Source organism: Cronobacter sp. EKM101R, assembly GCF_963888145.1.
GTDB lineage: Bacteria > Pseudomonadota > Gammaproteobacteria > Enterobacterales > Enterobacteriaceae > Cronobacter > Cronobacter turicensis.
Genome location: NZ_CAWPHW010000001.1, coordinates 1 through 53,789, shown reverse-complemented (window position 1 = coordinate 53,789; position 53,789 = coordinate 1). Strand labels below are relative to the sequence as shown.

Genomic DNA, 53,789 nt, shown 5'->3' with positions numbered 1-53,789 from the left:
GCTACGCCCAGTTGTGCCGCTTTCAGCTCCAGCAGTTCGATCCGGGTTTTACCGATGGCGTTTACCTGATCCTCTAACGAAGATACAAAGGATTGTGCCGTTGCCGCGGCACGCTGCGCCGCCCTGGCCTGCTCCAGTCGCGCCCGCCCTTCTGCCGTTTCCGCGTCCTGCGTTTCCAGTAATCTGGTGCGCGTGGTCTCTAAAATCTCGTTGTAGCGCTCGTACTGCTCAAGGCTTACCAGAGATTTGCCGCGAAAGCTGGCGAGATTCTGCTGGATGGTGTCCAGCTCATCGAGCGCCTTGTTTACCGGGCTGATTTTATTCAGCAGCGCCTGTAACTCCTGCTTTTGCTCGCGCAGGCTTGCAGAGCTTTTTTTCTGGCTCTCGGCACCAGCCCGGAAACTAGAATTAAGGTCGTCGGCACCCTTCGCGGCGCTGCCGGCCGCCTGCTGGAAGTCAGCTAACGCCCGGTTTCCTCGATCCAGATCGGTGGTGTTTACGCGAAGGGAAATTGTGGCGATATCACTCATTCCGCCCCCTGATCTTTATAAATCGTGTTCAGTGCGGCGCGCTCCATTACGCGGATATCCCGCAGGGCTGCCGCCTCGTCCTCTACGCCATGTAACTTCATCAGCCAGGGCAGGACGTTGTAATCAAGACCGGTTGCGCCGCTCGCCCCGGCCCGCCACTGCGTGGCGCACGCCTGGAAGATACAGAACGCATCCCAGCAGTCGGGCCACACCTCGATCACTTCGTCGTCGAAGTCGTCCGCCGTCAGGCCAAAGGCGGCCAGTTCTTCGGCGGTCGGGTCAGGCGTATAGAACGCGGAGGCAGCCCGGATTAGTTTTTTTCGCGGTTGCCCAGCAGTTCGCGATAGTAGGTTTCTGTGATGGCCTTCAGCGCGCCGGGGTAGTTATTCAGGAGCGTTTCCAGATTCTCGCGGCTGAACTCGTCAGGCAGCGCCCAGGCGGTGGTGATATCGGTTAAAAAGTCGATGGCGTTCTTTTCATCGATATTTTCCAGCTGCGCCAGCTGATCGAGCGGGTAGTGTTTAAACGTGAAGGTCAGCACGCCATCATCATCACCGGCACGCGGGATCTTCACGTCGGCTTTAAAGGTCGGGTTCGGGTGTAATGCAAATTTAGTGGACATATCGGATTCCTTAGCGCCCCGTTGCCAGGGCGGCTGTATTTCGCGGGTTAAAGGGAGATTGCTTGCGGGGCGCAGTTAAGCGCCGGGATCACGGCTTAGGGGCGCTGGCGTCCTGATCCTTGTAAAACGCCATGTCCATCGACTTAACGGCAAACGAAACCTGCACCGTCTCAACGGTGTTAACGGCGGTCTGCGGCTGCGGGTCAAACGACGGGGTGCCGCTCCAGTAGCGGGTTTCGGTGGCTTTCGGCACGTACATTTTCAGCGGCAGCGTATCGCCGCGGCGGTCGGCCTTTTTCAGCACCTCATAGATCGGGAGGCTGGAGTCATGCGCCAGGGTGATGGTCTGCGTTTTCGCGGCCTTGTAGGTCGCAAGGTTGCGCTGGCGGTCATCCTCCAGAAACTGGATCTGGATGTACTGCTGATCGCCGCCGGACTGTGAAAGCTCGGTAATCTGCGGGATCAGCGTCCAGGCGGTGATTTTGCGCAGCGAGCCGACGCCGTTCCCTTTCGGGAAAAAGTTTTCATCAGAGGAATCGATGATGCCGATCGTTACGTCATTTTCCGTAACGTCAGAGACGCGCGCCGCCAGGTAGTTAATCAGCGGCCAGCCGGACGTGATCAGCACCTCGTCGCCGGTTTTCAGGCCGTGGCCCTCTGCGCAGGTGAAAACCGCGCCTTTGGCGTTAGAAACGGCGGTGACTTTGATTTCATCGCCGAACTCAGAGCCCACCTGAATGGTCGAGCCGTTAGGAAGTTGAAAGCCCATTCTGGCCTCCTTGTGAAAATGGATATAAAAAACCCGGCGGGTGCCGGGTTAGCTGGAAATGTCAGCGCGGTAAGGGATGCTTACCGGGATTGAGTAGCGGGTGTTTCGTGGGTTCAGCACGCCCGCATAGATAGCGGGCTGAGCGCTTACCCAGCAGGCGAAGCCGTCGCCCTGCACGCTCTGCCCCTCCGGGAACAGGGCCGCCACCTGGCGCGCCAGCGCTCGACCGACACTCGTTCCGCTGCCGACCGGCACAACAACATTCACCTGAAAAATGCCGGGGTAAACGTGGCAGGTCAGGCCGAGATCGAGCGTCTGCGGCGTGGCGGGCATATCGAACGATTCCAGGAAAATGCCTGCGGGCTTGTCGCCGGGGCAGTTCTCGATGAAAAGCGGGATTTTCTGGCCGTCGGCCCATGCGCCCAGCCGGGCATTCATGGCCGCGCCGATATCGGGGATCACGTTCGCACCTCCCGCGCTGCGGCATCAAAGAAGCGCTGAAACTCAGCGGCGGTGATGCGTACCATGCCGCCCGGTGCCTGCTGTGAATGGCCCATTTCCAGCGCGTAGGCGTAGGGCAGGTTGTTGGTAAAGTAAACCGACGTCATGCCCACCTTAAACCGCTCGATCACCAGCGAGCCGCGGGCTATCGTTTCGGTGCCGGTCTTATCGACCGTTGCAAGCGTGCCGTCCGGCGCGTTGTTAAAGCCCACCAGCCAGTTACCGCGAAAGCGCCCGGTATCAACGGGTGACATCTGCACCAGGCGCGCCAGAATGCGCAGGCTGGCCGCACGCACCACTGTTTCCTGGTTGGCTTTCGCCCTGTCCACAAATGCGTTTATGGAGGCCATAAAGGCGGCGTTTTCGCTCATGTCATGCCCTCAGTTGCGCGCGGTAGCAGATCAGCAGATCGGCAGGCTTAACCGGGTTCGGCTTAACGATGCGGTATTGCGTGCCGTCGATATCCACCAGATCGCCCACCAGCAGCTCCTGATCGGCGGTAAACACGATCCGCACGTCGCCGCCGATGATTAGGGTGCCGTCCACCTCTGCGGGCTGGTAATCACTGCGAACGCCGACGGCATCAAAGCGGGTTTCTGGCCGGACGTGTTCCACCCCGGCGATCACTTCAACCCCTCCGGGCCGGGTGATCTTCCAGGTGGTGCCGTTGCAGCTCAGTAGCTTTTTAGCCGTCGCCCTCATTCGCGGATAACTGATCGGCATGGCTCAATCCCTCATCACGCGAAAGTTAACGGACGACGCCCCGGCGCCCAGCAGTTCCCCCAGCAGCGGGCGCAACCAGGGGAAATAAACCCCGGCTCCCAGCGTCTGCTCGCTGTATTTGATGGAGACTGCGCCACTCACCGCTTCTTCCAGCGCCTGCGCGCCGCCAAAGCCCGGCATCAGGTCGATTTCCTGCGCCGAAACAGCGAGCCGGTATTGCGCCTGAATAAGCGCCTGCGGGATTTCATCGTCGGGGAAAGGCTCACCCCCTACCGTTACGCCTGCACGCGGCCACGGCAGCGGCTGGGCCGGTTTCGTTGGCTTTCCTGTCCACGGCTGGATGTTCAGATAGTCGAGCGCCTGAAACAGCAGCATTTCCGCCGATTCCTCCGGCACGTCATAACCACGGGAAGAAGCAAAATCCAGCAGGCCCGCCACGTCGCCATAGCTGTTAAACGTCGGGGAAGTCGGGTCGTTATCGATCATGGGGATCTCCATGAAAAAAGGGGCCGAAGCCCCTTAAGCGTTACTCTGGTGCTGAAACCGTAACTGCGTGCGCCTCGCTGGCTACCTTGCTGCCGTCGCTGTTCTGCGCGGTACAGACAGCGGCGGCGGTGCCAGCGGCCACACCCTCCATTACCCCGGTTTTCGGATCGATGGTCGCGACAGCTTCATCGTCAACAGACCATGCGAGGGTGTAGCTTTCGGCGTCGGCAGGCTCAACGGCAGCGGTTAACGTGATGGTTTCCCCCACATTCACCCCCGCCGGGCCGTTCACAGTTACGGTTTTTACTTTGCCGGGGCGGTTTTCCCGAATGTGACCAGCACGCCAGCGGTGTCTTTGTCGCTGGTGCGTACTTTCTTCCAGTTTTTGGAGGTGGTCAGCTGCTCATCGGTCGGCGACTTGATGGCACTATCGGCCCACTGATAACCCTTGAGGCCGACGGTGTAGTCGTATTCGCCCTGCATCAGCGCTTTGAGGTTCTCTTTGCCCAGTACCGGCTGCGCCGCCATGCTGAGCGGGGAAGTCTGCACCGCAGCAGCGCCAGCGGTCAGACCGAGAACGTGCTGAAGATCACCCTCAGCCAGTGCCGGGATATCGGAGATCACGAAGCGGCGGCCCAGCCCGTCCTGCATGATGTTCACGTTGCCGATCTGGAAAAGGCGGTTGGCGTTGGTCAGCGACTCGTCGATGAAATCGTTATAGGTCGCGCCATCCATCACCCACGCCACCAGACGCGAGAAGGCATCACCCATCGGGCGTGCGCCTTTGTTCAGGCCCGCCAGTGATGGTTTCACGCCTTCAGCGGTGGAAAGGTTGGTAACCATGTTGCTGTTACCTTTGATGGCCGCCAGCAGCGCGCCACACGTCGCGTTGAGGTAGTCCTGAAGCATGGCTTCGGTAGCCTGCGCAGCCACGACAGAGGACGCTTCATCTACGTTTTTACCGAGGCGCTTCATCATGGTTGGCGTGATCGAAATCGGGCCAATACGGCCATCAACTTTCACCATGCGATCCAGAATCTGGCCCAGCTCCTGAGGGGTCAGGTCACCGTCTTTGTAGGCGTTACGGCGCTGCGCCATACCGCCGATAAGCTGCCAGCTGGTGCGCTCGATGTAATCACCGATGTGATCGCCAGAGCCCATCACCAGCGCGCCGCCTGAAGCCGCGTTGAATCGCTGTACTTGCTGGGCCACCAGTTCGGTCGCCGCGGTAGATACTTGTGCCTGGAATACGTTAAGAGTCATTATTCATTTCCCATATTTTTAATAATTTTCGCGGCTTCGCTCACAAGGTCGTTGCCGCCCAGCCCGTCAGCGCCGCTGGCAGGTTTCGAAGGGTCACCCGCGCCGCCGGTGCCGCTTGCTTTTGATCCGATGATCACGCCCGCAAAGGCTTTGTTGCCGCTGAACTCCGCGCCCAGCTCGTCAACGGTCAGCGCCGAAGGCTTACCGCTGGCATCAAGCACGCGGGTAACCGGCTTGCCGTCCTGCATTTCCACTGCCAGGCGGCTCCTGATATGCGGCAGCATGACCGGCGCGGCTTCGCCCGCTAATTTGGTTGCGAGGCTCTGCGCCACGTTGTCCACCAGCAACGTATTCAGCGAGCCGTTCAGGCTCTCGATCTGGCTCTGATAGCGCGCTTCGGTGTCGGTCAGCTTCTGTTTCCAGCTGTTTTCGATGGCGGTCACGTCGCCCTCTTTGCGGGCCTTTTCCTCTGCCGCTTCGCGCGCTGCCTTCTCGGCGGCTTCACGCTTGGCCTTCTCGGCCTTTTTCTCGCCCAGCAGCTCGTTTACTTTGGCCTCCAGGCCCGACACGTCAGGCAGCCCCTCAATAGCCAGCTGGTAACCGTCTCCGGCTTCCTGATACATGGCTTTGTGTTCGTCCGGCAGTGCGGAAAACGCGGCTTTATCAATCTTGAATTTGAACATCATCAACTCCGTCGAGATGGTCGCGGCCTCTGGCCGCAGGAAAGAAAAAGGGCCGCCGCTGGCAGCCCCTGGGGATTAGTCGAAAGCGCGCGGCTCAAGCCGTCGCAGCTGATCGAGGGTGAGAAATTCCCCCCGGTCGTTAAAGAAGTCCGGCACCTTAAGTTTCCCGGCCCTCAGCAGGTCGGCGCGCTCCTTACCCAGCACGGCCTTTTGCCGGTTGTAAGGCTGGCGCTGTAGCCAATCTGAATAGGTGGTGTCTCCGGGTGTCTGCCCGTCCATGCTGGCGCGGGTGCCTGCGTCCAGCTCGTCGGCATCGATCCCCAGCTCCCGCCAGGATTTGAGGATCAGCGTCTCGGTTGAGCGGCAGCAGAAATGCGCCCTGCCCGGCCCGCGCAGGTATGGCACGTTATGGCCGATTGGCTTCCCGTCCAGCGTGTATTTAAGCCGGTCACGAACAATGCAGATCGTGGTTGTGCGCGTGTCGAGCGTCGAAAGCCACTGTTTTCCCTTCACCATGTCGCTGTTCGCGCTGGCGAACGATTGCCGGGCGGTGCTGGCAACGTGGGCTATGGCCGTTCGGGTCACTGCCGCCAGGTTGCGCCGGTTCTCCTGAATCGCCCCGTCCTCACGGTTGGCCGCTCTGGTGCCGACAACGCGCCGGGTAATCGTCTCGGTGGTTTCGCCAAGCAGGTAACCCATGCGCACCGCGTTGGTGATTTTGGTCAGCCGGTCGGCTTCCAGTTTCGTGGCCCATTCGGACAGTAGCCGCCCCTGAAACGGTCGCGAGACGGCAGCGGCATACACCTGATCGGGTGTGATGGCCTGTAGTTCGACGTGGTTTAACACCGCTTCCGGCAGTAGCTGGTTAAACAGGTCAAACTGATAGCCCGCCTCATGCTCCGCAAACGCCGCCAGCTCGCCTTTCAGCGCTTCGGTGACGGGTTTATATGCCTTCTGGTTAAGACGGCGCACAGACGCCAGCAGGGAGGCCAGACGGCGCTCGCTCCAAGTTGCCGCGTCCACGCCCTCCAGGACGTTCAGCAGCTCGGCGGAAAGCATCGCGTCGGCCTCGTTGAGTAGCCGGATCATCTTGCGGGCAGCGCCGTTGCCGTAGCGCGCCACGTAGAGTGCGTGGCTGATCGCCTCATCGCGCAGCTGGTCGTTAATCGTCGCCGCCATCGTTCAGGCTCCCGGTAAGGTCGTTCTGCTCTCTCAGGGCGGTTTCCACTTCCTCCGGGCTCACCGTCGGATCGACAAGGCCGATTGACTGCATGTAGCGGATGAAATCCACAAGCAGCATTTTCCCGGACTGCACCGCAGCCAGCAGGGCTGTAATGGCCTGAGAATCGAGCTGTGCGACTTCGTAGCGCTTATTGATGGCAATCGTACCGCTACCGCCAGCAAAGGCCGCAGCGAACGCGAGCGCGCGATTTATGGCGGCTTCCACGTTCCCCACGCAGAGAGACAGGATAGAGTTATCGGTCTGCGCCTCATCGGCGGCCTGCGTGGCCGTCCTGGCAGCAGTGCCGCGCTCCACCAGCTTCGCGCCGAGCATCGCCATCTGTTTCTCGCGACGTTCAGCGACGACAATCGGCAGGTTGCGATCTTCGGCCTGGACGATATCGAGTGTTCCGCCAGCAGGCAGAAGCACGCCGGTAGTGGAGCCGATGCGAATCCCTTCTTTCAGGTATTTATCCGCCCAGGGCTCAGTGAGCCCGGAAACGGTGGGCGTCGGGTTGCCGCACAGGTGGGCAATCTCGGCGATATCCGCTTCGGCCTGGTAGTGCTTGACGTTCATCGAGGCGATATCCGCCAGCGGGGGAACGTCCGGCGTGTGGTCGTTATTGGCCGCGCCAATCCATGACCACGGCAGATCGGTTAGCGATTTGCCCGCCTTGTCGAGAATCGGTGACAGGCTGGTGGACTTCACGCCTTCCTCAGCGGATTGTTTCCAGATGCGCACATGGGCCTTGCCATCAACCAGGCGAAGCTCTGTCCACTTAAGGCGTAGCTCAAGCCGGAACTCGTCAGGCAGATCCACGGCTTCCCACTCTTTCAGCACGACAAGAGAGGTTTTGCCGTTGGTCACGCGCCAGTTGATGATCTGCGCGGCTTTGTAGAGTTTCAGCAGCGGGCGCCCGGTGCGTGCCAGCGGTTGCTCGCCGCTGCCGGTGTAGTCGGTCAGGATACCGGCCCGGCCTTTCTGAAGGTTTTGCGATACGGCATCACGTGCAAGCTGATCGAGTGATAAGCCCTGGCCGTCAACGTCTCCCGCCAGCACCTCCAGCGCGCCGGTCAGCTCAATCTTTAAGGGTTTGGCAAACGCGATGCCCAGCAGCCCCTGCAAGGTGCGCCCGGTGGCATTCAGGAACGGCGCGCGCTTCACGTAGGCATCGTAACGGATGCACTGGGGATCGCTTTTCTGCCAGTCGCTGGAGGGATGCGGAAGGTAAACCATGCGGCGCTTACCTTTGCGCTTAATGGCGCGCTCACCGTCCACGCAGTCGGCCACCAGCTGCCACTCGTCGGCGAACTCTGACCAGGCGGGGTGATGAAAATCTATGTTCAGGTCTGCCATCAGTACCCAATTCCTATGTTGATATCCGTCGCGGGCTTGATGCGGCTCATCGCTACGGCGAAGTAGCGGAAACCGTCCGAAGCGTGCGAAGTGAAGTCGTGCAAAGGGTTGTCTTTCCAGCAGCCGCGTTTGGCATCCCACTCTTTGCGGTAGGCTTCCAGGTGGCTTATCCCTTCCTCGCATTTCACGCTGTCAAAGGCGCAGCGGGGCAGGATTTCGCGCACCAGCTCGATCCCCTCGGCCACGCCGAGCTTCGGCACCACACTGAACGAGATGGAATAGATTTCGCCGTCCACCTCGTAGCCCTCGCGCGCAAGCTGGCGACGGGATTTGCCATCGTTCGCAAACTCGCGGTTGTCGATATCGTGGGGCGCCCAGTGTTCGGCGTAGGTGTAGCCCTTTTCCTTGAGGATCTTCATGTAGTGGCGAAGCCCTTCGCCGCTGTTCTCGTAGTAGTCGATGATGTGGAATTCATTACCCACCACGCGCACAAACCAGATAGCCGTTGAGTCGCCGACGCCGATATCCCAGAACGTGTAAACGGGCTGGTGGTCGTTGTCAGGTAACTGGCCGATGCGGCGTTGTGCGTAGAGGATGGCGAACTGTTTCGCGTAATACGCGCCTTCCACGGACTGCTGGAACGCCTCGGCGGGGATCGACGGGTATTCCCGTTTCATGTCGTCGCCGAGGGTGATTTCTTTGGCCTGATACCAGGCTTTCTGGCGGTCGTTGAGCGTAAGGCGGTGCTTCGCCTCCAGCTCATCGAAATAATCGCGCAGGCGCTGCGGTAGCGGCTCTACGGGGTCGATTGCATACTGGGGGTTCATCCACCAGCTGAAAAAGAAGAATTTCCAGCTTAGTTGAGAGAGGGTCGCACCAGATAGCGCCGCTTTTTCCGCAGTCTGGCAATAATCGAAGAAATAGCCCGCGCGGCCTTCTGCTGTGCTTTCAATCGTCGTGAAACAGTCAGTTGAAACAGCCTCAAAAGCACCCGTGACAATTTCGCGCGCCTTGTCCGGGTACTTTGCGCAGATCTTCCCGAACTCGGAAACGTGAAGATAGCGCAGCGTGCCGCCACGAAAAGACGTCGAAACGTAGAGCGAGCCGCCCTTCTTAAAAACCAGCTCACCAGCGGCATCATTAGACGCAGGATTAGCCGCCCGGATTTCCTCAGGCAGTCGATCATAGGCATATTTGATTTTCTCGCGGAATAGTCGTTTTGCGTCGTTGAGGGTGTGAGCGATAAGCGCACACTTTGCCCCCTCAAACAGCGCGGCATCGAGCTGGATAATGCACACCAGCGTTGTAAAGCCGAGCTGGCGCGCCTTCAGGATGATGTTTCGTGTATGCATCCCCTCGAAGTAGGCCAGCTGTTCGGGGGTCATCTTGAAACGTACCGGCTTCCCGCGTTTATCGGTGATCCAGTACAGGTGGTTAAGCCGCCAGAATTTATCCCTTAGCCGGGCGAGGTGTTCAGGTCTAAGCGCCATCAGGCACCCCCTGAGAGCTCATCCATCAGGTCGGAAAGTGAATCAACGGTGTGATTGGTTTTCACCTGTTCGCGGAACGCCTGCACGTCTACATGTTTGCCGAGTAGCTCCAAGTTCTTAACTTTGTCCGGCCATTTAATCTTTTTGAGGATCGTCTCTTCGGTTTCCTCGTCAAAGTTGCGAATAGTCGAAGCCAGGTCGATGCCCTGTAGCGTGATGCGCCAGCATTTAGGCCACTGGCTAACAGCCTTTAACGATCCGTCATCATTGAGAATGTCGGCCACGTCCATCTGGTCAATCTCAACCAGGCGCTGGAGCACATAAGCAGCATTTATACCCACGTCCTCGTTGCGCTTATTCTTGAGTTCGGCGATTCTGTTCTGGATGTCAGGTTTTGACAGGTTTTCGGAGGCGGTGCGGTTAGCCGTTTTGACGCTGTACCCCGCCCGAATCGCCGCCTGTGTGGCGTTTAAGTCGATGAGGTACTCGCGACAGAACATTTCTTGTTTGTCGGTGAGTGCCATATTCTTACGTAATTACCTATGGTTTAATATTCAATTAATAACCAACAGAAATTTATAGTTTAAAAATGATTATTCCAGATCAGAATGACATATTGCTTGCCTGCAAAGAGGTAAGGAAAAATTTTGAAGAAGATCAAAGCATTAGGGGTAAAAGATTTCCAACTGGATGGTGCGGTGATGCCTCAGTAGAATTAAAAAAGGTTCTAAAAAGGAAGTTTGGAATCGATGCAGATCTGTGTTCGGGTGATCTGTATCCTGCTCATGAAATAACAAGGTACAATCATATGTGGCTTGAATACGAAAATTACATCATCGATATAACTGCTGACCAATTCAATCACCTTAACTTTAATAACCCTGCTGTTATGGTTACATCAGATAGAACTTTTCATGAAAAATTTCAGTATGGACGTAAGGTAAATGGAAATAGGATTGATTCTGGCAACTCAGAGTAAAAGTTTTCTGTCACATTGATAAAACTATTAATTCCTTCGGCGCGCAAAGAGCCTCTGTAATACATGCCGTCTTTCCGGCTGTCCGCATAAGCCACCGGCAAGGATTAGGCCGGGAGCCAACCGGCGCTTATGCTGCGGGTGTTATTAGCCCCACAGCCCGCTGGGGTAATCGCTTTTTTAATTGGCGCTTTGGCTCTGGCCCTGCTTTTCTGCAAGACGCTGTTCCACCAGCGCATCAATCTCTGCCTGTTTCTCTGCGGCCTTACGCTTGAAATACTCGCGAACTGTCACCCAGCCACCAGCGATAAGCAGCAGCGTTACGCCTGCGGCACTGTAAGCGGCCAACATGAATGTCATATCCATTTATTTCTCACAATAAAAAACCGCCCGTAGGCGGCTTTAATGTTTCTGGCACTTTAGGCTTAGTTGCCTCTGGACGCTTTCAGCATCTCCTTTCGCCAGGACTATCTTATTGTCACTTCCAGTTACAAGGGTGTAGATCCCTATAGACTCGTTTCGCGAACAAACTTCCACGGTGACAGCGCCGTCGAGATCCCGAAAAACGAGCTGTAGAACATCTTTACCCTCGATTGCCAGAAACTCTGATGGCGCTTCACCCTCAAAGGTTCTTATCGCTTCCAGTGGCCCCGCAGTGCTGCCTTCGATAGTTACGATTAGTCTTTCCACAGTTTAGCCTCGTATTATTGTACACAATATAGACTACACCGGTTTTTTTAACTTTGCAATCAGGCACTTACTGACGTTCTCGTCAACCATACGGCAGGAAAAGCAGCGCTTAAGCAGCGGTATCGCGGTTAAGCTTTTCCGCCGTAAGCAGACCGGCAACCCACTGAATCCCCTTAGGGGTGAATACAGCTTGGGTGAAAGCGTGGCCGTTGCGCTTATTCTTCCCGGTTTTCATCGCGAACCGGCCAGCGGCGAGATGCTGATGATAAGGAGTCATTTTGCCAGCGAGCCGGTACATGATGCCCCTATCCTGTAGAAACATGCGGAAGTCAGTTTCTTTCACCTTGAAAAGTTTCGCCGCCTGCCGGAAGGTGAACGTTCCAGACGCCTTAACGTAACTATCAACAAACTCAGCCTTAGGCGCGGCAATCGCAAGCTGGCTTTCCAGCTCTGCTTTCTTCTCCGCAAGGTCAGCAGCCAGGCGCAGCGCTTCCGGCAGCGTTTGGGGAATTTGCGGGCCGTGCATAACCTTCAGCTTCGCCAGCACGGATCGACGGACGGCTTTGGATTCCCTCATGCCGACCAGTGTCATCTGCTCCATATTCAGCATGGTGTAATGCGTCTTATGGCCCGTTCTCCCAACTACGAAATTTTCGTAGTTTAATTTCTCATCAATCTCGTCATTGACGCGGGCGTGGAAGTCGGACGGCCTTACTGGCTTCTCGCCTGCCTCAATACGCGATGGGTTAATAATGCTGTTCAGAAAGTCCAGGCTGCTCATTGCTACCGAACGTTCGAAGGCAATCATCTGACTCATTACGTTTTCATTTTAGAAAATTGAGCCTGTCCCACAGAAAAGCCGCCCCGAGAGGTCGCCACCTTTACGGCAATTCTCAGGCTCAACTTTCTGAAAGGCTCGGGTTACTAAAGCGCGTGGGGTGCGCTGTACTGCAAGCACGAAAAGCCCCGCACAGGGGCTATTAAGCAGAAAGTCACTTGTCGAATTTCACGCAGAGGAAATTTTTTTTACTGCCGCGGCTGCGATACCGGGCAATGCGTTTTGATGTAACTCTGTAAGCCGTAAACCTGCTTGTTTACTTCCCCTATTCGCTCCCGGAGAGTGAAATAATCCCGTTGAGCGGCGTCATCAAGTCGGGGGGCGGTTGCATCAGCGCCGCCGGTGGCGCCGGTGGCGCCGGTGGCGCCGGTGGCGTTACGCACTCGCTCACAGGTGGCGTTGAGCTGCAACCGGCGAGTGCCGTTAGCGACATCAGCACGCAGCTGATCATTCTCAGCTTTGACACGGGCAATTTCTCCTGTGTACCAGGCATCGAGCTCTGCAAGTTTGCGCTGGCCCTCCAGCATCTTTTTATTTGCATCTTTAACCGCGTTTAATTTTCGATTAACTGCGGTTAAAGATGCCCGCGATTCTGTGAGCTGGTCGTGGTAATAGAACGAGGTGAGAGTGGCGATCAGGGCCAGCAGGCCCAGCAACCGGGTTAACATGGCTCACTCCTTGAGGCAGAGCGCACGCTCTTTCTGGCTCCTGGTAACCAGCCCTGGCAGCTCTTTACTTGCGGCGTAACGCCATCTCAGGAACTGATCGCAGGCGGCGCGCTGTTCGCCCTGCCGGAACATGCGAAACAGCGTCGAGTTTTTCACTTTGCCGCAGCCCACGCGAAACGTCAGAGATACGGCAGCGCTGAATGCGTTTTCGGTCAGCCGGTCACCAGCGCCATAGCGAATTACGCAGCGTTCAGCCTCCAGGATGTTGCGCTCCCAGTCTTTGGCGATCTGCTCCATCGATTTGCCGTAGCGAACGCCGTGGGTGTTGCCGATCCCGTCGGTAAGCACGCCAGCCGGGCAAACGTATGGATTAACGCGGCACCCCTCGGCATTACCGATCAGCTCAAGCCCTTCCTGGTTGGTTCGGACGTTCCCACCAGCCAGCACCAACATGATCGCCGCCACCACAGAACAAGCCCCACCAGCTGCGCCCGCTTTCTTCATGCTCATTTGAACATCCTCGGCTTTGCGACCACTCGGCCTTCTCTGGCTGCGCGCTCAATCGCCCGTGTTTGCCTCCACTGGAAAACGATGGAAGCGATAAAAGCCAGCGGAGATATGATCACAGTGGTGACCAGAGCCCACTCGTAGAGGGTAAGAGAGTGGAGCTGTTCATAGAACGACGCCAGCGCCAGCTGGATAGCTCCCAGTCCGTGCGGCGCATAGTGAATAGTGATTTTATCATTCATAGGATTTGTAGCTGGATACAGCTCATCAAAAGGCATTTAAGGGCTTTAAATGCCTAGCTTGCATCAGGCAAAAAAAAAGCCACCCGTCGGTGGCTTATGATTCAGCGAAAGGGGGATTCCCGCTTTCGCTTTTAACTGCGCGTTTTCATCTTTCAAGCGATCGACATGGTCACGCAACCGTTCGATTTCCTTATTGGCGTTATCCCGGTCACGCTGGAGACCTTTGATGGCTTCGCCGTTGGACGCTTGTACTTCTTTAAGAGTATGGACCGCTGCTTCAGTCTCATCGACGGTGTCGACGATCCTAACAGCAAAAAAACTGACAATGGTCATAAGCAAGCCAACCATTGCAGTCAAAATCCAAACCTTTACACCGGAAGCAGAGTTTTCAGGGGCTTCTATAAGATGATCCTTCTACCAAGTTAAAATACCCGACGTGCGGCCGCATGTCAGAACCAAGGGTATCTTAACCGTAAAACTCAGAAAAAACTGGTAGAAGAAGTAAAAATAAGGTGAAAAAACAAGTGTTGCGGGCTTGATTGGTTATTTAACGAGCGAAAACAGCCATAACCCCCATACAGGGATGATAAAAAAAGTCATTGTGTAAACGACTGCGGGCTGAATTTTGTTCAAATTAAATTCCTTAGCAGGGCTTCGTGTGACCTACAAATCCAAACTACATAAAGAAAGGATAACGCACAAGAGGGAAAGCACTACTTTTTTCTGTTCAAATTGACATCAAAGGACGTCTTCGATGGCGCGGCATTATACTTGCATTCATGATGTAATCAATACACATCAATAGAATTTGCTATCAAAAAGTGCTCTGGGGGAACCATGTATCCACGATTTTGATAGCAAATAAAACGGTCTCAAAACCAATATTGTAAGTTCAAAAAACCGACTGACGTCGGAAATTTACACTTTGAGCAATTTACTAAATTACAATAAATTATCCCTCAAAATATTCATTTTTGCAAGACTTATATCGCAATTTGCAGCCTTTTGTTGCGAACGCACTCTTTGTACTCTTTCTAGAGAAACGTGATCTAGGACCTCATAAACCGCAAGCATTTTGTTCCAATGGGGCATGTAGTTTTGACTCCAGTTAGAAGGCTTCACGTCTAGCAGGCTAGCTAGTTTTTGAGACGTTAGACCAGAACTTTGTCCAATTAACTTGAATTTAACGTCCTGCGCAGCCAGCCATACCAGCGCGCGCAGGCGTGCCAGCGTTTTGGCTGCAATGCGTTTCCCCGCCAGTTGATCGCTGAATGCCTCCCAGCCCCAGCGCACGATCTCTACCTGATGGGCGTAGCGAGTGGCATCGGCATAGCACCACATCAGCCAGGCGGTTTCGTGTGGCTCCAGCGCCAGCACGGCGCGCCGCCAGCTTGCGGTGGCATACTCGACCGGCAGCACCAGCGGAATATGCGAGCCTTTGGCGCGCGACTGCACGCCAGGCACGGGGTCATTCCAGACGGCTACCAGTTCGCCCGTCTCCGGGTCGGTCACTTTAAGCGGCTTGCGCTTGTAGCGGTCGGTGATCAGCTGGGCATTCTCCGCGAACGCCACCAGCTGGCCTTTTGTGCTGCCGCTCAGGTCGGCCGTCGCCATGATCAGCTCTTGGCGGATAAATTCATAAGCCTGCGCTCTCACTGCTCGATCTCCGTTATTTTGATTCCCAGGCGGCCACCAGGGATCACTTCACCCCGCACCACTTTCAGCTCGTCTATTTGCGAGTCGTTTTGCATAAAGCCGCCTTTCTCCAGCGAGTCGCAGACCGCTTTTAAAATGTTGTCGATATCGCGGCGGCGCCTGTCCGGCATGTTCGCGATAATGCGTAGTTTCAACCGCGCATCGGTGTTTATGTCGAGCTTCAGGATGTGAAGGATTTCCGCCACGTCGCGGCGATACTGGCGCCCTTTCTTGTTGATGTAGGTAATACCCCTGCCCCTGCGCCAGTAGTCGTTAACGCTCGGCGGATATGGCAATGTAAATTCATAATCGCAAGTCATTTAATCAGCCCCATTTTCAGCCAGATAATCAGCGTTCTCGCCATCCCTTCCAGTGCGCACGTATGCGCATACTCCGCATCGGTTAGCCGCGTGCGCCGGTCGATTTCGTCGTGACATGCGCTACACGCTATTGTCGCCAGCAGATCGGGCGGCTTAATCCCCATCCCGCAGGCGCCAGGCAGGCGGATATGCGCCAGCACGCTGGTTTCGGGGTTGTGGTTGCATATGCCCGGAATGCGCACCTGGCACTCGATGCCGCGCGCGGCTTTGCGTAAGTCAGCCACGATCACCCCCAAATCCGTTGTTGATAGGTTCTGCTGGGCCGCGGTTCGTGACGGCTTTCCGGCAACTGAACGCGCACAATAAATTTCCGGCAGTCGGGAGAGAGAAAACGCTCAACCGCCACGCCGCGCTTGCGGTACTGGCTCATTAGCTCGTCGGCTTCAGTGAGGGTGCAATCAGTGTGCTCAAACCATGTTTTGCGCATCGGTTATGCCTCCTGTTTCGCGCGCAACTGCGCGTACTGGCAATCGTCGGGAATGGTGAGGCGGCAACCGATGTTCAGCGCCCAGCCCTCCACCTGCGTGAGAAAAAAGTGCATTTCGCCGGTATCGAGATCGGAGGTATGCCGGAGGGAGCGGATCGTGGTTTTCTCGCCGGTAATAACGTCTGTCATTTCCCGTTCTTCGTAGCCGAGATAAGAATGCTTCAGCGCGTCTTTAACCCATGCCGGAGAGGCAAAGGCTTTACCACGCTTGATCAGGTAAGCGCTGATTTCGCTAAACCAGACATGTGCCAGCGCGTTTTGTGGGAGGCTGCGAGAATCGCGCCAGGGCTTGATGATCAGGCGAAAGCATTCGCCTTTATCCAGCAGTGGCTGTAATTGCTGGCCGATGGCCGCAAAGTTGGATTTATGCAGCCTTACGCCGTCTTTCGGGAAGGTCACGCCGCACCCCCGTAGAGGCCGAACGCTGAATGTGAAAAAACGCTGGTCGCCAATGAAGCGGCGATCAGGTCCGGGAAAAGGATTTTTTGGTGTTTGTGCGTCACGGTTGATTTCTCCAGTGACGCCAGTATCTGCGGCTGTTCAGACCGCACGGATATTGTGCGGAAATGTGCGCGCAGAGGCAATATGTGTCATTTTGGGCTTTCCGCCTCGGACATTCGTTGTGATGTGGGAAAGCCTCATTCTGAAAAGCAATAAGTGACAACCAGAAATCCGGTTATTGATTAACCACAGGAAATAACCGGCCAAATCAGCACGCTGAGGGATTTATATCTTTCTCCACCCATTTGCGTTACGGCACCTTAAAAAACGCGCCAGCGCTTCATTTTGGCCGGTTAAATACGCTTTTAACGCCGCATATCTCCTGGGATGCTTGTTTTATTAGATTGATTGCGGCTATCAAACAATTTTGCAGCTGCCAGCGCGCCGTATACGCAAAGCACCCTGCGCATAGCTCCGCTCGCCCGGCACTCATCGAAAACGGTATTGATTGGCTCGTCTCCGTCCTGGTTCGGGTAACGATAGATGGCCCATTTATGGTGCCTTTCCTGCACCACCAGCTTTCCCTCACACGCCATTCTGCGCGCCGCATAAGCTACGGCGCCCCAGCTAACGTTATGTGCGGCCGCCACCTGCTCATTTGTAAATGTGGCGTGAGTTTTCAGGTACAGCTCAATGGCCTGGCGTCCTGTCATGGTTCACCTCGATCAATTTTTCCTCGGCTTTTCAGCAGGTCTCGGCGGATTCTGGCGATAATCTCCAGCCCCCTCTCACGGGTAACAGGCTGCGGCCTGGGTTGTTCGATCATTGCCACAGGCTCCGGTATGGCTTCACCGCTGGCGATGCGCTTTGCCATTTTCACCAGCTCAACCTTTGCCTGCTCTGCAAGCTCCTGCTCTGTCCAGCTGTTAAGCCGCATACCGCTATACAGGCCTGTAACCAGCCAGTAGTGCGCCGCCTGCTGCCACGGATAATCCGCCGGGGAGGCATAAAGCCCACGCCGCGCGCAGTAAGTACGCACCATCGCCAGCAGCTCGGCCACCGATGGCAGCCCGGCCAGCTCGAACTCACCTTCCCGGCACCAGTCGATAAATTGCCCTGGCGAGGGCCAGAATGGCGACAGGCTTGCGCGTGCTCGCTTCATGCCTGCGGCCAGTTGCTCCCGTCGGGTGATGCCGCTCTCTGCGAAAGCAATAATCCATTGCTGTTTTGCGGCCGCCTCGTCGGCGTCGGTGCGCAGGCTTGTAGCGTTCGCTGCCGGGAATACCTGCTTAAGCTGCCGAAACAGCGCATCCACCAGACGTTCGGCCTCGGAATTAACAACGCCTTTTGCGGGCCGCTCCTGGGTTGGTTGATATTTACCGGCCAGCCTTGAGAGTTCCCGGCCGTCACGGCGCGCGATGGCGTGGATGAGTTGCTGGGTCATAAAACGTCCTCCCAAGCTTCCGGGCTATTCCAGTGCGGCGTTTGCTGCTGCGGCGCTGCGGGGCGCTGCCGTGATGGTTGCATCATCTGCGCGGTTAGGGTCGGCCATTTCTCGCGCAGCTTCGCGGGGCTCAGAATGTTCGTCTGCCAGAAGTGATCTTCGTTCGCCCAGGCAAACACCTGGCAAATATCTCTATGGGTGACTTTCAGCGCACCACGCATCAGGCGAATATCGTTAGCCCATGCCGCCCAGTTTGGCTGGCGGGCAGCGGGGGCGACATGCTGCACTCTGGCAAACATCCATTGAGCCGCGCGGAGGTCGTCAACAGTTCCCCACTTATCGCCCTTCGGTGTTTGTATTCCCGCATCGGGTCTGACAGCCACAACCAAATCATCCTGTTTTTTCATGGCTCCAGAGGACGCGGTAGCGTTCTCTGACGTAATAGGTTCAATGACTGGTTCTAAAGAGTGACTGGTTATGGGGGCAGCTCCTGCCCCACCCCCTCGGGCAGCTCCTGCCCCACCCTCGGGCAGCTCCTGCCCCACCCCGGTCAGCTCCTGCCCCACCCCCTCGGGCAGTTCCTGACCTGGGGCAGCTCCTGCCCCACCCTTGCCGGATGCTTTTTTAACCTGGTTATCTAAGGTCAGATAGAACAGGTTCGACTGGTTCAGATCGCCGTTTTTGCGGTACTCCCTGCGAAGCAAACCCATTTTTTCCAGCGCGCGAATATGGTTTTTTACAGTGGATCTCCCGATTTCGCACTGGTCGGCAACATGCTGATAAGACGGCCAGCATTCACCTTGATCGTTCGCGTTATCGGCGAGTTTAATAAGCACCAGTTTTCGGAGTGGGTTACCCACGCTGATCCCCATTGCCTTTGCCATTAAACTCATACTCATAGGGCGCGCTCCTGATTTCTGTGCGCGCGTTTGCGCATAACAACGTGGCAAACCTGACTACGATTTGTCATAATTTCCTCGCAAATTACTTGGTAGGTTTTTTGCACTCAGAAGCCTCGGAACTGTTCGCGCAGTCCGGGGCTTCGATCTTTAAATTGCCCAGCATTGAGATCAGCGCCTGGGCAAGTTGCGCTGTCTGCTCCCCTTTGATAATTACGGTTTCCTCTCCCTGATCGAAACCAATCACGGCCAGCAGCTTGGCCGCGCGTTCCACAAAACAATTTCTCCCCGTTTGCATCCTGCTTACCTGTGAATGATGGACGCCGAGTTGCTGCGCAACTTTCGCCACGCCTTGCGCAGCTATTCCGCTGCGAATTAGGGTTTCAAACTGAAGCGCCTTGTTGTTTGTGCGTGCATGTGATTTGTGCATAGTGAATACTCCGTAAAACGTTGGTTCTGATTACTTATGTAAAAATCGGAAAGCCGATCCCGGTCATTGCGGAAGCCTTGCCATCCAGTTACGACTAGCAATAGGTGCGATTAGTCGGATTTTTATCCCTGGGCTCACCTAAAGATCGTTATTCCGGGTAGAATTCATGCCGATTTGCATGATGCACATCATTGTTTATGATTCCGATGTGTCTCATAGCACCAGTCGACAATTTCCATTGGCGTGATTTTTCCGTTGGTTGCAGTGGCAATAGGCTTCACGTGTTTTGCGCGAATATCCGTACCATTCAACCACTTACTGACAGTGGATTGATTTACACCAATGCGGCGGGCCAACTCTGTTTGGCTGCCAACAATTTGAATAGCCTTATTGATTGGGTTCATTGCCTTTCCGTATCGCTACCTAACACACGGCCGCATTATGCGATATGGAATGATTACAGTCAATAAAGCATAGTTGCAATCTTCTTTTTGGGAATTAATACCGATGCAATCATTGAAAGAGCGTTTACAGTTTGCGATGAAGGAAACAGGGTTCCACAGCCAGACGGCCCTCGCGAAAGCGGCAGGGATTCAACAGTCGGCAGTATCAAAAATTCTTAACGGAACAACTGAAGTGTCGCGTTCTACGGGCAAGCTTGCTGCGGCAATGGGGATTAGCGCAGACTGGCTGATCAATGGCACCGGTAGCATTTATGGCACGTCATCAGAGCCTATGGCGCGTATCGACGTATCTCATATGGTGAAACTTTATGACGCTAACGGTTTTACTGGAGAGACTATTGCCTGGCCTAGGGAACTTCCTGAGACATGTCGCGCCTATGTCATTCAGCGTGATACTGGAGTTTCACAGGCGCCAGGTGGGTCGATCGTTATTGTGGATACAGCAATAAAGCCAGCAGCTAATAGCCTGGTTGCTGTGAAAGAAGATGGTTTTGTAACTGTTTATAGGTCGAACAAGATAGGACAGAAGGTTTTTCTGTCAGTAGACTCTGACCGGCTACCAATGATAGAAGCAGGCGATGATGTGGAAATTTTGGGAGTGATAACGCAATTGTTTGTAGCTAACTTGTTAAGATAGATTGTAAATCCTTGACTGATCGGGGTCTCCACACACTCCCCTGATACAGTCACCTCAAAGAACGGCATTCTTTCCCCCTTTATTAATACTACAGGTCAGACCTGAGGCCTCCCCGCGCCCAAACCTAAATATCACTTTCGGAATATAGCTGCAAGCCAGCCACCCCATGGCGCACACATTAAATCATTCCAAATAGAATAAATCCACCACTTCCCGGTTGACTGGATTCATTCCATATCGCATAATCATCCCCATCGGCATAACGCCAGTATCAAAAATGTTCCGCCAGCCGGGCGAAAACGGCAAACCAGAGGACAAAACGATGATTGATATCCGCACCCTGTCTTTTAGCGAGCTTAAGGCTCTGCAATCTCTTACTGCCGCCGTTCATATCGACCTGCGCCGCAAACACATGACGCTGATCGGGCTGCGTCACACCAAAGACGGCTTTATGAATCCGTACGACTCGCCAAACCGTCGCGTTACTGCGGGAGTGTGGGCCGCTATTCAGGACTGCGTTACTAACCGTATTAACGGCACCGTAGAGCGCCTTTTAGACCTCGCCCGCGCTGTAGATGAATGCCTGGAAATCATCGACCGCGACCATGCCGAGGCACTTGAACACAATCACCGCCGCCGCATCGCGGAGTTTTTTGGCGGCAAGGATTACGCAGCACGCCGTGAGGCATTAGAAGCTGCCCACGCCGAAGCGCTGGAAATCAACGAGGCAATCGACGCGATGATCGAGGGCCGCCAGGCCATCGCTGATAAAAAGCCGGATGCGATGCAAGAGACGTGGGAACTCGTCAGGCTCGGCAATTCCTACAAAGAAGCCGGGCGTGACTGGTATCGCTGGGCGAAAGCCTCAGCAATGAATTTGTGGGCAGCGAGAGAAAGAGCAGCGAATGAAGAAAGGAACGAAGGAATGAAGATCGGAAACGTAGCAGTTAAACACCCGAAGCTGTACACGCAATACGCGCAATGGCTGGGCCGTCAAATGACAGAAGGGCGCGAGCTGGCGCATTTCGCCTGCCCGGAATGCAAATCGACACTGTTTTCAATGATCCCGCCGGTCGGCGATTGTTCCGACACGCTGGCTAATTGCCCGGTATGCGATGCGCTCTACTTCCGCATTATCGATAACGAGAACGGGCAACCGGTTGTAGCCGTTCACACCATGCCAGCCCATGCGGAGGGTTCCAGCCATGCATAACGCAGCCGCCCCTGTAACTACTTTCATGTTCCGTTCGCACGTTCGCCCCGGAATGCTGATCCGCCATGACGGCCGCACCTGGCGCGCTTCTGCAAACGTTGAAAAAGGGCTTTATCTGGACAGGCTCACCACGAAAACCCGCATCAGCACAGAGATCGTGGAAGTGTTAGTGGATAGCGCGCCGCAAGTGCCGGGCCACTAAGCAAAAAACCCGCCGAAGCGGGTTTCTCATCGCCTCCTGCGGTCTTGTCAGGGATGCAGCAGGAGGGCTTCAAGTCTCACCGGGAAGTAAGACCAGGTGAGTTTACGAAAAAAGAATCAGGGTTACAACAATGACCAAACCGGAATTTTACGCGCGTCTTGCCAGCATTCAAGCCGAACTTAACGCGCCCAAAAGCCAGTTTAATAGCTTTGGCGGTTACAGCTATCGCAGCTGCGAGGACATTTTAAACGCCGTAAAACCTCTGCTTAAGGGGCTTTTCCTCTCGATCACCGACGACGTGATCCAGCTTGGCGACCGCTACTACATCAGGGCCACCGCCACCATCACCGACGGCGAGAACTCACACAGTGCCAGCGCCATAGCGCGCGAGGCCATCACGAAAAAAGGCATGGATGATGCGCAGGTAACCGGCGCTACCAGCTCCTACGCCCGCAAATACTGTCTGAATGGGCTGTTTGGCATCGACGACGCGAAAGACCCGGACACAGACGAACACGCGATCCAGAACGGGCAGCAGCCGCGCAACGGTAACCAGTCACGCAATGGCAACCAGCAGCGAAACGGCAATCAACAGCGAAACGGCGGCCAGCAGCAGCGAGGCCAGGGTGGGAATCAGCAGCAGCGCCAGCAGCAAAGAGCAGAGCTTACGCCCGCAGAAGTTTACACAACCTTCGCAAAGGTGGTCGGGCAGACAACGGATCGGGCTCGCCTCGATGAGCTTTACAAGCGTGCATGGAAAGCGTGCGCAGGCGATGGAGCTACCCAGGGCAAGCTTCGCGAAGCAATGCAGCAACGAATCAACCAGCTGAAAAAGGCGCAGGCCGGACAGCAGAACGAACAACAGACAGTAGGAGCTTAATCAATGGCGCAGCGTGGAGTTAACAAAGTGATTCTGGTCGGCAACCTCGGACAAGATCCAGAGGTTCGCTACCTCCCGAACGGCGGCGCCGTGGCTAATCTGCGACTGGCGACTTCTGAATCCTGGCGCGACAAGCAAACCGGCGAAATGAAAGAGGCCACAGAATGGCATCGCGTCGTTCTGTACGGGAAGCTCGCCGAGGTGGCCGGGGAATACCTCCGCAAAGGCTCTCAGGTTTACATCGAAGGCCAGCTAAAAACCCGTAAATGGCAGGCGCAGGACGGCAGCGACCGTTATTCAACAGAAGTGGCTGTGAACGTAGGCGGCACTATGCAAATGCTCGGCGGCGGCCAGGGGCAGCAAAGCGGCCAGCAACGCCAGCAGCAGAGCCAGCAAGGCGGCGAGCCCGGCTGTTGGGGCGCGCCTCAACAGCCGCTATACAGCGGCGGCGGCCCACGCCAGCAGCAGAGCGAGCCCGCTTATGATTTTGACGATGATATCCCATTCTGATCGGAGGCCATGATGAAACTCACCGGGAAGCCAACGACAGAACAGCTGGCGCAGATTCTGGCGAAACCAGTAGATCCAGATGAGCGCATTCGTGGGCGTCTGCGCATCGAACTACACCGGCTTGTTAATCAGGCCGCCTTATTTGGCGTGGAGATACCCCTGCCGCTACCGACCGAGGAAGAACAGGCGGTAGCAGCGGGTGGAATCCTCCCCCATCGTCTGCGCTTGCGCTGGGCTGATGTGGATTTAGGCGGGTTTACCGGCCCATATAGCGGCGAAGCACGCCGTATTCATGGCGGGGTATACAGGGGGGATTGATGAAATATTCGCTTATCTACGCCGATCCCGCCTGGAGCTATGGCAATACCGTAAGCAACGGCGCGGCAGCCGGGCATTACGACACCATGAGCCTGATCGATATGAAGCGCCTCCCAGTGTGGGAGCTGGCCGCAGAAAACGCCGTTTTGGCGATGTGGTACACCGGCACCCACAACCGCGAAGCTATGGATCTTGCCGAAGCCTGGGGCTTTACGGTGCGCACCATGAAGGGCTTTACATGGGTGAAACTCAACCAACGGGCAGAGCAGCACATCAATAAAGCGCTGGAAGCTGGCGAAATTGAGGATTTTCACGACTTTTTGCACCTGCTTAACGCGCAAACGCGTATGAATGGCGGAAACTATACGCGGGCAAACACCGAGGATCTTCTTATCGCCACCCGCGGCGCCGGGCTCGAACGCAAAGATGCCAGCGTGAAACAGGTTATCTACAGCCCGTTAGGCCGCCATAGTGCGAAACCCTGGGAGGCCCGCCACCGGTTAGAGCGTCTTTATGGCGACGTGCCGCGCATCGAGTTATTCAGCCGTTCAGCGGCGCCAGGTTGGGATCACTGGGGCAACCAGTGCGAGTCATCGGCAGTGAAGTTGCTGTCTGGCTTCGTAACTAAAGTTACGAGGACCTAGGGTAGTGGTTACAAAAAATTTTGCTGCTCTGTCAGCTATAAGATTTTCAAAGTACGAATGTAAGCAGGAGAGATTATGATGCGTGAGTTACGAGAGGATACCCTTATTGACCTGAAATTTATCATGGCAGATACTGGGTTCGGTAAGACCTTCATTTATGACCGCATTAAAGACGGAACCCTTCCGAAACCACGCAAGATTCATGGACGTTCTCGCTGGTTATATAGCGATCATCAAGCATTCAAAAAAAAGCTCATCGCGCAGCATGATGGGTAAAATCCTGGGTAAATAATTTTAGCATACAAAAATAACCCTTACGTCTCCTGCACTTAGGTATCAAATTTGAAGTTTGCAGGGGACGCCATTTTGCTGTTCGCCCGCCTTCGATGTTGTTCGCTAAATCTCTTAAAACCAATCATCAGACCATTCCAGCGTTTGCGCGTATTCACGCCGGTTCGAAAACGGTGATGTCATAGCGCGGGTTAATAAGGCAGTCGGCGCTGCAAAGAAGTGTTTCGCTATGCCGTAGTAACCGGGAGGGCTAAATATAACCCTGCGCCTGATCTGGCGGATGCTATAAAGGGATACAGGAAAAAGACTTTCCCGTTTCTGCAAGCCGATCAAATCTTCTTTTCAATCGGGCGCTGTCCGGCGTTCAGCCACAACCCATCCAGCAGCCCGAACGCTTTCACCTCATTTGCCCGTACAACGGCCGCTTCAGGTTGCGCGCCGTGGTTCTGCACTGAATCAATACTGACAGGCAGTCGCCTCAGTGCTTCAGCATTACGCCCGGTAACTATTACCCTGCACAATACGGCTGGCACCCGCGAGACCAATACCACTGGTCACCCCGTAATTAATATATTTTCACCTGCAAACCGTGACATCTGACTTTTCCCTGTAATTAACCGAGGATGCGTAAAGTCTGATTCTGGTGCTGGACCGGCGAGAAAATTTTTCTCCCCGGTGTTTTTAGAAAAACAGATATTGAAATCCGGCCATTATTTTTGTGGCTGCGGTGTGGCACCTTGCAGCTGAATAGTGGTGAGACTGATCCGGATATCCCTAAACTTCCCATAATATAAGCAGGTGCGGCCAAAGGCATTTTTATGTAAAAGCGAAGCTGATATCATTTAAGTATCACTAGACCTGATGTCCAATTACGATGATAAATAAAATACTGGTAAGTGCCTGTCTGATGGGATTCAAAGTGCGCTACGACGGGAGCGAAAAAGCACAGATGATCGATCAGCTGCGGCGCTGGCAGGAAGAGCAGCGTCTTGTGATCCACTGTCCTGAACTGGCCGCGGGTTTACCCACCCCACGCCCTCCGGCTGAGATTGTTTCTGGTGATAATAAAACTCAGGACAGAATAATTGAAATTACAGGAAAAGAGGTAACAGAGCACTATCAGCTTGGCGCCTGGCTGGCGCTACGCACGGCGCAGGATGCGGGCTGTACCGCTGCGCTGTTAACGGACGGCAGCCCAACATGCGGTAGCCAGTTTATCTATGACGGTTCATTTAGTGGCCGGCGCAAGTCAGGTATGGGCATCGCAGCATCGCTACTCTCTGCACATGGTATAGCCGTTTTTTCTGAGAATAACCTCGCCGATTTAATTGCATGGATTGATGAGAAAGAACGCTGAATATATTCTCGTGGAGATACAAAAAGGAATCAGGGCTTATCTGTTACTTTCGTCAGCCTTTATGCGCTGGAGGCTATCGCTTTCATCTTTGCCTGTTAAGATTTGGAAGCATCCCGCTCGGCCTGCATTTCTTTAAATTCTTTGATATATAAAGCCGATAAGGGGCTATCATCAACCGCCAAAGGATTGTCAATCGGGCGAGATTATCCGCTATAAATTTCAGCCAAGGCAACATTATCCCATGCAGTCTATAAATTTTAAACGATAAATACGATTTATGAAGCTATCACTCTCTCGCGATAATACCGACTGGCCTGACGCATCACTTAAAACGCGACAAAACATATGATTACCTGTGTCGCCTCATGTAGTATTATCTTATCTTTACCCTGACCTGTATAAAACGATGTTCACTTATTCTTTTTATTTTTACCGTTACACACCTTTAGTAGTGCATCCTTCCTGCAGGTTAACCAACAATGAAACACCTTTGAAATTAAAAAACAAACTGATTGATGGCCTGATTCTTTATCTTAAACAAGGTTATATAGACCCATGGTATATCAATTGTGATTGTGAAGATGAAGGTTCAGAAGAGGCCGATCATTATCTGCGTAAGCTCGATATGATTGATGCAGAAGCATCAGCGTATTTCAGAAAGAAAATAGTAGAATCGACGTTTATACAAAATGGACTGTTTAAATCCTTTTGTCTGGATAGCCTGCTTCTGTCAGTTAAACACAGACCCTACGCAATTAATTACTTGTGTGAAAACCATTCAGCGTTATCTTTATATCTATTAAAAGCGGCACTGTTTTATTTGATTTGCGCTAAGAATGATCCTTTGAATGATAACGATATCCCTGCCGAACTCATCTCAGGACTGAAAAATCGTTATAAAAAAATTACCGAAGAAAACGAGGCGCCACGTCATCAGGAGCTGTCAGCCTGCGGAACATTTTCAGATTTTGAATTGCGTGAGCTGAACACCGAATATGAGGCGTTCTGTAAAGCATATTCTTAACAGTTAGCACTAAGAGAATAACTTCATTATAGAAACTAACTATATCAGTCACTTAATCAATATCAGCCAAACTTACCGGAACGTTCAGGTTCACCAGCAACATGTATGTTTTCAGTAGGCGCGAGAGATCGGCCGCTTTAACAGCGTCTGCCATCCATCATGTCCTGTGTAAATTTAATATAGCCTGCTGAGTTATACATAAACCCAACAACACCCTAACAGCACGCTCATTTAAACTCATTTTAATCACATAAAACATCATCTCTACACAAGTCTTAATATTTTTGTCCAGAATAAGAACAGCGCGCGATTCTGTTATTAATTTTAAACGCTATGATGTTCCGCCGTTAAATAAACAGTTATCGGTAATAATACAAATAAGGAACATTCATATGTTGAGAAAAGGTGCGGCTGAGTTTTTCGGCACATTCTGGCTGGTATTTGGTGGCTGCGGTAGCGCTGTGCTGGCTGCGGCGTATCCCGAACTGGGCATTGGTTTTACAGGGGTTGCGCTGGCGTTTGGTCTGACTGTCCTGACAATGGCGTATGCCGTGGGGCATATTTCCGGCGGACATTTTAACCCGGCCGTCACGCTGGGTTTATGGGCGGGTGGACGTATAACCTTTCAGGACGTGATCCCCTACATTATTTCCCAGGTCATCGGCGGTATTGCCGCCGCAGGCGTACTGTATGCGATTGCCAGCGGTAAACCGGGCTTTGACGCCGTCGCGAGCGCCTTTGCCGCCAACGGCTATGGCGAACACTCGCCGAATGGTTATAGCCTTTCGGCGGCAATCCTGACTGAACTGGTGCTGACGGCGTTCTTCCTGCTGATTATCCACGGTGCCACGGATAAAAACGCGCCAGCGAAATTTGCGCCGCTGGCGATTGGTCTCGCCCTGACGCTGATTCATCTCATCAGCATTCCCGTTACCAATACCTCGGTGAACCCGGCGCGAAGCACAGCTGTCGCTATTTTCCAGGGCGGCTGGGCTTTACAGCAACTGTGGGTTTTCTGGGTAGTCCCGATGGTGGGCGGCGTAGTGGGCGGCCTGATGTATCGCTTTCTGTTGCAGAGCAAAGACTGATTAACATCATGGCGCGCGGTATAAACACTATGCGTCTTTATTTAAAAAGCCCTGAAAGGGGCTTTTTATTGTTCGGGAATTGCTGTTCTGGCGAATTCATGGCATCGAAAAGTTCACTTCTATAATGCGTTCTCGCTCATCGCGCGGATTATCCAGGCTGTAATACGCAGCATACTTATCGCCGCTTTCGAAATGATAACCCAACGTCGGCAAACACTGCCCCTGCTGCGGATACACAGCCTCTTCACTCACGCTTTTTCGAAAACTGTCACCTTCGCCGCCGTGATTTGCGATTTCAACGAATGAGAGACGATCGCCAGGCTTAACCGCATAAGTGATGCAGGGCGTATTGCCGTTGATTTCTACATGACCCGTCTGGATATCGGGTAAACGATCGCCCGGCCCTGCGCAGCCTGCCAGCAGTACTAATGAACATCCTGAGAGGTACACTTTCATTTTTTAGCCTCGCCCTGTGGCAATTTTCTGGTAAAGACGGGGAATATCGGCAAGCCGGTCTTTACCTCTGTATCTGCCCTGTTTTCCTTCGGCCTGAAAAGCCAACCAGGTTTGCATACCGTAAACAAGAAGCAACCAGTAGTCAGCAATGATCGAAGCCTGCTGCTCCAGTGAATAATCGATAAGCGAAATTTTATCAAGCTGATAGAAGTAATCTGCGGCCCAACTGAACAATCCCCGGGTTCGTACCCATTGTCCATGTTGATGTTGCCAGACATGGCCAAGTTCATGAATAAAGACATGCCTCGACTGAATTAACACATTGCTCGCGGAAAAATCAGGCTTATAGCCCTCCTTCCTGAACCACAATTCTCCATTGGGGGCCATCGCAACGCCTTTACTTTGTAAACCAAACGGAAAATAGCTGTCACAATGTACCCAGACACGGCTATACACAATACTATAACCAAACACGCGTCGGGCCATCGCTATTTCGCCTGGCGTCATCAGCCGGAGGGTTCCCTCCCTGGTGCCGGAATGGCTATTTCTCATTTTCATAAATCCTTTTACATAAAGATGTAACACGCTTGCGTAATCGAAAATTTTCAATATCTACTTTAGAATTGCGAAATGAATCACTAAAAACAAGCGCAAAGATATAAATATTTTCTGATTTGAATGCAATTATAACCTATCTAATATAATAAAACTTTGAACAACCATTACGTCAGTACAGGTCAACAAAAATAATATGCAAGCCACCATTACCCTTGAAGGATCGATGTAATGAAATCAAAAAAACATTTGTCATCATTTTCATGATGACACTGGCTACCGTCTTATAATCCACGCAGGGTAACGAGAAAGTTGACGTTGTTGAAGTACATCGTAACGATTTTGTGCCTTTAAAAGTTATTAACCCCCATCTTATCACCAACAGAAAAAATTATATGGAGGGTTAAGTAAACCCCAATTTTCTGGCTCACCATTCGCTGAAAAATAAGTGCGTTGCGATTTTCAGGAACTATTATAATTACGATTATGGGAAGGTTATAAGCCGCTGGATAAAGAAAAATGTCTCTGTTTTGCCGAAATCAAAGCACCTGATAATAGCCTTGATAAACACATCCTGATGATTATTCTCGAACGCAAAAACGGCAATACGCAGTTTGATATTAATAATGAAACCTGGCACGCATACGGCCACGGTAATATCATCTCCCCTAATAAACCTGTTTTATATCCCCATAAAAAAACCCACCGCAGAAACGGTGGGTTTTCGGACATGCCGAAAAAGGTAGATGATAAGGATTAACTAAATACCATACCGCCGTCGATCAGCAGCGACTGGCCGGTCATGTAGTCGGAGTCCGGGCCTGCCAGGAACGAAACGCAGGCGGCGACATCTTCCGGCTCGGAAAGGCGGCCAAGCGTGATGCGTTTGGCGAACTCTTCGGTGCCGTAGCCGAGCGGTTTGCCGGCGGCTTCGGAGATCTGACGGTCGATTTCAGCCCACATTGGCGTTTTCACAATGCCCGGGCAGAAGCCGTTTACGGTAATGCCGAGCGGCGCTAAATCGCGCGCGGCGGTCTGGGTCAGTCCGCGCACCGCGAATTTACTGGAGCTGTAGACCGCCAGCTCCGGGTTGCCGACGTGGCCCGCCTGCGAACAGGCGTTGATGATTTTCCCGCCGTGCCCTTCGGCTTTGAACGCTTCAATCGCCGCCTGCATGCCCCAGATCACGCCTTTGACGTTGATGTTGTAAACCCTGTCGATAACGTCTTCGGTGATCGTCTCAATCGGCGTTGACGGCGCGATCCCGGCGTTGTTGACGATAACGTCAAAGCCGCCGAGCGCTTTGCGGGTCTGTTCTACGGCCGCGAACACCTGGTCGCGCTTCGAGACATCCACGGTCACCGCCACGGCGCTGCCGCCCTGCTCGTTGATCTCCTGCGCCACGGCATTGGCCGTTTCGGCGTTGTAATCGGCAATCGCGACCGCAAAACCGTCTTTGACCAGTCGGAGGGCGATGGCTTTACCAATCCCCTGCCCTGCGCCGGTAACCAGTGCTACTTTTTTCATAATCCGTTCCTTTTGGTAAGTCAGAGAATCTGGCTGAGATGGAGCTGGCCCATCAGCAGCGGGTTATCGCTGTAGTCCACCGGAATGGCGACGACCGCCGGCCCGTCGACATCCATCGCGGCGCGCAGCGTCGGCTCCAGCGCCTCGGCGCTTTCCACCGCGAACCCGGCAGCGCCGAACGCTTCGGCGTAAACTTTGAAATCCACCGGCCCGAAGCTCACGCCCGAGAGCCGCTGGTATTTTTTCTCTTCCTGAATCGCCACCATATTGTAGGCGTTATCCACCCAGATGATGTGTAACACATTGGCTTTCAGGCGTACCGCGGTTTCCAGCTCCATGCTCGATTGTAGGAAACCGCCATCGCCGGAAACAGACACCACTTTACGCGAGGGCTCCACCAGCCATGCGCCGATGGCCCACGGCAGCGCCACGCCCATGGTCTGCTGACCGTTTGAAATCATCACCTGACGGGCGCGGAAGCTGTAGAGATAGCGCGCAATCCAGATGTGGAAGCTGCCCATGTCCACGGTGAGCGTCACATCGTTGTTGATGATGTCCTGCATGGCGCGCACGATGCGCAGCGGATGCAGCGCGAACTGGTTTAATTGCGCCCCCCGGCGCGCCAGCAGCTCGCGCTGATTCTGGCGGTCGATAAGGATCTCTGAGGCCCGGTCGCTTAACACCAGCGGCTGTTCGATACGCCCGGCCAGTTTTTCCAGCGTGCCGGCGATATCCCCCACCAGCTCGATTTCCGGCGCGTAGTGGCTCTCTTCGTAGGCTGGCAGCACGTCAATATGCACCAGCGTCGCGTTACCGCGATTCCACATGGCGGGTTCATATTCCACCGGGCTGTAGCCGATGCAGATGATGAGATCCGCCAGATGCAGCAGTCGGTCGCCCGCCTGGTTGTTGAAAAGCCCGACGCGGCCCGCAAAGCGCGTGAAATGCTCCTGATTCACCGCGCCCGCTGCCTGGTAGGTACTGGTGACCGGAATATGGCTTTTCTCCAGCAGCCGGTGCAGCGCGCGACTGTTCTCCGTCTGGCTCGCCATCAGGCCCAGCAGAATGACCGGGTTTTTGGCGTTGCGAATAAGCCCGGCCACGTGATCGATAGCGGCATCCGGCGCAGGCCCCACCTGCGGCGCTTTGCCTGCAGGCAGAATGTTGCCCTGAGCGGGCTGATCGACGATATCCTGCGGCAGGCTCACGAAGGCGCTGCCTGGTCTGCCGTGCTCTGCCACGCGAAAGGCGTTGGAAACCACTTCCGCGATAGCGTCTGAGGACGAGACCTCAACGGAGTATTTCGTAACCGGGCTGAACATCGCCACGGTATCCATGCTTTGATGCACCTGGCGCGCTTTATCCGCGCGACGCACCGCCCCGCCGAGCGCGACCACCGGGTCGCCTTCGCTGTTGGCGGTCGCCATGCCGGTGATGAGGTTGCTGCACCCCGGCCCGGAGGTAACCAGCGCCACCCCGGCTTTGCCGGTGATACGCCCGACGGCGGCGGCCATGAACGCCGCATTCGCCTCGTGACGCACCGGGATAATCTGGATAGTGGAATCCAGCAGGGAATCGAAGACCTTATCGATCTTCGCGCCGGGAATGCCGAAGACCTGTTTTACGCCCTGGGCTTCAAGCTGGCCGACCACCATGTCGGCGCCGTGCGCCCACTGGCGCATCCGGTTTTCGTTATCCATGATATTTCCCCTTTCAGACTGTTAGTTTTCAACCGAGCGGATAGCCGCATCGAGATTGTCGGGATGCAGGTTGGCGTTGAGGAACGCCGGGTCCGTCGGCAGATCGATCATCAGCTTGTGGATCTCCCCGAAGGTAAGAACGCCGTTTTCCAGCTGGTAGTCGAGCAGGTGCCCGCCCCCCTGACGATCGTCGGTGATGAAATGTTCGTGGTAGCCCGCGACGTTGATGCCCTGCATATGCTGCGGCGTGCGGAACCCCACAAGGACGCCGTCGCGGCCGTCGAAGCGGAACACCGGCTGGTCGTCCAGCACGTCGGTCATCGCACGATACGGCGGCGTCTGGCGCGGCACCGTGCGAGTGTGGGCATGGCGGAAGTGGCCGTCGATACGCAACGCGCAGAAGATGTTGTCGGACGGCACCTGGCGGTCTATCACGTCATGGATCTGCTGGCGGCTCATCGGCCGGTCGAAGCGCTGACGGTAATGCGGTTTAAACCACGTCATTACCGCGAACGGCGTTTTCTGGTCGGGCTGCGCTTCACGGGCGCTGCCGTCGGCGCGCAGCTGGTGAACTTCATGGCTGAAGGCGATGAGTTCGCCGTCGAGTTCGTTAAAGGTGCCGAGGCCAAAATCGCCTTTGGTCAGGAGATCCGCGATGGTGGTATTGCCTTCATAAACCCCACTGAGCAGAGCGCTCATCATGGATGTTTGATATATCACACATTCTGTATCTTTATCCCGTAGCGCCCGCACGGTTTCCAGCAAGCTTTGCTCGCAAGAACAATCGGTTGCATGGCTCATTGCACTGATCCTCACTCATATTCCGTAAGAAAGATTAATCAAATGTTGACGCGATTCAGCGCAGGGTTCCAATATAGAAAGCATCCCGGTTTGAGTCGTATTTGATATGGAACTTCGATATTTGCGTTATTTCGTGGCGGTAGCCCAGACGCGGCACTTCACCCGTGCCGCTGAATTACTGGGTATTTCTCAGCCGCCGCTCAGTCAACAGATTCAGCGTCTTGAGCGCGAAGTGGGCACGCCGCTGCTGCGCCGTCTGACGCGCGGCGTGGAGCTGACCGAGGCCGGTGAGGCCTTTTATCAGGATGCCTGCCAGATACTGGCGCTCAGCGACGCGGCGCTGGAGAAAACGCGCGGCATCGCCCGTGGCGTCAATGGCACGCTCTCGATAGGCATCAGCAGCTCTAACGCGTTTCATCCGCATATCTTTTCCCTGCTGCATGAATTTCAGCACCGCTACCCGGCTATTACGCTGCTGCAACAGGAGGCCAATATGGCGTCGCTGATGCACGATCTGGAAGAAGGCTTGCTGGACGCCGCGTTTGTCCGCCTGCCGTGCGAGAGCAGCAAAGCGTTTAACCTGCGCCTGATTGATGTGGAGCCGATGGTGGCGGCGCTGCACCGCAGTCATCCGCTGAGCGGGCGTGATGAAGTGGCGCTGAGCGAACTGGTCGGCACGCCGCTTATTCTTTTCCCACACGAGGTGGCGCCTGGGCTGTATGAGCTGGTGTTTAACGCCTGCCTGCGTGCGGGTCTGGCGCCTGCCGACAGCCAGCAGGCTTCGCAGCTCTCTTCCTCGCTCAGCATGGTGGCGGCGGGGTTTGGCTTCACGCTGGTGCCGGTCTCGATGCAGTGCATCGGACACCCGGAAGTGACATTCCACCGGCTCAGCGATCAGACGCTGAAAACCGATATCGCGCTGGCCTGGCGTAAATTCGAACGCTCGCCGTCAGTGCGTCGGCTGGTGGAAATGTTTTAAGCGCCAGAATCGGCTGAATTGTCGCGAAAAAGAGGAAGCCCGCGCCCACGCTGTTTATAGTTACCCGATAAGCGTACCGCCAGGGATGAAAAAATGATTGTTAACAGCATGGTGTACCGGCGCGACAAGAAGCCGGAAGTGATTAACCTCGAAGATATCAGCGAGGCGATTGAAGATCCGGACGCCTTTATCTGGCTGGGGCTCTGGCAGCCCGATGCGCCGTTTATGCATATCATTCAGCAGGAGTTCGGCCTGCACGAGCTCGCGATTGAAGATGCCCTTACCGCCCATCAGCGCCCGAAAATCGAACAGTATGGCGAATCGCTGTTTATGGTGGTGAAAACCGCGTGGATGAACCGTCAGGAGCAGATAGAGTTTGGCGAAACGCATCTGTTTATCGGGAAAAACTTTCTGATAACGGTGCGCCACGGTGCCTCGGAAAGCTATGCGCCTATCCGCGCCCGCGCTGAGGAAAAGCCCGACATGCTGGCGATTGGGCCGGGCTACGCGCTCTACTGCCTACTCGATTTTATCGTCGATAACTATCTGGAAATCACCTCGTCGCTCACCAGCCGCATCGGCGAGATGGAAGATACGATGTTCCGCACCGAGTTTGACAAGCAGGCGGTGCAGCAGGTTTATACGCTGCGTCGCCAGCTACTGGCGATTCGTAACGCCGCGCTGCCGGTCGATGAGATCTGCAACCAGCTGATTCGCCTGCATGAAGATATCGTGCCGAAGACGCTGCGCCCCTACCTGCGCGACGTACAGGATCACGCGCATCATGTGGTCATGGACGCGGAAGATATGCGTGAGATGTTGACCAGCGCCATGCATGTGAACCTGGCGCTGGTGACCGTGCAGCAGAACGAGGTGGTGAAAAAGCTCGCGGGCTGGGGGGCAATCCTGGTGGTGCCGACCGTTATCTTCAGTATGTACGGCATGAACTTTGAAAATATGCCGGAGATACGCTCGGCGTTCGGGTATCCGGTGACCATCAGCGGCACCATCGCCATCTGCTACCTGCTCTACTGGAAACTTAAACGCTCGGGCTGGTTGTGAGATCCACCCGGTCGCCGCGCGTGGTCGGCTGGGAGATAACCAAAAACTCCACCGCCTCTGGCGCGTCGTTGCGCGCCTGATGCGGCGCCTGCGGCGGGATTTCTATCGCTTCGCCAGCGGTGAGCGTCACGCGCTCGCCGTTCAGCTCCATCGTCAGCACGCCGCTCAGCACAAAAAAGCACTGGCGCGACTGCTCATGGTAGTGGCGCCGCTCGGCGCGCCCACCGGGCATCCGCTCATGAATTACGCTCAGACCCTGGCTTTTTACCAGATGCCAGCCGTCGCAGTCGCCGCCCCACAAATAATGTTCTGCATTCGCCTTGCTGATTTTCATACGCGCTCCTGTTTTTCAAAACGCCACAATCCCGGTAAACGAGGCTGCTGACAAGCTCCAGAAATTTGGAATTACGCACCGTGATTAATTTATTTTTTATTGTTTTTTAAGGAAAAAGGGTGAGTGAAAAAATTTCCGGCCCCTGTGCCGCGCGTCGCTTGTCACCTCTGAAATAAAGGATTACATTAGCGCCCGCTGACGTCATTTGACGCGCTCGATTTCCAGAGAGCGGTAGCCGCCGATGGGGAATAGTCCCAAAGTGAATCGGCTGCGGCTTCATCTCTCTATACTGTGACCTTGCGTATTGATTCAGGCATGTTTTCAGGCATGCGGAGCGATGTAACGTGAAATATTTCTTTATGGGCGTATCGGTGATTTTACTGTTGTGGGCCGGCACGTTCGCCCTGATGATTTAGTAAAACACCTGAGTAAAAAAAACAGGAGCCACTGGCTCCTGTTTTTTATTCGGCGTCCTGCGCCGCGGCGTTCTTCGTACCAGCCGGTAGCAGCCCGTCGGCCCGGAACATCGCTTTTATCCCGCGCACCGCCTGGCGAATGCGATCGCGGTTTTCAATCAGCGCGAAGCGCACGTGGGTATCGCCGTAATCGCCAAAACCAATCCCCGGCGAGACGCAGACTTTCGCGTCCTGAAGCAGCTTTTTGGCAAACTCCAGCGAGCCCATCGCCGCGTAAGGCTCCGGGATTTTCGCCCAGACATACATCGACGCTTTCGGGCACTCCACCATCCAGCCCGCCTCGTGCAGTCCTTTCACCAGCACGTCGCGGCGGCGTTTATACTGTTCGGCGATATCGCGCACGCACTGCTGATCCCCTTCCAGCGCGGCGATGGCCGCCACCTGTAGCGGCGTAAAGGTGCCGTAGTCGTGGTAGCTTTTGATACGCGCCAGCGCGCTGACCAGCTCCTGATTGCCCACCATAAAGCCGATGCGCCAGCCTGCCATGTTGTAGCTTTTGGAGAGCGTGAAGAACTCCACTGCAACATCGCGCGCGCCCGGCACCTGCATGATGGACGGCGCTTTCCAGCCGTCATAGACGATGTCGGCGTAAGCCAGATCGTGCACCACCAGCACGTCATAACGCTTCGCCAGCGCCACGACTTTCTCGAAAAACTCCAGCTCCACGCACTGCGCCGTCGGGTTCGACGGGAAGCCTAAAATCATCATTTTCGGCTTCGGATAGCTTTCGCGGATCGCGCGCTCCAGCTCGTTGAAGAAATCCACGCCCTCCACCAGCGGCACCGAGCGCACCTGCGCGCCGGCGATAACCGCGCCGTAAATATGGATCGGATAGCTTGGGTTCGGCACCAGCACCGTGTCGCCGTGATCGAGCGTGGCGAGCATCAGGTGCGCCAGGCCCTCTTTCGACCCGATGGTGACGATGGCTTCGGTTTCCGGATCGATCTCCACCTCGTAACGCTCCTGATACCAGCGCGAAATGGCGCGGCGCAGACGCGGAATACCGCGCGAGGTGGAGTAACCGTGCGTGTCCGGCCGCTGGGCCACGGTGCAAAGTTTTTCGACGATATGCGGCGGCGTGGGGCCGTCCGGGTTGCCCATGCTGAAATCGATAATATCTTCGCCGCGCCGACGCGCAGCCATCTTCAGCTCAGCAGTGATGTTAAAAACGTAAGGGGGAAGGCGTTCGATACGCGAAAAACGGCGTTTAGGACTGAAATCAGCCATAGGTTCCTCGAAGTGACGTAAGCGCCCGGACCGTCCGAGCGACGCTGCCGCTGATGCGGCTCTAAGAACATAGCCTGGAAAATTTTCCGCTGTCGAGAGGTCAGCGCAAAAAAATGTTCGGAACAAAAAACGGGAACTTTCATTTGAAAGTTAACCCTATTTTATTTGACGCAGCATGGCTATATTAACTTCGACGCAACAAAACAATAACCCCTGTTCCCGATTGCCGGAGTACCTGCTATGACCCTGCACATTCCCGATCTTCCCGCCGCTATCCGTGAGATAAAACAGCATTTGCGCCAGGCGCTGCCGAACTATCAGGCCGTGTTTGCCGAGCTGGAAGCCGACATCGCGCGCCAGATAGAAACCATCAAAAGCGAAACCGCCCGCGGTGAAAGCCCGGTGCCGCAGATCCAGGCCGACGATATTATTAACGGCCGCATCAGCGACGCGCAGAAAGCCCGCATCCGCGAACGCGGCTGCTGTGTTATCAAAGGCGTATTCCCGGAAACCCAGGCGCGCGCCTGGAACCAGGAAGTGGGCGATTATCTGGCGCGCAACGATTTCGTCGAAAAGCTCAAGAACGCGGCGGAAGATAACTATTTCGGCACGCTTGCCGACAGTAAGCCGCAGATTTACGGCATTTACTGGTCGAAGCCGCAGGTGGAAGCGCGCCAGCACGAGCGCATGAAAGCCGCGCAGGTGTTTCTGAATAATCTCTGGCAGACCGAAAGCCAGGGCAAACAGCATTTTGACCCAAATCGCGTGGTGACGTACGCCGACCGCACCCGTCGCCGTCCGCCGCGCTCGTCATCGCTTGGCCTGTCGCCGCATGTCGATGGCGGCTCGGTGGAGCGCTGGCTTGATGAAAATTTCCGTCACGTTTACCGTCACGTCTTCAGCGGCGAGTGGCAACGCTACAACCCGTTTGAAGCGGAAGGACGCGTCGAGGCGCGCGAGATCCCCTCGCCTGCCGTCTGCTCGATGTTTCGCACCTTCCAGGGCTGGACGGCGCTCTCAGAGCAGCGCAAGCACGGCGGTACGCTGACGCTGCTGCCGGTGGCGAACGCGATGGCGTATATCCTGCTGCGCGCGTTGCAGGACGACGTACCGGACGATTCGCTGTGCGACGCGAAGCCGGGCCGTGCATTATCCATTAACGAACGCTGGCATCCCCTTTTACTGACCGGGATTTCCTCAATTCCCGATATGGAACCGGGCGATACCGTGTTCTGGCACTGCGATGTTATTCATGCGGTGGAAAACGAGCATCAGGGCGAGTTCGACAGCAACGTGATGTATATCGCCGCCGCCCCGTGGTGTGAGAAGAACGACGCCTATCTGAAGCGCCAGTGGCCGGCGTTTGTGGAAGGCCGCTCGCCGCCCGACTTCGCGCCGGACGATTTCGAGGTCGATTTCAGCGGGCGCGCCACCGAGGCGGATCTCACTCCTGCCGGACGCGAGCAGCTCAGCGGCGCGTAACCGGCAAAACCTGGCGGCTGGTCAAGGGCCGTCAGGTTTTCTATCATGTCCGCTTTCCTGCCAGACATCGGGTTTTCCGTGCACGAGATTTTCGACATGCTGCTGGCGGTCTTTGACCGCGCGGCGCTAATGCTGATTTGCCTCTTTTTCCTGATTCGCATCCGCCTGTTCCGCGAACTGCTGCATAAGAGCGCCCACACGCCGAAAGAGCTGCTGGCGGTCACCGCGATCTTTTCGATGTTCGCGCTGTTCAGCACCTGGTCCGGCGTGCCGGTGGAAGGCTCGCTGGTGAACGTGCGCATTATCGCCGTGATGTCCGGCGGTATTCTCTTCGGCCCGTGGGTCGGCATCATCACGGGCGTTATCGCCGGGCTACACCGTTACCTGATTGATATTGGCGGCATCACCGCCATTCCCTGTTTTATCACCAGCATCGTCGCAGGCGGGCTCTCAGGCCTTATCAGCCGCCGGGTGCCGAAAGCGCAGCACTGGCGCGCGGGCATTCTGGGCGGCATGCTGTGCGAAACGCTGACCATGATTCTGGTGGTGGTCTGGGCGCCGACCACGGCGCTCGGGCTGGATATCGTGTCGAAAATCGGCGTGCCGATGATTTTAGGCAGCGTCTCTATCGGTTTTATCGTGCTGCTGGTGCGAAGCGTCGAGGGCGAAAAAGAGGCCAGCGCCGCGCGCCAGGCCAAACTGGCGCTGGATATCGCCAACAAAACGCTGCCGCTGTTCCGCCATGTGAATACGGAATCCCTGCGTCAGGTGTGCGACATTATCCGCCGCGATATCGACGCCGACGCGGTCGCCATCACCAATACCGAAAAGGTGCAGGCCTATGTGGGCGTGGGCGAGCATAATTATCAGGATAACAGCGACGCGCTAAGCCCCACCACGCAGCAGGCGATCCGCTACGGCAAAATCATCATCAAGAATAACGACGAAGCCCACCGCACGCCGGAGATTCACTCCATGCTGGTGATCCCGCTATGGGAGAAAGGCATCGTTACCGGAACGCTGAAAATCTATTACTGCCATGCGCATCAGATAACCTCCTCGTTGCAGGAGATGGCCGTCGGCCTGTCGCAGATTATCTCCACGCAGCTTGAGGTGTCGCGCGCCGAGCAGCTGCGCGAGATGGCGAATAAAGCGGAGCTGCGCGCGTTGCAGAGCAAAATTAACCCGCATTTCCTCTTTAACGCGCTGAACGCCATTTCTTCGTCCATACGCCTTAACCCGGACACCGCGCGCCAGCTGATTTTTAACCTCTCGCGGTATTTGCGCTACAACATCGAGCTGAAAGACGACGAGCAGATCGACATTAAAAAAGAGCTGTACCAGATTAAGGACTACATCGCGATTGAGCAGGCGCGCTTCGGCGACAAGCTGACCGTGATTTACGATATCGACGACGAAGTAAACTGCCGCGTCGCCAGCCTGCTGATCCAGCCGCTGGTGGAGAACGCGATTGTGCATGGCATTCAGCCGTGCCGTGGCAAAGGCGTGGTGACGCTTAGCATCGCGCAGAGCGGCAGCCGGGTGCGGATCGCGGTGCGCGATACCGGCCACGGCATCGATCCGCAGATTATCGAACAGCTGGATACCAACGAGATGCCGGTAAATAAAATCGGGCTGATTAACGTGCATCACCGCGTGAAGCTGTTATATGGCGAAGGGCTGCATATTCGCCGCCTGGAGCCAGGCACCGAGATTGCGTTTTACGTGCCGGATCAACCGCCGCGCCCTGACGCTGCAATGCTGTTGTAGAGAGAGAATACGATGAAAGTCATTATCGTCGAGGATGAAGTCCTCGCGCAGCAGGAGCTGAACTGGCTGATTAAAACCCACAGCCAGATGGACGTGGTCGCCACGTTCGAAGACGGGCTGGATGTGCTGAAATACCTTCAGCAGCACGACGTGGACGCCATTTTTCTCGATATCAATATTCCGTCGCTGGACGGCGTGCTGCTGGCGCAGAACATCAGTAAATTCGCCCGCAAGCCGTTTATCGTGTTTATCACCGCCTGGAAAGAGCATGCGGTGGAGGCGTTCGAACTGGAAGCGTTCGACTACATTCTGAAACCGTATCAGGAGTCGCGCATAATCGGGATGCTGCAAAAGCTGGAAGCCGCTTTTGCGCAGCAGAGCGCGCCGCACGCCGCCGCGCCTGCCGGGCGCGAGAACGCGACCATTAATCTCATCAAGGATGAGCGGATTATCGTCACCGATATCAACGATATTTACTACGCCGAAGCGCACGAGAAGATGACGTTCGTCTACACGCGCAAAGAGGCGTACGTGATGCCGATGAATATCACCGAGTTTTGCAGCCGCCTGCCGGAGGCGCATTTCTTCCGCTGCCACCGCTCCTACTGCGTCAACCTGAATAAAATCCGCGAGATCGAGCCGTGGTTTAACAACACCTACATTTTGCGCCTGCGCGATCTCGATTTTCAGGTGCCGGTGAGCCGCAGCCGGGTTAAAGCATTCCGCCAGCTGATGCGCTTGTAAGGAATAACAAAAAGGCGCCACGCGGCGCCTTTTTTGTCAGAGGATCTGCCCCAGCGTCTGGCGCAGATGCGCGCCCGCGCCGAGCAGCCCTGGCTGGTCGTGAACAATCAGATAGACCGGAATATCCTGTACGTAGGTTTTAAAGCGGCCTTTATCTTCAAACCCGCCGCGAAAACCGCTGGAGGTGAAGAAATCCAGGAAGCGCGGCACGATACCGCCTGCGATGTAGACGCCGCCAAAGGTGCCGAGCGTCAGCGCCAGGTTGCCGCCGAAACGGCCCATGATGACGCAGAAGAGTGACAGCGCGCGACGGCAGTCGGTGCAGCTGTCATCCAGCGCGCGTTCGGTGATGTCTTTTGGACGCAGGTTGTCCGGCAGACGGCCATCGGCTTTGACAATCGCGCGGTAGAGGTTCACCAGGCCTGGCCCTGACAGCACGCGCTCGGCGGAAACGTGGCCGACTTCGGCGCGCAGCTGCTCAAGAATAATCGCCTCTTCTTCGCTGTTCGGCGCGAAATCGACGTGGCCGCCCTCGCCCGGCAGGCTCACCCAGCGCTTATCGACATGCACAAGGTGCGCGACGCCAAGCCCGGTGCCCGCGCCATAAACGGCGATCGGTTTATTGGGCTGCGCTTCGCCGCCGCCGAACTGGATCAGATGGTCGGTTTTGAGCATCGGGATCGCCATGGAAACGGCGGTGAAATCGTTAATAATTTCCAGATGATCGAAGCCGAGATTCTTTTTCATTTCGGCGACAGAAAACGCCCAGACGTGGTTAGTCATCGCCACCCAGTCGCCGGTAATCGGACACGCAATGGCGATACAGCCATCCGTTACCGTGGCGTTATGCTCTTTCAGATACACCCGCACCACCGCTTCAAGGCTCGGATAATCAAGGCCGGAATAAGTTTTCGCCTTGAGTATCTCGCCGCTGTCTACGTCGCACAGCGCTAAGCGTGCGTTGGTGCCGCCTACGTCTCCCACCAAAGCATATTTGGTCATTCTGTTGCTGCTCCGCTAAATACAAAATAATCTTGGCACACTCTAAATTCCCGGCGCCTGAACAACAATGACCATAGCATAAGTGCCCCGCGTTTAGAGACTTACATCACAGATTACCTTGAACGTTTCAGCATCTTCTGTACCGAAAGGCGCTTATTCATCCTGCGCGCCGTTGCGGGCCTCCAGCGCCCGGCTGACGGCATCAAGCAGCGGCGGCACATCGTCGCGCGGCAGCATCACTTCAATTAACGACAACCGCTCGGGCCGCGACAGGCGTTCCAGCACGTCTTTGAGTTGCGCCGCGTCGCTAACCCGCCAGCTTTGCGCCTGGCTGTCGGCATGCAGCGCGTGCGGCAGTTTCGTCCACTGCCACGGGGCGATGTCGTTATAACGCTGCGTCGCGCCGTGAATGGCGCGCTCGACGGTGTAACCGTCGTTATTGAGCACCATCACGACCGGGGCCTGCCCGTCGCGCAGCATCGATCCCATTTCCTGAATAGAAAGCTGCGCCGCGCCATCGCCGGTAATCAGCACCACACGGCGGTTCGGACAGGCGGTCTGCGCGCCGAACGCGGCGGGCAAGGCGTAGCCTATCGAGCCCCAGAGCGGCTGCACCAGAAAATCGCAGCCAGCGGGCAGACGCAGCGCGGCGGCGCCAAACGCGGCGGTGCCCTGATCGACCGCGATGATATCGCCTGGCTGTAAAAAGGCCTCGATCAATGGCCAGAAATTCTGCTGGGTCAGCGCGCCCGCGGCGGCGGATTTTATTGCAGGCGGCGTAACGTCCGGCGGCGTGAGGCGCGCGCTGTGGCGTTTGGTGATGTCATGCAGAATCGCCACCGCCTGATCCATGGCGATGCCGCTAAACCAGCGGTCGCCCACGCGGGTGGCCCAGGGCTGGACGTCGATGGTCTGGTCGCGCGTCAGGCGCTGGGTAAATCCGGCGGTGATGGTATCGGCAAACTGCACCCCGACGCAGATAACCAGATCCGCCTCTTCTATCGCCCGGCAGACCGCCGGATCGCTTGCCGCGCCGCTGTAGGTGCCCGTAAAGCCGGGCTTTGTTTCATCCAGCACGCCTTTGCCCATCAGCAGCGAGCTGTGCGGCATCGGCGTGTCGTCCATCCACTGGTGCAGCGCCTTTTGCACGCCGAAGCGCTGGGCCAGAAAATCCGCCAGCAGCGCCACGCGTCCGCCTTTGGCGAAGCGCGCCTGCGCCGCCTCGCGAAACGCGGCCAGTTGGGCATCGTCGCTCTGTGGGCGCGGCACTGTGATAGCGTTTACAGGCGAGGTCGCAGGCGCGCTTGCCACATCGGTCGGCAGCACCAGATAACCAGGGCGACGGGTGCGCAGCATTTCCGCTATCACTCTGTCGATTTCGCTACAGGCGTTCGCGGGAGTAAGCCAGCCCTGCGCGGCGGTGACTTCGCGGGCGATGCGCATAAAGTGATGAAAATCGCCGTCGCCCAGCGTGTGGTGCAGCACTTCGCCTTTGCGCTGCGCCGACTGACACGGCGCGCCAACGATATGCAGCACCGGCACCGCCTCGGCGTAGCTGCCCGCCACGGCGTTCAGCGCGCTCAGCTCGCCCACGCCATAGGTCGTCAACAGCGCGCCGATGCCGTTGCAGCGTGCGTATCCGTCGGCGGCATAAGCGCCGTTCAGCTCATTCGCGCAGCCGACCCAGGTGATACGCGGGTGGGCGATGACGTTATCGAGGAACAGCAGATTGTAATCTCCAGGCACGCCAAACAGGTGCTTAACGCCACATCCCGCCAGACGATCCAGCAGATAATCGGCAATACAATAGTTAGCTGGCATATTCGCCATCCTTTTTCAGGGGCCTGTAGTGAGTATTAGTGAAGTGTGATCGCTGTCCAGAATGCGGCAGCAAAAAGCGGTGGCAAGCAAGATTTACGCCCGTCGGGCGTGTAGGCTGTCAGCTTTCGCAATGGGTGTAACCGTATACACTTGCGGTATCGCTTTGCATCCTGACGCGATACTCAAACCGCACTGCAACCACGTACAGAGGTGAATAAGCATGGTTTATCAGGCAGATCCTGCGCGCTACGCCACGATGGAATACCGCCGCTGCGGACACAGCGGCCTGAAGCTTCCGGCCATTTCGCTCGGCCTGTGGCATAACTTCGGCGACGCTACGCTGGTAGAAACCAGCCGCCAGCTGCTGCGCCGGTCGTTTGACCTCGGCATCACCCATTTTGACCTCGCCAATAATTACGGCCCGCCGCCGGGCTCCGCCGAAAGCCATTTTGGCCGCATTCTGAAAGAAGATTTTCTGCCCTACCGCGACGAGCTGATTATCTCCACCAAAGCGGGTTACACCATGTGGGACGGCCCTTACGGCGACTGGGGCTCACGCAAATACCTGATTTCAAGCCTTGACCAGAGCCTCAGGCGCATGGGCCTTGAATACGTGGACATTTTCTATCACCACCGCCCGGACCCGGAGACGCCGCTCGAAGAGACCATGCGCGCGCTGGACCATATCGTGCGCCAGGGTAAGGCGCTGTATGTCGGCATCTCTAACTACCCGGCGGATCGCGCGCGCGAGGCTATCGACCTGCTGGCGCAACTCGGCACGCCGTGCGTTATTCACCAGCCAAAATATTCGATGTTTGAGCGCTGGGTGGAAGACGGTCTGCTGGATTTGCTCAAGGAAAAAGGCGTCGGCAGTATTGCGTTTTCGCCGCTGGCGGGCGGGCAACTCACTGACCGCTACCTGAACGGTATACCGGCGGATTCGCGCGCCGCCAGCGGCAGCCGCTTCCTGAATCCGGATCAGATAACGCCTGAGAAGCTGGAGAAAGTGCGCCAGCTGAACGCTCTCGCGGTGCAGCGCGGGCAGAAGCTGTCGCAGATGGCGCTCGCCTGGGTGCTGCGCGATGAGAACGTTACGTCGGTACTCATTGGCGCCAGCAAGACCAGCCAGATAGACGATGCGGTGGGAATGCTGGCGAAGCGCACCTTTACCGCCGAAGAACGTCAGGCGATCGAGGCGATACTCGCATAGTGCATGAGGTGACGCTGCTTTAGCAAAACGTGCGGTCATACCTGTTTTCGGAGTCGGAGCGATGCTGCAGAGATTTACAGGTCCGTAATATTACTGCAACAGGCCACTACGGCCCCGATCGTGAAGGAGATAAGTATGTTCAGGTCACTGATTCTTGCAGCAGCGTTACTGGCGGGTACGGCGCCGCTTATCGCCAGCGCTGGTGAAATCACCCTGTTGCCATCCATCAAATTACAAATTGGCGATCGCGACAATTACGGTAACTACTGGGACGGCGGTCGCTGGCGCGACCGCGACTACTGGCGCAATCATTACGAGTGGCGCGGCGACCGCTGGTGGCGTCATGACAATGGCCGTCATCGCGGCTGGGACAAACACCGCGGCTGGGATGACCGCCGGGCGTATGAGCGTGGCTATCGCGAAGGCTGGAGCGATCGCGATGACCGTCGCGGCTGGGATAAACATGGCCGCGGCCATGGTCATCACCACTGAGTTCACTCGCGTAATAACAAAAAAGGCAGGCCCGGAGCCTGCCTTTTTTACGTCGTTATAATCCGAGCACTGTGCCCACCAGTAGCCAGATATTCAGCGCTACCACCAGTACGACAATCGCCCAGCCGGTACGTTTCACCCACGGCGTGTTCACCAGCTCGCCCATCAGCGTTTTGTTGCTGGTAAAGAACAGCAGCGGCACCAGCGCCAGCGCGATACCAAAGCTCAGCAGCACCTGACTCATCACGAGAATGCGCGTCGGATCGAGGCCCATCAGGATCACGATAAACGACGGCGCCATTGTCACCGCGCGACGTACCCACAGCGGAATGCTGAAGCGCACAAACCCCTGCATCACCACCTGTCCTGCCAGCGTGCCCACCACCGTGGAGGAGAGCCCTGCCGCTACCAGACTTAAACCAAAAATGGTCGCCGCCGCGTGGCTCAGGAGCGGTTCGAGCGTCAGGTACGCCTGATCGAGCTCGGCCACTTTGGTATGTCCGCTGAAGTGAAACGCCGCCGCCGCCGTCGCCATCATCGCCAGATTCACAAAACCGGCGATGGTCATCGCGATCGCCACGTCCCATTTGGTCGCGGAGTAGCGCTCTTTACGCGAGCCGTCATGCAGGTTTTGCGTGAGCGACGAATGCAGATAGATAACGTGCGGCATGATGGTCGCCCCCAGCACGCCTGCGGCCAGGAACACGGCTTCGGAATTCGGCAGGCTTGGGATAAGCATCCCTTTACCGAGCGCGGCAAGCTTCGGCTGCGAGAAGAAGAGTTCGACAATATACGCCGCTGCCACAAACAGCAGCAGCCCGCCGATGACTTTTTCCAGCGGTTTTTGCCCGCGCTTTTGCAGCATCAGGATAAGAAACGTGGCGATACCGGTCAGCACCGCGCCCTGCAGGAGCGACACGCCAAGGATCAGCTTAAAGCCTATCGCCGCGCCGATAAATTCCGCGAGATCGGTCGCCATGGCGATGATCTCCGCCTGCACCCAGTAAAACCAGACGACCGGGCGCGGATAGTGATCGCGAATTTGCTCGGCGAGATTTTTGCCGGTAGCGATGCCAAGCTTGGCCGAGAGCACCTGAATCAGCATCGCCATCAGGTTCGCCCAGACCACCACCCACAGGAGCTGATAGCCGAAGCTCGCGCCCGCCTGGATGTTGGTCGCAAAGTTACCCGGATCGATATAGCCAATGGCAGCGATGAAAGCTGGCCCCATCAGCGCCAGCCTTAACTTCCGCGCTGTACGGCCACGATTTTGCTCAACGCGACTGTGGTTCATGCTCTGCCTCTGAAATATAGCCTTTGCTATGTTTCATGCTATCAAAATGAGAATGATTATCAAGCTCATTAAACCGGACAATCTCTGATGGCTCTGATAGCTGAAATCAATGAAAGGTGGGTTAAGATCGAGGAATACGCGGAAAAGTCTACCGCATGTGACCACGTATGTTAAAAGTGTAGCAGGAAAAGATAACCTTTCACTGCTTTACGTAACATCACATTTTTGTATGTTTGATCACTCTTTTCGTGTTTTGTCACATGACGTAACTATAGTGTGTTGCAGATCTCGTTTTCTAAATGGTTGTTGCATAGAATGTGCACGGAAATTAAACCTGCCTCATATTTGGAGCAAATATGTCCCGCGTTCTTCATTTCGTTTTGGCGCTCGCCGTTGTAGCGCTCCTTGCTTTGCTGGTTAGTCATGACCGCAAAAAAATTCGTCTGCCCTATATCGGCCTGCTGCTGGTTATCGAAGTGCTGCTGGCCTGGTTCTTCCTGAACTCAAACATTGGCCTGGGCTTTGTGAAAGGCTTCGCCGATATGTTTGAAAAACTGCTCGGCTTTGCTAATGAAGGGACTAACTTCGTCTTTGGCAAAATGAACGATGAAGGCCTGGCTTTCTTCTTCCTGAAAGTGCTCTGCCCTATCGTCTTTATCTCTGCGTTAATCGGTATTTTGCAGCACATTCGCGTTCTGCCGATTGTTATCCGGGCTATCGGTACGGTTCTCTCGAAAGTGAACGGTATGGGTAAACTGGAATCCTTCAACGCGGTAAGCTCGCTGATTCTGGGACAATCAGAAAACTTTATCGCCTATAAGGATATTCTCGGCAAGATGTCGCGCAACCGTATGTACACCATGGCTGCGACTGCGATGTCCACCGTGTCCATGTCGATCGTCGGCGCGTACATGACCATGCTGAAACCGCAGTACGTGGTGGCGGCGCTGATCCTGAACATGTTCAGCACCTTTATCGTCCTCTCCATCATCAACCCGTACCGTGTTGAAAATGAAGAAGATTTGCAGATGTCTAACCTGCATGAAGGGCAGAGCTTCTTCGAAATGCTGGGCGAGTACATTCTGGCAGGTTTCAAAGTGGCGATTATCGTTGCCGCGATGCTGATCGGCTTTATCGCGCTGATCTCCGGCCTGAACGCGCTGTTCGCCGCTGTACTGGGTATCTCCTTCCAGGGCATTCTGGGCTACATCTTCTACCCGGTTGCCTGGGTAATGGGCGTACCGGCCAGCGAAGCGCTGCAGGTGGGCAGTATTATGGCGACCAAACTGGTGTCCAATGAATTCGTCGCGATGATGGATCTGCAGAAACTGGCGGGCACTATCTCTCCGCGCGCGGAAGGCATTCTGTCGGTATTCCTGGTTTCCTTCGCGAACTTCTCCTCTATCGGCATCATCGCTGGCGCTATCAAAGGCCTGAATGAAGAGCAAGGCAACGTAGTTTCTCGCTTCGGCCTGAAGCTGGTGTATGGCTCTACGCTTGTGAGCGTGCTCTCCGCGTCTATCGCCGCACTCGTGCTGTAAGATAACGCGACGCAGTAAAAACCGGGGCCTGGCTCCGGTTTTTTTATGTCCTGCGCTCAAGCGGCTCAGGCTGCCCCGGCAGATAGCCCTGAATATACTCCACGCCAAGCGCGAACAGCAGATCGCGCTGCGCCGGGGTTTCAACGAACTCCGCTACCACCGTCAACCCGCGCGCCTTCGCCAGATCGCAAATCGATTTCACCACCAGCGCGTCAAACGTATTACTCACCACGTGACGGACAAAGCAGCCGTCGATTTTAATGATATCGGCCTGTAAGCTTTTGAGCCGCTCGAAATTGGCGTAGCCGGTGCCAAAATCATCAATCGCGATGCAAAACCCTCGCGCCTGCAAAAGCGCGATATTGTGCATGGTGTTTTCCGAGCCGGAGAGCGCCTGCTCTTCCGTTACCTCCAGAATCACCGCGCTAATCGGCACCTGGTAGCGCTCAAACAGCGCAATTGTCTGCTGGGCGATGCCCTGCTGTTGTAGCGTTAAGGGCATCAGGTTAACGGAAAAGCGCGCGCCCGGGCGCGTTTGCGGGTGCGCGTGCAGATATTTCAGGAGTTTCTCCAGCACCTGCATATCAAAACGCGCGCTGAGGTTAAAACGGGCGATCAGCGGGATAAATTTCGCGGGCATAATAAGCTCGCCATCGCACTCAAGCCGCGCCAGGATTTCAGCATACCCCTCCCCCTGCGCATTGCGTATCGGCTGCGCGAACAGCGTGACGCCATCCTCAGAGAGCGCGCGTTTTACCTTCTGCAGCATCAGCACCGGCTCGCTGGTTTGCCCGGAAATGCCCTGGCTGCGGCTCTCCAGCGCCACCACCGGCTCGCCGGGCTGTGCAAGTTCCGCGAGATAACTCAGTTGCCCGATGGTGCGGTAAAGCTCCTCTGGCGCCTGCACCTGATGTACCGGCGCCCAGGCGGCGCCATAGTCGAGGTCAAGCGGCGTGCCGTTCCACTGGATACGTTTGCTGTTCAGCAGATCCACCATGTGCCGCAACCGGTTATGCGGCTCAGGGCCTGACAGCCAGATAAGCAGGTCGCTGTCCGGTAACTGAAAGACTTTTTCGCCGGCGTTCAGCCAGGGCAGCAGGAGCGTCGTCACCTCTTTTTTGCACTGGATACGCATCATCAGGCCATAGTGACGGCTGAGAAATTCAAGATTGGTCACACGCAGGCAGCAGAGCGCGCCGCCAGAGGCGCTTTGCAGGTGCCGCTCCAGCGCGCGCAGGTTTGGCAATCGCGTAAGGGGATCGGTCAATGCCAGCATACGATATTGCCGTTTCATCCATTCATTTTTGTTAAAAATGACCGTCATGAAACGCATCGAAACTGCAAATGCAATAAAGCCAGACAGCATAAACGCCAGTAAAAAGCCGTTTTTATCTGCCGGTAAAAAGCTGTTGGAGCTACCCATTAACAATAATAAAGCAACAGACCAGAGCAGTGTAATGAGCACGGGACCGATGAGAAAAATCCCGGTGGTAAATAAAACGAAAATGACCGGCAGCGTATAAATCGAAATTAAAAAAACTTTAAAGGGCAGCAGAAAGAGCGTTAGCAGAATGAATACCGAGGCAAACCAGCCTGTGGCCAGCAACTTTTTTTCCGGCGCGAGCAGCGGAATTATGCAGCGGCGCCAGAACGCGCGGGCAAACACCGGGCTTAGCGCCATGCGGACCGGATAATAAAAAATATCGACGAAGATGACCGATGCCGCCATTAAACCCTGAACGGTGACAATACTGTAAAACGACGTGCTTTCGCCAAAATAAGACGCAATAACCTGAGGATAATCAAGCCAGTGTCCTGAAATCACCATTAAGAGCTTGATCAGACAAGGCGCCATCAGGCCGGTCAGGAAGAGGCGTAACCCCGCTCCGCGACGGGCCATCGCAAAGCGCCAGCGCGGGCCTTTCAGGGCGCGGCACAAGCCGCACGCCAGTATAATCGGCAATAAAAAACTCGCGATGAACGCCAGCAGTTGTTGGCTATTTAGCGGGAAAAACCAGCCATAAAAAAATAAAAAGGAGAGCGCCAGAGGGAGTAAGGCATAGCGGCCGAAAAGATAAATCATCGCCAGCATCAGGCTGAGCGGTAAAAACGTTAAATATATTCCCGCGCCATCGACAATAGCCTTTGGCGATAACAGGCGCGCTAGCGGCAACAACAGGACGCACAGCAACAACGCAATGCCTGACTTACGCAAACCGTGGCGATAATTCATAAGAAGCTTCTTACAGGCATGGCGGCGTTTCAACAGACTTTAATGATAAAAACCTTTCGCCAGGCTGGCAAGAAAATGGGGAATGTTCAGAAGAAGCGGCAGATGACGAGTAGAAATTATCCCCCCTTAAAAGCAAAAACCCCCGCCATAAGGCGAGGGTTTCGATTTTGGTGGAGCTAAGCGGGATCGAACCGCTGACCTCTTGCATGCCATGCAAGCGCTCTCCCAGCTGAGCTATAGCCCCACGAGATTCTGGTGTTACTGACCAAACCTGTTGGGATAAAGGTTTGGTGGAGCTAAGCGGGATCGAACCGCTGACCTCTTGCATGCCATGCAAGCGCTCTCCCAGCTGAGCTATAGCCCCGTCGGAACACCTTGTCGCGTTGACGGGCGGGATAATAAGAATTCCACCGGACAGTGTCAACGCCAAATTCATCTTTGCATTTCAAGTGCCGAAAAAGCCAGCAAAAAGGTTCCAAAAAACCGCATCTCCCGATACGCTAGTTATTCCCGTCACAGTTTCCTGTACTGTGTTCTTGTACGATAAACGACTAACAGGTTACATGTTGAAAAGGATGAGTCATGGTCAAGGATCGAATGACCCCGGACGAGCTGGCGCATTACACCGGATATAGCCGCCAGACGATCAATAAATGGGTGCGCAAAGAGGGCTGGCACACGTCGCCGAAGCCCGGCGTACAGGGCGGCAAAGCGCGCGTGATTCATGTTGATGAACAGGTGCTGGCGTTTATCCGCAGCGCCCGTCGCGTCTCTGATAACGTCGCCACCTATACAGCGTCTGTCGACGCGCCCCTGGAAAATCTGCTGCTGAACTCCCTGAAAGAGATGAGCCAGTCAGAGCAAAGACAGCTGACCTCGTTACTGCTGCGTGAAGGCATTGCCGGCCTGTTGCAGCGTCTGGATATTCGCCACACGGATTAAGCCATGAACCGATTTACACGCTGGATGACGGCGAAAGAACTGGGCGAGCTGACGGGCTACACGGCGCAGACCATCAGCGGCTGGGCGCGGAAGTACGGCTGGAAGCGTATTCCGCTCAAGGGGCGTAAAGGCGGCGCGCAGTTAATTCTTATCACGCAGCAGGTGTATGACTATTTTCTGTCCACCGATAAGCTGCGCTACTCAGCCCACCTCTATAGCCGCGTCGAAGAGAACGATGCGCCCTACGTGACCTGGGATAACGAAATGATGGCGCAGTTTATCCGCACGCTGGAGATGCTGAACCCGCAGGAGCAGGCGCGCCTGAGCGAGTTGATTAATGAAGAAGGAACGGACGGTCTGGTGACAAGGCTCGGCCTTCGCAACGAAAAGTAAAAGCCGGCTTGCGCCGGCTTTTTTATTACTGCTGGTTTTCGCGTTCGGCGATAAAGGCCAGCGCTTTGTTGATACGCTCTACGCTTCGGGATTTACCAATCGCGTGAACGGTCACGTCCAGGCCCGGCGATTGCCCTGCCCCGGTCACCGCGACGCGCAGCGGCATACCTACTTTACCCATGCCCACTTCCAGCTCATCGGCGGTCGCCTGAATGGCGTGATGCACATTTTCAGCGGTCCAGTCGGTCAGCGCAGCGAGTTTATCACGCACCACTTCCAGCGGCTGACGCGCCACCGGACGCAGGTGTTTTTTCGCCGCGTCGGCGTCGAACTCGCTGAAATCTTCATAGAAGTAGCGGCAGGTCTGCGCCATCTCTTTGAGGGTTTTGCAGCGCTCGCCCAGCAGTTTGACCAGCTCCGCCAGCTGCGGACCGTTGCGGGTATCGATGTTTTCCTGCTCGATATGCCACTGCAGATGCGTCGCCACATATTCCGGCGCCAGCGTGTTGATGTAGTGGTGGTTGAGCCACAGCAGTTTATCGGTGTTGAACGCGCTCGCCGATTTGCTCACTGCATCAAGCGCGAAGAATTTGATCATCTCCTCACGGGAGAAAATTTCCTGATCGCCGTGGGACCAGCCCAGACGCACCAGATAGTTCAGCAGCGCTTCCGGCAGATAGCCGTCGTCGCGATACTGCATGACGCTGACCGCGCCGTGACGTTTGGAAAGTTTTTTACCGTCATCGCCGTTGATCATAGAAACGTGCGCGTACAGCGGCACCGGCGCGCCCAGCGCTTTCAGGATGTTGATCTGGCGCGGGGTGTTGTTGATATGGTCTTCGCCGCGGATCACGTGCGTGATTTCCATATCCCAGTCATCCACCACCACGCAGAAGTTGTACGTCGGGGAGCCGTCAGTACGACGGATGATCAGATCGTCGAGTTCAAGGTTGCTGAATTCAATCGGGCCGCGGATCTGATCGTCAAATACGACGGAGCCGTCCTGCGGGTTCGCAAAACGCACGACGCAAGGCTCATCGTCAGCGTGATGCTCATGGCTGTGACGGCAGCGGCCGTCATAACGCGGCTTCTCGCCCTTCGCCATCTGTTCTTCGCGCAGCGCTTCCAGACGCTCTTTCGAGCAATAGCACTTATACGCCGTACCCGCCGCCAGCATTTCATCAATCACCGCGTTGTAGCGATCGAAACGTTTGGTCTGGAAATACGGGCCTTCATCCCACTCCAGGCTCAGCCAGTTCATCCCATCCATAATGGCTTCGATGGCTTCCGGCGTGGAGCGCTCAAGATCGGTGTCTTCAATGCGCAGCACAAATTCGCCGCCCTGATTGCGGGCGAAAAGCCAGGAATAAAGAGCGGTACGGGCGCCACCGACATGCAGATAGCCGGTCGGGCTTGGCGCGAAGCGGGTTTTGATTTTCATTGATTGGCCTTAGTGTTAAACAATGCCATTAAGCGGCACATGCCAGGGAGTGACAAAGTGGGCAATATTCTACCACCGTGCGCTGATTCCTCAATGTTGATACCTTCCGCCCCCTATTTTCAGGCGTTATCTGTTGAGAAATCATACCTTAACGCCCAGAAAACCGGCGCACTGTCTAATTTTACGACGAACAAACAAAAACTTTGGAAAAGGCGTTGACTCATTTTCAACTCTCCCTATAATGCGACTCCACACAGCGGGGGTGATTAGCTCAGCTGGGAGAGCACCTCCCTTACAAGGAGGGGGTCGGCGGTTCGATCCCGTCATCACCCACCAC

68 protein-coding genes, 3 tRNA genes and 1 pseudogene (1 of these 72 running past the window's edge) are annotated in these 53,789 nt (G+C 55.5%); 26 read left to right on the top strand and 46 right to left on the bottom strand.

The window, feature by feature from the left end; translation table 11 throughout:
- The 15 genes from AACV31_RS00355 to AACV31_RS00285 form a co-directional block, all read right to left on the bottom strand.
- Positions 1-530, bottom strand: the 5' end (the start) of a protein-coding gene (locus AACV31_RS00355) for a phage tail tape measure protein (protein ID WP_165154905.1). Its footprint begins 2,191 nt before the window's first position; 530 of the gene's 2,721 nt are visible here — the first part of the coding sequence; the start codon lies at positions 528-530; the stop codon falls past the left edge of the window.
- The gene (locus AACV31_RS00350) at positions 527-778 is read right to left on the bottom strand and encodes a DUF1799 domain-containing protein (RefSeq protein WP_097566006.1); all 252 of its coding nucleotides are present in this window, start codon (positions 776-778) and stop codon (positions 527-529) included. Before AACV31_RS00350 ends, AACV31_RS00355 begins: the two co-directional genes overlap by 4 nt.
- A 62-nt stretch (positions 779-840) precedes the next feature.
- Positions 841-1,152, bottom strand: a complete 312-nt coding sequence (locus AACV31_RS00345) for a phage tail assembly chaperone (RefSeq protein WP_165154907.1) — start codon at positions 1,150-1,152, stop codon at positions 841-843.
- 88 nt (positions 1,153-1,240) lie between these two features.
- Positions 1,241-1,921, bottom strand: coding sequence for a phage tail protein (locus AACV31_RS00340; protein ID WP_110783079.1), 681 nt, complete (start codon positions 1,919-1,921; stop codon positions 1,241-1,243).
- Positions 1,922-1,969: 48 nt separating this feature from the next.
- A complete protein-coding gene (locus AACV31_RS00335) occupies positions 1,970-2,383 on the bottom strand; it encodes a phage tail terminator-like protein (RefSeq protein ID WP_165154909.1) in 414 nt (137 codons plus the stop codon).
- Complete coding sequence (locus AACV31_RS00330) at positions 2,380-2,793, bottom strand: HK97 gp10 family phage protein (RefSeq protein WP_165154911.1); 414 nt, start codon at positions 2,791-2,793, stop codon at positions 2,380-2,382. The genes AACV31_RS00335 and AACV31_RS00330 overlap by 4 nt, the downstream gene beginning before the upstream one ends.
- Before the next feature lies 1 nt (position 2,794).
- Complete coding sequence (locus AACV31_RS00325) at positions 2,795-3,145, bottom strand: hypothetical protein (protein ID WP_165154913.1); 351 nt, start codon at positions 3,143-3,145, stop codon at positions 2,795-2,797.
- A gap of 3 nt (positions 3,146-3,148) precedes the next feature.
- Complete coding sequence (locus AACV31_RS00320) at positions 3,149-3,631, bottom strand: DnaT-like ssDNA-binding protein (RefSeq protein WP_165154915.1); 483 nt, start codon at positions 3,629-3,631, stop codon at positions 3,149-3,151.
- Between the two features lie 40 nt (positions 3,632-3,671).
- Complete coding sequence (locus AACV31_RS00315; protein ID WP_239985030.1) at positions 3,672-3,899, bottom strand: Ig-like domain-containing protein; 228 nt, start codon at positions 3,897-3,899, stop codon at positions 3,672-3,674.
- A gap of 35 nt (positions 3,900-3,934) precedes the next feature.
- A complete protein-coding gene (locus AACV31_RS00310; RefSeq protein WP_165154919.1) occupies positions 3,935-4,894 on the bottom strand; it encodes a major capsid protein in 960 nt (319 codons plus the stop codon).
- Entirely contained in the window at positions 4,894-5,577 is a 684-nt protein-coding gene (locus AACV31_RS00305) for a hypothetical protein (RefSeq protein ID WP_165154920.1), read from the bottom strand. Before AACV31_RS00305 ends, AACV31_RS00310 begins: the two co-directional genes overlap by 1 nt.
- Positions 5,578-5,652: 75 nt before the next feature.
- Positions 5,653-6,756 carry a hypothetical protein gene (locus AACV31_RS00300; RefSeq protein WP_165154922.1) on the bottom strand — a complete coding sequence of 368 codons (1,104 nt, stop codon included), beginning with the start codon at positions 6,754-6,756 and terminating at the stop codon, positions 5,653-5,655.
- The gene (locus tag AACV31_RS00295) at positions 6,740-8,155 is read right to left on the bottom strand and encodes a DUF4055 domain-containing protein (RefSeq protein WP_165154924.1); all 1,416 of its coding nucleotides are present in this window, start codon (positions 8,153-8,155) and stop codon (positions 6,740-6,742) included. The genes AACV31_RS00300 and AACV31_RS00295 overlap by 17 nt, the downstream gene beginning before the upstream one ends.
- A complete protein-coding gene (locus AACV31_RS00290; protein WP_165154926.1) occupies positions 8,155-9,645 on the bottom strand; it encodes a terminase in 1,491 nt (496 codons plus the stop codon). The genes AACV31_RS00295 and AACV31_RS00290 overlap by 1 nt, the downstream gene beginning before the upstream one ends.
- Positions 9,645-10,169, bottom strand: coding sequence for a terminase small subunit (locus tag AACV31_RS00285; RefSeq protein ID WP_165154928.1), 525 nt, complete (start codon positions 10,167-10,169; stop codon positions 9,645-9,647). The genes AACV31_RS00290 and AACV31_RS00285 overlap by 1 nt, the downstream gene beginning before the upstream one ends.
- Before the next feature lie 65 nt (positions 10,170-10,234).
- On the opposite strand from AACV31_RS00285, the gene AACV31_RS00280 reads away from it, so the two are divergent.
- The gene (locus tag AACV31_RS00280; RefSeq protein WP_165154930.1) at positions 10,235-10,624 is read left to right on the top strand and encodes a hypothetical protein; all 390 of its coding nucleotides are present in this window, start codon (positions 10,235-10,237) and stop codon (positions 10,622-10,624) included.
- Positions 10,625-10,801: 177 nt separating this feature from the next.
- Here the strand turns inward: AACV31_RS00280 and AACV31_RS00275 are convergent, their stop codons facing one another.
- From AACV31_RS00275 to AACV31_RS00195, 17 genes are all read right to left on the bottom strand, one after another.
- On the bottom strand, positions 10,802-10,981 hold the full coding sequence (locus AACV31_RS00275; protein ID WP_165154932.1) for a DUF1378 family protein: 180 nt from the start codon (positions 10,979-10,981) through the stop codon (positions 10,802-10,804).
- Between the two features lie 42 nt (positions 10,982-11,023).
- The gene (locus AACV31_RS00270) at positions 11,024-11,311 is read right to left on the bottom strand and encodes a hypothetical protein (RefSeq protein WP_165154934.1); all 288 of its coding nucleotides are present in this window, start codon (positions 11,309-11,311) and stop codon (positions 11,024-11,026) included.
- Between the two features lie 109 nt (positions 11,312-11,420).
- Positions 11,421-12,128 carry a phage antirepressor KilAC domain-containing protein gene (locus AACV31_RS00265; RefSeq protein WP_165154944.1) on the bottom strand — a complete coding sequence of 236 codons (708 nt, stop codon included), beginning with the start codon at positions 12,126-12,128 and terminating at the stop codon, positions 11,421-11,423.
- 209 nt (positions 12,129-12,337) lie between these two features.
- A complete protein-coding gene (locus AACV31_RS00260) occupies positions 12,338-12,817 on the bottom strand; it encodes a lysis protein (protein WP_165154946.1) in 480 nt (159 codons plus the stop codon).
- Positions 12,818-12,820: 3 nt separating this feature from the next.
- On the bottom strand, positions 12,821-13,327 hold the full coding sequence (locus AACV31_RS00255) for a lysozyme (RefSeq protein WP_165154948.1): 507 nt from the start codon (positions 13,325-13,327) through the stop codon (positions 12,821-12,823).
- Positions 13,324-13,566, bottom strand: a complete 243-nt coding sequence (locus tag AACV31_RS00250) for a hypothetical protein (protein WP_255491250.1) — start codon at positions 13,564-13,566, stop codon at positions 13,324-13,326. The genes AACV31_RS00255 and AACV31_RS00250 overlap by 4 nt, the downstream gene beginning before the upstream one ends.
- Before the next feature lie 63 nt (positions 13,567-13,629).
- A complete protein-coding gene (locus AACV31_RS00245; RefSeq protein WP_165154952.1) occupies positions 13,630-13,923 on the bottom strand; it encodes a hypothetical protein in 294 nt (97 codons plus the stop codon).
- 585 nt (positions 13,924-14,508) lie between these two features.
- On the bottom strand, positions 14,509-15,222 hold the full coding sequence (locus AACV31_RS00240; RefSeq protein WP_165154954.1) for a bacteriophage antitermination protein Q: 714 nt from the start codon (positions 15,220-15,222) through the stop codon (positions 14,509-14,511).
- Complete coding sequence (locus AACV31_RS00235; RefSeq protein WP_165154956.1) at positions 15,219-15,581, bottom strand: RusA family crossover junction endodeoxyribonuclease; 363 nt, start codon at positions 15,579-15,581, stop codon at positions 15,219-15,221. The genes AACV31_RS00240 and AACV31_RS00235 overlap by 4 nt, the downstream gene beginning before the upstream one ends.
- Positions 15,578-15,865 carry a DUF1364 domain-containing protein gene (locus AACV31_RS00230; RefSeq protein WP_032984187.1) on the bottom strand — a complete coding sequence of 96 codons (288 nt, stop codon included), beginning with the start codon at positions 15,863-15,865 and terminating at the stop codon, positions 15,578-15,580. The genes AACV31_RS00235 and AACV31_RS00230 overlap by 4 nt, the downstream gene beginning before the upstream one ends.
- A 2-nt stretch (positions 15,866-15,867) precedes the next feature.
- A complete protein-coding gene (locus AACV31_RS00225) occupies positions 15,868-16,068 on the bottom strand; it encodes a hypothetical protein (RefSeq protein WP_007668838.1) in 201 nt (66 codons plus the stop codon).
- 3 nt (positions 16,069-16,071) lie between these two features.
- The gene (locus AACV31_RS00220; protein ID WP_165154959.1) at positions 16,072-16,527 is read right to left on the bottom strand and encodes a YbcN family protein; all 456 of its coding nucleotides are present in this window, start codon (positions 16,525-16,527) and stop codon (positions 16,072-16,074) included.
- Between the two features lie 407 nt (positions 16,528-16,934).
- Positions 16,935-17,282 carry a hypothetical protein gene (locus AACV31_RS00215; protein ID WP_165154961.1) on the bottom strand — a complete coding sequence of 116 codons (348 nt, stop codon included), beginning with the start codon at positions 17,280-17,282 and terminating at the stop codon, positions 16,935-16,937.
- Positions 17,279-18,013, bottom strand: a complete 735-nt coding sequence (locus AACV31_RS00210; RefSeq protein ID WP_165154963.1) for a replication protein P — start codon at positions 18,011-18,013, stop codon at positions 17,279-17,281. Before AACV31_RS00210 ends, AACV31_RS00215 begins: the two co-directional genes overlap by 4 nt.
- Positions 18,010-18,912 carry a helix-turn-helix domain-containing protein gene (locus AACV31_RS00205; protein WP_165154965.1) on the bottom strand — a complete coding sequence of 301 codons (903 nt, stop codon included), beginning with the start codon at positions 18,910-18,912 and terminating at the stop codon, positions 18,010-18,012. The genes AACV31_RS00210 and AACV31_RS00205 overlap by 4 nt, the downstream gene beginning before the upstream one ends.
- An 85-nt stretch (positions 18,913-18,997) precedes the next feature.
- Positions 18,998-19,342: a CII family transcriptional regulator gene (locus AACV31_RS00200; protein ID WP_165154967.1), complete on the bottom strand. Its 345-nt coding sequence runs from the start codon at positions 19,340-19,342 to the stop codon at positions 18,998-19,000.
- A 188-nt stretch (positions 19,343-19,530) separates the two neighbouring features.
- Positions 19,531-19,746: a transcriptional regulator gene (locus AACV31_RS00195; protein WP_165154969.1), complete on the bottom strand. Its 216-nt coding sequence runs from the start codon at positions 19,744-19,746 to the stop codon at positions 19,531-19,533.
- A gap of 103 nt (positions 19,747-19,849) precedes the next feature.
- On the opposite strand from AACV31_RS00195, the gene AACV31_RS00190 reads away from it, so the two are divergent.
- The 12 genes and pseudogenes from AACV31_RS00190 (at position 19,850) to aqpZ (ending at position 27,970) form a co-directional block, all read left to right on the top strand.
- Positions 19,850-20,443, top strand: a complete 594-nt coding sequence (locus AACV31_RS00190; RefSeq protein WP_165154971.1) for a LexA family transcriptional regulator — start codon at positions 19,850-19,852, stop codon at positions 20,441-20,443.
- A 322-nt stretch (positions 20,444-20,765) separates the two neighbouring features.
- Positions 20,766-21,656, top strand: coding sequence for a hypothetical protein (locus AACV31_RS00185; protein WP_165154973.1), 891 nt, complete (start codon positions 20,766-20,768; stop codon positions 21,654-21,656).
- Complete coding sequence (locus AACV31_RS00180) at positions 21,649-21,858, top strand: cell division protein FtsZ (RefSeq protein WP_255491251.1); 210 nt, start codon at positions 21,649-21,651, stop codon at positions 21,856-21,858. Before AACV31_RS00185 ends, AACV31_RS00180 begins: the two co-directional genes overlap by 8 nt.
- 130 nt (positions 21,859-21,988) lie before the next feature.
- A complete protein-coding gene (locus tag AACV31_RS00175) occupies positions 21,989-22,738 on the top strand; it encodes an ERF family protein (RefSeq protein ID WP_255491252.1) in 750 nt (249 codons plus the stop codon).
- A 3-nt stretch (positions 22,739-22,741) separates the two neighbouring features.
- Positions 22,742-23,248 (top strand): single-stranded DNA-binding protein, encoded by a 507-nt coding sequence (gene ssb / locus AACV31_RS00170; RefSeq protein WP_165154975.1) that lies wholly within the window; start codon positions 22,742-22,744, stop codon positions 23,246-23,248.
- 9 nt (positions 23,249-23,257) lie between these two features.
- Positions 23,258-23,566, top strand: a complete 309-nt coding sequence (locus AACV31_RS00165; protein ID WP_165154977.1) for a hypothetical protein — start codon at positions 23,258-23,260, stop codon at positions 23,564-23,566.
- Positions 23,563-24,210, top strand: a complete 648-nt coding sequence (locus AACV31_RS00160) for an MT-A70 family methyltransferase (protein ID WP_185155268.1) — start codon at positions 23,563-23,565, stop codon at positions 24,208-24,210. The genes AACV31_RS00165 and AACV31_RS00160 overlap by 4 nt, the downstream gene beginning before the upstream one ends.
- A gap of 78 nt (positions 24,211-24,288) precedes the next feature.
- Positions 24,289-24,486, top strand: a complete 198-nt coding sequence (locus tag AACV31_RS00155; RefSeq protein ID WP_158686174.1) for a helix-turn-helix transcriptional regulator — start codon at positions 24,289-24,291, stop codon at positions 24,484-24,486.
- Between the two features lie 202 nt (positions 24,487-24,688).
- A pseudogene (locus AACV31_RS00150) lies at positions 24,689-24,837 on the top strand (phage integrase central domain-containing protein); the annotation flags it as partial.
- Positions 24,838-25,375: 538 nt separating this feature from the next.
- On the top strand, positions 25,376-25,858 hold the full coding sequence (locus AACV31_RS00145; protein ID WP_165154981.1) for a DUF523 domain-containing protein: 483 nt from the start codon (positions 25,376-25,378) through the stop codon (positions 25,856-25,858).
- A gap of 490 nt (positions 25,859-26,348) precedes the next feature.
- Complete coding sequence (locus AACV31_RS00140) at positions 26,349-26,882, top strand: hypothetical protein (protein WP_255491253.1); 534 nt, start codon at positions 26,349-26,351, stop codon at positions 26,880-26,882.
- A gap of 386 nt (positions 26,883-27,268) precedes the next feature.
- Positions 27,269-27,970 carry an aquaporin Z gene (gene aqpZ, locus AACV31_RS00135; RefSeq protein WP_255491259.1) on the top strand — a complete coding sequence of 234 codons (702 nt, stop codon included), beginning with the start codon at positions 27,269-27,271 and terminating at the stop codon, positions 27,968-27,970.
- A gap of 96 nt (positions 27,971-28,066) precedes the next feature.
- On the opposite strand, the gene AACV31_RS00130 is transcribed toward aqpZ, so the two are convergent.
- Together AACV31_RS00130 and AACV31_RS00125 are read right to left on the bottom strand one after the other, a co-directional pair.
- Entirely contained in the window at positions 28,067-28,426 is a 360-nt protein-coding gene (locus AACV31_RS00130) for a putative T6SS immunity periplasmic lipoprotein (RefSeq protein WP_075198306.1), read from the bottom strand.
- Between the two features lie 3 nt (positions 28,427-28,429).
- Entirely contained in the window at positions 28,430-28,978 is a 549-nt protein-coding gene (locus AACV31_RS00125) for a type IV secretion protein Rhs (RefSeq protein ID WP_242658681.1), read from the bottom strand.
- Between the two features lie 508 nt (positions 28,979-29,486).
- On the opposite strand from AACV31_RS00125, the gene AACV31_RS00120 reads away from it, so the two are divergent.
- Positions 29,487-29,741 carry a hypothetical protein gene (locus AACV31_RS00120; protein WP_234006137.1) on the top strand — a complete coding sequence of 85 codons (255 nt, stop codon included), beginning with the start codon at positions 29,487-29,489 and terminating at the stop codon, positions 29,739-29,741.
- On the opposite strand, the gene AACV31_RS00115 is transcribed toward AACV31_RS00120, so the two are convergent.
- Genes AACV31_RS00115 through budA form a run of 3 tightly spaced genes read right to left on the bottom strand, consistent with a single transcriptional unit; the run spans position 29,738 to position 33,009 of the window.
- On the bottom strand, positions 29,738-30,508 hold the full coding sequence (locus AACV31_RS00115) for a (S)-acetoin forming diacetyl reductase (protein ID WP_007762974.1): 771 nt from the start codon (positions 30,506-30,508) through the stop codon (positions 29,738-29,740). The genes AACV31_RS00120 and AACV31_RS00115 overlap by 4 nt on opposite strands.
- 20 nt (positions 30,509-30,528) lie before the next feature.
- Positions 30,529-32,208 carry an acetolactate synthase AlsS gene (alsS, locus tag AACV31_RS00110; RefSeq protein WP_007762976.1) on the bottom strand — a complete coding sequence of 560 codons (1,680 nt, stop codon included), beginning with the start codon at positions 32,206-32,208 and terminating at the stop codon, positions 30,529-30,531.
- Positions 32,209-32,229: 21 nt separating this feature from the next.
- Positions 32,230-33,009: an acetolactate decarboxylase gene (gene budA / locus AACV31_RS00105; protein ID WP_007762979.1), complete on the bottom strand. Its 780-nt coding sequence runs from the start codon at positions 33,007-33,009 to the stop codon at positions 32,230-32,232.
- 106 nt (positions 33,010-33,115) lie between these two features.
- Between budA and AACV31_RS00100 the strand changes: the two genes are divergently transcribed.
- Both AACV31_RS00100 and AACV31_RS00095 read left to right on the top strand, forming a co-directional pair.
- Entirely contained in the window at positions 33,116-33,988 is an 873-nt protein-coding gene (locus tag AACV31_RS00100) for a LysR family transcriptional regulator (protein WP_075198303.1), read from the top strand.
- Positions 33,989-34,081: 93 nt separating this feature from the next.
- A complete protein-coding gene (locus tag AACV31_RS00095; protein ID WP_165154985.1) occupies positions 34,082-35,050 on the top strand; it encodes a magnesium and cobalt transport protein CorA in 969 nt (322 codons plus the stop codon).
- On the opposite strand, the gene AACV31_RS00090 is transcribed toward AACV31_RS00095, so the two are convergent.
- A complete protein-coding gene (locus AACV31_RS00090; protein WP_105580625.1) occupies positions 35,028-35,384 on the bottom strand; it encodes a cupin domain-containing protein in 357 nt (118 codons plus the stop codon). The genes AACV31_RS00095 and AACV31_RS00090 overlap by 23 nt on opposite strands.
- 359 nt (positions 35,385-35,743) lie before the next feature.
- Here AACV31_RS00090 and ypdK point away from each other — a divergent pair, with 359 nt between their 5' ends.
- Positions 35,744-35,800: a membrane protein YpdK gene (gene ypdK, locus AACV31_RS23150; RefSeq protein WP_097566156.1), complete on the top strand. Its 57-nt coding sequence runs from the start codon at positions 35,744-35,746 to the stop codon at positions 35,798-35,800.
- Between the two features lie 45 nt (positions 35,801-35,845).
- Here the strand turns inward: ypdK and alaC are convergent, their stop codons facing one another.
- Complete coding sequence (gene alaC / locus AACV31_RS00085; RefSeq protein ID WP_075198301.1) at positions 35,846-37,087, bottom strand: alanine transaminase; 1,242 nt, start codon at positions 37,085-37,087, stop codon at positions 35,846-35,848.
- 240 nt (positions 37,088-37,327) lie between these two features.
- Between alaC and AACV31_RS00080 the strand changes: the two genes are divergently transcribed.
- The 3 genes from AACV31_RS00080 to AACV31_RS00070 all read left to right on the top strand — a co-directional run bounded on the left by AACV31_RS00080 (position 37,328) and on the right by AACV31_RS00070 (position 41,083).
- Positions 37,328-38,569 (top strand): DUF1479 domain-containing protein, encoded by a 1,242-nt coding sequence (locus AACV31_RS00080; protein ID WP_105538821.1) that lies wholly within the window; start codon positions 37,328-37,330, stop codon positions 38,567-38,569.
- 78 nt (positions 38,570-38,647) lie between these two features.
- Complete coding sequence (locus AACV31_RS00075; protein ID WP_105580689.1) at positions 38,648-40,339, top strand: sensor histidine kinase; 1,692 nt, start codon at positions 38,648-38,650, stop codon at positions 40,337-40,339.
- Positions 40,340-40,351: 12 nt separating this feature from the next.
- Positions 40,352-41,083 (top strand): LytR/AlgR family response regulator transcription factor, encoded by a 732-nt coding sequence (locus AACV31_RS00070; RefSeq protein ID WP_015741999.1) that lies wholly within the window; start codon positions 40,352-40,354, stop codon positions 41,081-41,083.
- Positions 41,084-41,119: 36 nt separating this feature from the next.
- On the opposite strand, the gene glk is transcribed toward AACV31_RS00070, so the two are convergent.
- Together glk and AACV31_RS00060 are read right to left on the bottom strand one after the other, a co-directional pair.
- A complete protein-coding gene (gene glk / locus AACV31_RS00065) occupies positions 41,120-42,085 on the bottom strand; it encodes a glucokinase (protein WP_015742000.1) in 966 nt (321 codons plus the stop codon).
- 153 nt (positions 42,086-42,238) lie between these two features.
- Entirely contained in the window at positions 42,239-43,906 is a 1,668-nt protein-coding gene (locus tag AACV31_RS00060) for an alpha-keto acid decarboxylase family protein (RefSeq protein WP_165154987.1), read from the bottom strand.
- Between the two features lie 220 nt (positions 43,907-44,126).
- On the opposite strand from AACV31_RS00060, the gene mgrA reads away from it, so the two are divergent.
- The gene (mgrA, locus tag AACV31_RS00055) at positions 44,127-45,116 is read left to right on the top strand and encodes an L-glyceraldehyde 3-phosphate reductase (RefSeq protein WP_105538818.1); all 990 of its coding nucleotides are present in this window, start codon (positions 44,127-44,129) and stop codon (positions 45,114-45,116) included.
- A gap of 135 nt (positions 45,117-45,251) precedes the next feature.
- Positions 45,252-45,608 (top strand): DUF2502 domain-containing protein, encoded by a 357-nt coding sequence (locus AACV31_RS00050; RefSeq protein WP_075198295.1) that lies wholly within the window; start codon positions 45,252-45,254, stop codon positions 45,606-45,608.
- A gap of 55 nt (positions 45,609-45,663) precedes the next feature.
- Here the strand turns inward: AACV31_RS00050 and AACV31_RS00045 are convergent, their stop codons facing one another.
- A complete protein-coding gene (locus tag AACV31_RS00045) occupies positions 45,664-46,902 on the bottom strand; it encodes an Nramp family divalent metal transporter (RefSeq protein ID WP_032806669.1) in 1,239 nt (412 codons plus the stop codon).
- Positions 46,903-47,258: 356 nt separating this feature from the next.
- Here AACV31_RS00045 and AACV31_RS00040 point away from each other — a divergent pair, with 356 nt between their 5' ends.
- Positions 47,259-48,443, top strand: a complete 1,185-nt coding sequence (locus tag AACV31_RS00040) for a NupC/NupG family nucleoside CNT transporter (protein WP_007700237.1) — start codon at positions 47,259-47,261, stop codon at positions 48,441-48,443.
- A 43-nt stretch (positions 48,444-48,486) separates the two neighbouring features.
- On the opposite strand, the gene AACV31_RS00035 is transcribed toward AACV31_RS00040, so the two are convergent.
- The 3 genes from AACV31_RS00035 to AACV31_RS00025 all read right to left on the bottom strand — a co-directional run bounded on the left by AACV31_RS00035 (position 48,487) and on the right by AACV31_RS00025 (position 51,040).
- A complete protein-coding gene (locus AACV31_RS00035) occupies positions 48,487-50,676 on the bottom strand; it encodes an EAL domain-containing protein (protein WP_165154989.1) in 2,190 nt (729 codons plus the stop codon).
- A 168-nt stretch (positions 50,677-50,844) separates the two neighbouring features.
- Positions 50,845-50,920, bottom strand: a tRNA-Ala gene (locus AACV31_RS00030).
- Positions 50,921-50,964: 44 nt separating this feature from the next.
- Positions 50,965-51,040, bottom strand: a tRNA-Ala gene (locus tag AACV31_RS00025).
- Between the two features lie 218 nt (positions 51,041-51,258).
- On the opposite strand from AACV31_RS00025, the gene AACV31_RS00020 reads away from it, so the two are divergent.
- On the top strand, positions 51,259-51,618 hold the full coding sequence (locus tag AACV31_RS00020; RefSeq protein ID WP_221413617.1) for a YfeC-like transcriptional regulator: 360 nt from the start codon (positions 51,259-51,261) through the stop codon (positions 51,616-51,618).
- Positions 51,619-51,621: 3 nt separating this feature from the next.
- Positions 51,622-52,011 carry a YfeC-like transcriptional regulator gene (locus AACV31_RS00015; protein WP_165154991.1) on the top strand — a complete coding sequence of 130 codons (390 nt, stop codon included), beginning with the start codon at positions 51,622-51,624 and terminating at the stop codon, positions 52,009-52,011.
- A 25-nt stretch (positions 52,012-52,036) separates the two neighbouring features.
- On the opposite strand, the gene gltX is transcribed toward AACV31_RS00015, so the two are convergent.
- On the bottom strand, positions 52,037-53,452 hold the full coding sequence (gene gltX, locus AACV31_RS00010; protein WP_007700256.1) for a glutamate--tRNA ligase: 1,416 nt from the start codon (positions 53,450-53,452) through the stop codon (positions 52,037-52,039).
- A gap of 260 nt (positions 53,453-53,712) precedes the next feature.
- Between gltX and AACV31_RS00005 the strand changes: the two genes are divergently transcribed.
- Positions 53,713-53,788 (top strand) — tRNA-Val (locus AACV31_RS00005).
- Position 53,789 lies beyond the last annotated feature (1 nt).

What these genes read in the sequence shown, in the direction of transcription:
- AACV31_RS00345 (WP_165154907.1), bottom strand. Translation starts at nt 1,152, where the DNA reads ATGTCCACTAAATTTGCATTACACCCGAACCCGACCTTTAAAGCCGAC.
- AACV31_RS00340 (WP_110783079.1), bottom strand. Translation starts at nt 1,921, where the DNA reads ATGGGCTTTCAACTTCCTAACGGCTCGACCATTCAGGTGGGCTCTGAG.
- AACV31_RS00330 (WP_165154911.1), bottom strand. Translation starts at nt 2,793, where the DNA reads ATGAGCGAAAACGCCGCCTTTATGGCCTCCATAAACGCATTTGTGGAC.
- AACV31_RS00325 (WP_165154913.1), bottom strand. Translation starts at nt 3,145, where the DNA reads ATGCCGATCAGTTATCCGCGAATGAGGGCGACGGCTAAAAAGCTACTG.
- AACV31_RS00320 (WP_165154915.1), bottom strand. Translation starts at nt 3,631, where the DNA reads ATGATCGATAACGACCCGACTTCCCCGACGTTTAACAGCTATGGCGAC.
- AACV31_RS00310 (WP_165154919.1), bottom strand. Translation starts at nt 4,894, where the DNA reads ATGACTCTTAACGTATTCCAGGCACAAGTATCTACCGCGGCGACCGAA.
- AACV31_RS00305 (WP_165154920.1), bottom strand. Translation starts at nt 5,577, where the DNA reads ATGTTCAAATTCAAGATTGATAAAGCCGCGTTTTCCGCACTGCCGGAC.
- AACV31_RS00300 (WP_165154922.1), bottom strand. Translation starts at nt 6,756, where the DNA reads ATGGCGGCGACGATTAACGACCAGCTGCGCGATGAGGCGATCAGCCAC.
- AACV31_RS00295 (WP_165154924.1), bottom strand. Translation starts at nt 8,155, where the DNA reads ATGGCAGACCTGAACATAGATTTTCATCACCCCGCCTGGTCAGAGTTC.
- AACV31_RS00290 (WP_165154926.1), bottom strand. Translation starts at nt 9,645, where the DNA reads ATGGCGCTTAGACCTGAACACCTCGCCCGGCTAAGGGATAAATTCTGG.
- AACV31_RS00285 (WP_165154928.1), bottom strand. Translation starts at nt 10,169, where the DNA reads ATGGCACTCACCGACAAACAAGAAATGTTCTGTCGCGAGTACCTCATC.
- AACV31_RS00280 (WP_165154930.1), top strand. Translation starts at nt 10,235, where the DNA reads ATGATTATTCCAGATCAGAATGACATATTGCTTGCCTGCAAAGAGGTA.
- AACV31_RS00275 (WP_165154932.1), bottom strand. Translation starts at nt 10,981, where the DNA reads ATGACATTCATGTTGGCCGCTTACAGTGCCGCAGGCGTAACGCTGCTG.
- AACV31_RS00265 (WP_165154944.1), bottom strand. Translation starts at nt 12,128, where the DNA reads ATGAGTCAGATGATTGCCTTCGAACGTTCGGTAGCAATGAGCAGCCTG.
- AACV31_RS00260 (WP_165154946.1), bottom strand. Translation starts at nt 12,817, where the DNA reads ATGTTAACCCGGTTGCTGGGCCTGCTGGCCCTGATCGCCACTCTCACC.
- AACV31_RS00255 (WP_165154948.1), bottom strand. Translation starts at nt 13,327, where the DNA reads ATGAGCATGAAGAAAGCGGGCGCAGCTGGTGGGGCTTGTTCTGTGGTG.
- AACV31_RS00250 (WP_255491250.1), bottom strand. Translation starts at nt 13,566, where the DNA reads ATGAATGATAAAATCACTATTCACTATGCGCCGCACGGACTGGGAGCT.
- AACV31_RS00235 (WP_165154956.1), bottom strand. Translation starts at nt 15,581, where the DNA reads ATGACTTGCGATTATGAATTTACATTGCCATATCCGCCGAGCGTTAAC.
- AACV31_RS00225 (WP_007668838.1), bottom strand. Translation starts at nt 16,068, where the DNA reads ATGCGCAAAACATGGTTTGAGCACACTGATTGCACCCTCACTGAAGCC.
- AACV31_RS00215 (WP_165154961.1), bottom strand. Translation starts at nt 17,282, where the DNA reads ATGACAGGACGCCAGGCCATTGAGCTGTACCTGAAAACTCACGCCACA.
- AACV31_RS00210 (WP_165154963.1), bottom strand. Translation starts at nt 18,013, where the DNA reads ATGACCCAGCAACTCATCCACGCCATCGCGCGCCGTGACGGCCGGGAA.
- AACV31_RS00205 (WP_165154965.1), bottom strand. Translation starts at nt 18,912, where the DNA reads ATGAGTATGAGTTTAATGGCAAAGGCAATGGGGATCAGCGTGGGTAAC.
- AACV31_RS00200 (WP_165154967.1), bottom strand. Translation starts at nt 19,342, where the DNA reads ATGCACAAATCACATGCACGCACAAACAACAAGGCGCTTCAGTTTGAA.
- AACV31_RS00195 (WP_165154969.1), bottom strand. Translation starts at nt 19,746, where the DNA reads ATGAACCCAATCAATAAGGCTATTCAAATTGTTGGCAGCCAAACAGAG.
- AACV31_RS00190 (WP_165154971.1), top strand. Translation starts at nt 19,850, where the DNA reads ATGCAATCATTGAAAGAGCGTTTACAGTTTGCGATGAAGGAAACAGGG.
- AACV31_RS00185 (WP_165154973.1), top strand. Translation starts at nt 20,766, where the DNA reads ATGATTGATATCCGCACCCTGTCTTTTAGCGAGCTTAAGGCTCTGCAA.
- AACV31_RS00180 (WP_255491251.1), top strand. Translation starts at nt 21,649, where the DNA reads ATGCATAACGCAGCCGCCCCTGTAACTACTTTCATGTTCCGTTCGCAC.
- AACV31_RS00175 (WP_255491252.1), top strand. Translation starts at nt 21,989, where the DNA reads ATGACCAAACCGGAATTTTACGCGCGTCTTGCCAGCATTCAAGCCGAA.
- ssb (WP_165154975.1), top strand. Translation starts at nt 22,742, where the DNA reads ATGGCGCAGCGTGGAGTTAACAAAGTGATTCTGGTCGGCAACCTCGGA.
- AACV31_RS00165 (WP_165154977.1), top strand. Translation starts at nt 23,258, where the DNA reads ATGATGAAACTCACCGGGAAGCCAACGACAGAACAGCTGGCGCAGATT.
- AACV31_RS00155 (WP_158686174.1), top strand. Translation starts at nt 24,289, where the DNA reads ATGCGTGAGTTACGAGAGGATACCCTTATTGACCTGAAATTTATCATG.
- AACV31_RS00145 (WP_165154981.1), top strand. Translation starts at nt 25,376, where the DNA reads ATGATAAATAAAATACTGGTAAGTGCCTGTCTGATGGGATTCAAAGTG.
- AACV31_RS00130 (WP_075198306.1), bottom strand. Translation starts at nt 28,426, where the DNA reads ATGAAAGTGTACCTCTCAGGATGTTCATTAGTACTGCTGGCAGGCTGC.
- AACV31_RS00125 (WP_242658681.1), bottom strand. Translation starts at nt 28,978, where the DNA reads ATGAGAAATAGCCATTCCGGCACCAGGGAGGGAACCCTCCGGCTGATG.
- AACV31_RS00115 (WP_007762974.1), bottom strand. Translation starts at nt 30,508, where the DNA reads ATGAAAAAAGTAGCACTGGTTACCGGCGCAGGGCAGGGGATTGGTAAA.
- alsS (WP_007762976.1), bottom strand. Translation starts at nt 32,208, where the DNA reads ATGGATAACGAAAACCGGATGCGCCAGTGGGCGCACGGCGCCGACATG.
- budA (WP_007762979.1), bottom strand. Translation starts at nt 33,009, where the DNA reads ATGAGCCATGCAACCGATTGTTCTTGCGAGCAAAGCTTGCTGGAAACC.
- AACV31_RS00100 (WP_075198303.1), top strand. Translation starts at nt 33,116, where the DNA reads ATGGAACTTCGATATTTGCGTTATTTCGTGGCGGTAGCCCAGACGCGG.
- AACV31_RS00095 (WP_165154985.1), top strand. Translation starts at nt 34,082, where the DNA reads ATGATTGTTAACAGCATGGTGTACCGGCGCGACAAGAAGCCGGAAGTG.
- AACV31_RS00090 (WP_105580625.1), bottom strand. Translation starts at nt 35,384, where the DNA reads ATGAAAATCAGCAAGGCGAATGCAGAACATTATTTGTGGGGCGGCGAC.
- alaC (WP_075198301.1), bottom strand. Translation starts at nt 37,087, where the DNA reads ATGGCTGATTTCAGTCCTAAACGCCGTTTTTCGCGTATCGAACGCCTT.
- AACV31_RS00080 (WP_105538821.1), top strand. Translation starts at nt 37,328, where the DNA reads ATGACCCTGCACATTCCCGATCTTCCCGCCGCTATCCGTGAGATAAAA.
- AACV31_RS00070 (WP_015741999.1), top strand. Translation starts at nt 40,352, where the DNA reads ATGAAAGTCATTATCGTCGAGGATGAAGTCCTCGCGCAGCAGGAGCTG.
- glk (WP_015742000.1), bottom strand. Translation starts at nt 42,085, where the DNA reads ATGACCAAATATGCTTTGGTGGGAGACGTAGGCGGCACCAACGCACGC.
- AACV31_RS00060 (WP_165154987.1), bottom strand. Translation starts at nt 43,906, where the DNA reads ATGCCAGCTAACTATTGTATTGCCGATTATCTGCTGGATCGTCTGGCG.
- mgrA (WP_105538818.1), top strand. Translation starts at nt 44,127, where the DNA reads ATGGTTTATCAGGCAGATCCTGCGCGCTACGCCACGATGGAATACCGC.
- AACV31_RS00050 (WP_075198295.1), top strand. Translation starts at nt 45,252, where the DNA reads ATGTTCAGGTCACTGATTCTTGCAGCAGCGTTACTGGCGGGTACGGCG.
- AACV31_RS00045 (WP_032806669.1), bottom strand. Translation starts at nt 46,902, where the DNA reads ATGAACCACAGTCGCGTTGAGCAAAATCGTGGCCGTACAGCGCGGAAG.
- AACV31_RS00040 (WP_007700237.1), top strand. Translation starts at nt 47,259, where the DNA reads ATGTCCCGCGTTCTTCATTTCGTTTTGGCGCTCGCCGTTGTAGCGCTC.
- AACV31_RS00035 (WP_165154989.1), bottom strand. Translation starts at nt 50,676, where the DNA reads ATGAATTATCGCCACGGTTTGCGTAAGTCAGGCATTGCGTTGTTGCTG.
- AACV31_RS00020 (WP_221413617.1), top strand. Translation starts at nt 51,259, where the DNA reads ATGGTCAAGGATCGAATGACCCCGGACGAGCTGGCGCATTACACCGGA.
- AACV31_RS00015 (WP_165154991.1), top strand. Translation starts at nt 51,622, where the DNA reads ATGAACCGATTTACACGCTGGATGACGGCGAAAGAACTGGGCGAGCTG.
- gltX (WP_007700256.1), bottom strand. Translation starts at nt 53,452, where the DNA reads ATGAAAATCAAAACCCGCTTCGCGCCAAGCCCGACCGGCTATCTGCAT.